A 57,671-nucleotide genomic window follows, 5' to 3' on the forward strand; every position below is an offset into this window, starting at 1 on the left:
CCATGGCCCTGGTGAATGCGTTGGGGATCCATCACGGCTTCACGTTCTCAGCCGGGCTGATCGACTTCGTACTGAACTTCGGCAAAGCCCAGAACGCGTGGCTGTTGATCCCGATTGGCCTGGGCTATGCGGTGATCTACTACTTCCTCTTCTCGTTCGTCATCAAGCGCTGGAACCTGCGCACCCCCGGCCGCGAAGACGACGAAGTCACAGTGGAAACCGAAGCCGCAAAGTAAGCCCTTCCAACACCAGCCACCTCCAGCCGAAAGCATCGCACCGCATGGAAATCATCATCCTTCCCACCCCTGACGACGTAGCCCGCACGGCCGCGGACGCCATCGAGGAACAGGTCCGGCGCGGCCCGTCCGTCCTGGGGCTGGCCACCGGCTCCACTCCCCTGGGAACATACCAGGAACTCATCCGCCGGCACCGGCACGGCGGGCTGAGCTTCGCTGCAGCCCAGGCCTTCCTGCTGGACGAGTACGTAGGCCTGCCGCCCGGCCATCCGCAGTCCTACCATTCGGTCATCAGGGAGGAATTCACGGCAAGCGTTGATTTCGGCCCCGGCGCAGTGCACGGGCTGGACGGCCTGGCCCCGGACCCCCGGGCGGAAGCTGCCGCCTACGAGGCCCGGATCGCGGCCGCGGGAGGGGTGGATATCCAAATCCTCGGCATCGGGACGGATGGCCATGTGGGCTTCAATGAGCCCATGTCCTCGCTGGCCTCCCGCACGCGGATCAAGACGCTCACCCGGCAGACGCGGCAGGACAACGCGCGCTTCTTTGACGCACCGGAGGACGTACCGGAGCACGTGCTGACCCAAGGTCTGGGGACCATTCGGGAGGCCAGGCACCTGCTGCTGCTCGCAATGGGCGGGGCCAAGGCAGATGCTGTGGCTGCCGCCGTCGAAGGTCCCGTCGCGGCGATCTGTCCGGCGTCGGCCCTCCAGCTGCACCCGCACGTATCCGTACTGGTGGATGAGGCGGCGGCCTCCCGCCTCACCCACCGGGAGTACTACCAGGACACCTTCGGCCGGAAGCCGGCATGGCAGGGACTGTGAGCTCCGGGCGCCTGTCCATGGCCCGGTCCGTGCCGCAGCTTGAGCTGGTGGTGGAAGATGCCGACGGCGTCCGGCTGGCAGTCTCCGTGGCCGCGGCCCGCGTCGAGCTGTGCGCAGCCCTGGCGGAGACCGGGGGCATCACGCCAAGCATCGGCACCATTGGGCAGGCGTGCGGCCTCGGCCTCCCGGTCCATGTCCTGGTGCGTCCCCGGCCCGGCAACTTTGTCTACGCCACCGGCGAGCTCGAAGTGATCGAGCGGGATGCCGTGGCGGCACTGCGCGCCGGGGCTGCGGGCGTGGTGGTTGGCGTGCTCGGCGCCAACGGCGGCCCGGACGTTGCGGCGATGCAGCGCATCGTGGCCACGGCCCGGGCAGTGCGTCCGGACGCGGAAGTGACGTTCCACCGGGCGTTCGACGCGGCCCTGGCGGCCGGTGTGGAGCCGGCCGAGGCCCTCTCCCGGCTGCAGCAGGCTGGCGTGGACCGGGTCCTGACCAGCGGTGGCGGCGCGGACTGCGCCGCGGGGCTGGAGATGCTGGGCAGGATCGTGCAGGAGGGGCGCCGGAGTGCCCCTTCGGTCCAGGTCATGGCCGGCGGGGGCGTCACCCTGGCACTGGTACCGTCGCTCCTGGACGCCGGAGTCCATGCCGTGCACACCTCGGCGCGGCTCGGGCAGCTGAAGGCCGGGGATTCCGGGGTCCGGCGCGCCGCTGCGGACCCTGACCTGGCCGCGCGCATGGCTGCCGCCGTGGCTGCGAAGGACATCGATGAACGAAGGACTGTATCTTGATGGGCACTGGACTGGTTCTTCGCGGCCGGATCGTCACCGCGTCGATGGACATCGGGGACGGAGTGGTGGCGGCCGACGGCGGACTGGTCACCTTCGCCGGCCCTGCCCGGGAATTCCCCGGGGAACTGCCGCCGGCGGCACCGGCCGGACAGGTCCTGGTGCCCGGCCTGGTGGATGTGCATTGCCACGGTGCCTGCGGTTCGGATTTCTCCGAAGGTGATCCAGGGGGCGCTGAACGGGCGGCACGCTACCTGCACAGTCGTGGAACCACCACATTGGTCGCCAGCCTGGTGACGGGAAAGCCCGACGACCTGGTCAGGAACCTTCGGGTGCTGCGGGAGCTGACGGGCCTGGGGCTGATTGCCGGGTCGCACCTGGAAGGTCCCTTCCTTTCGGACCAGCAGTGCGGCGCGCACGATCCCGCCTTGCTCCTGGAACCCGACCAGGAGCTCGTGGCCCGCCTGCTGGCAGCGGCGGGACCAACCCTGGCCTCCATGACCCTGGCGGCCGAACTGCCCGGGGCCGCCGAACTCGTTGGGCAGCTTGCGGCCCGCGGCATCGTCCCCTCCCTCGGCCACACCGCTGCGGACAATACGACGGCGGCTGCGTTCCTGGAGCGGGCGGTGTTGGGCCTGGAATCGGCAGGGAAACCCGGCGGTAAGCGCAGGCCGAGTGTCACCCACCTTTTCAATGCAATGCCCCCGCTGCACCACCGCTCTCCCGGACCGGTCTCGGCGAGTCTCAGCGCGGCCCGGGCAGGAACGGCGGTGGTGGAACTGATAGCCGATGGCGTGCATCTGGCGGCGGAAACCGTGAAGCTGGTGTTCGACGTCGTGGGGCCGCAGAACATCGCCCTGGTGACCGATTCGATGGCAGCGACCGGACTGGAGGACGGACAGTACCGGCTGGGATCCCTCTCCGTCACGGTCAGCGGCGGCGTGGCCCGGGTTGACTCCAGCGGCGCCATTGCCGGCGGAACCAGCACGCTGCTGGGTATCGTGCGCTGCTGCGTGGCTGCGGGTGTTCCGCTCCGGGATGCGGTCACCTCCGCTTCGGCTGTCCCGGCATCCTTGCTGGGCCTCTCCGCGCAGACGGGTGACCTGCGCCCTGGAATGCAGGCCGATGTCGTCGTCCTTGACGGGGACCTGAACCTGGCAGCAGTGCTGCGCAGGGGTGAGCGGGTCAGCGCGCCCCGCTGACCCGCGCTGACCCGCAGCCGGCCGCGCCGTGCCCCTGGAACCGCTCAAGAAGCCGGGCCGCAGTGCAGCCATCCGCCAGGTCGGGGTGGGGCCCCTTTGGACCGGGCACCCTGCGACGTCAGCGCACCACTTTGCGGTGTCCGGCGTCCAGCCGCTGGGTCCATCCCCGCGAATCGAGGTGCTCCAGGAGTGGTACGGCGATCCGGCGCGTTGTTCCGAGGGCCTGGCGCGCCTCGCTGGTGGTGAAGGGCTGTTCCAGGCCGGCGAGGGTGCGCATGGCAAGGGCCGGCGCCGTAGGCAGCAGCACCACGCCGTCACGCAGGCGCAGCAGGCGGCCGGTGCGTTCGGCGGCAGCCAGCTCCCGGGCGCCCAGGCCCAAGGCGGCGAGCTCCTCGGACTCCGGGGCCTGGAACGCATGTGCCGTGAGCCTGCGCTCCAGCTCGGCAATTGCCGGTTCGACGGGGCCAAGGCCCCGGCTGCCGGGCAGCCGGATGTGGCCGGCCTCCTGTTTGAGGCCTGCCGCGCTGATGATGTGGGCAAGCAGCCTCTCGTCGGGCAGGCGAAGCAGGTCGCGGGCTGCCCCCATGGACAGGCCGGGCGCCAACGGGTCGCGGTCCTGCAGTTCCTGGACTGAGTTGCGGAGCTGCTGCTGCCATGCCTCAAGGACCGGAGCGTGCACCCACCAGTCATCGATGACCTCCACGCCGGGCGGCACGTTGGGCTGGTGGCCGGACAGCAGGCCCAGCCGCCGCAAATGCTCCAGTTGCACTGCTTTGCGGGCTGCCACCTCCCCCAGCACGTCGCCGTCCGGGTCCATGCCGGCAAGCCGTTCTGCCCAGTGGGCGCCGTCGCCGCGCCGCCGCAAGGCGGGTGGGTCTGCGTCGAGGATGCGGGCCCCGCCCAGCACGGAGCGGCTGCCGGGGTTACGCAGCACCAGCCGGTCCCCCGGGACGAGGGGCAGGTGCCTGTCGAGGACCAGCCGGGCGTGGTCGGCGCCGAAAGGCCGCAGCCGGCCAGGCACGGACGCGGTGCCGGCATGGACCATGAGCTGTTCCGGCACCTCCGTGTAGGCGACGCCGGTGGTCCGCTGGATGCCCAGGACGGCGGTGGTAGGCCAGGCATCGGGGGTCAGCAGGGTGTCCCCGCGCCGGATGTCCGTGGCGGCAACGTCACGCAGGTTCAAGGCCACCCGGCTGACCGGGGACACCGAGGTGTACGAGGTGTCGCGGCTTTGCAGTCCACGGACGACGACGGACCGGGAAGCCGAGTGGCCCAGCAGGGTAAGCCGGTCCCCCTGGACGACCGTTCCTGCTGCCAGCGTTCCAGTCACCACCGTTCCGGAACCGGTGATCGTGAACGAGCGGTCCACCCACAGCCGGACCCGCCCATCGGTGGGTGGATGCGGCACACCGGCCAGGACGCCGTCGAGCGCTGCACGCAGGTCAGCCAGGCCCGTGCCGTCGATGGCTGACACGGCAACTGCCGGCGCGTCGCGCAGTCCGGTCCCGGCCAGCTCCACCCGGGTCCGGGCCAGCACGTCCGCCACCCGTTGGCCGGACGCCCGGTCCGCGCGGCTGAGGACCACCACGCCGTGATCGATGCCCAGCGCCGCCACGGCGTCCCGGTGGTCGCTCGACTGGGCCTGCCAGCCTTCGTCAGCGGCGACGACGAAACAGACCACCGGAGCCGGCCCGATGCCGGCAAGCATATTGCCCAGGAAACGCTCGTGGCCGGGGACGTCCACGAACGCAACGTCCTGTCCGGACGGCAACGTGGTCCAGGCGTAACCGAGATCGATGGTGAGCCCGCGGCGCCGTTCTTCCTCCCAGCGGTCCGGCTCCATGCCGGTAAGGGCGCGGACCAGGGTGCTCTTGCCGGAATCCACATGTCCGGCCGTAGCGACGACGTGCACGCCTCAGCCCGCCCTGCCTGCATCCGCAGACTTGAGGGTTGCCAGCGCCTGCCGGACGGCCTCGAGAATCCGGTCATCCTGGTCTTCCGGCACGCAGCGCAGATCGAGCAGGCAGGAACCGTCGTGGACGCGCGGCAGCACGGCGGGATCGCCGGTACGCAGGGGCCGGGCCAGTCCTTCGGGGAGCCTGAGCGCCCACCCGGGCAGGGGAAAGCCGGGAGCGCCTCCGCCGCCCACCCTGCCGTCATGCGGTACGACGGGCACGCCCAGTTCCCGGGCCAGCCGGTCCGTGCGGCGCCGCAAGTACCCGGCGTCGGCGTGCAGCGCCTGCACGACCGGCGGCGTTCCGCCCGCGACGGTCGCCTCCAGGGCGGCGAGGGCAAGTTTGTCGGCCCGCACGGCCCGCGCAAGCGGGTGGCGGGCCAGCCGGGTGATGACCTCCCTGCGGCCCAGCAACAGGCCGGCCTGGGGCCCGCCCAGCAGTTTGTCGCCGCTGGCAATGACGACGTCGGCCCCGGCCGCCAGGGCGGTGGCAACGTCAGGTTCGTCAGGGAGGTGTGGGTCGGGGGCCAGCAGTCCGCTGCCAAGGTCGGCCACGAGCGACACCCCGTGTGCATGGGCCAGGGGGGCCAGTTCCTGCAGCGGAACAGCGGACGTGAAACCGTCCACCCGGAAGTTGCTCGGATGGACTTTCAGGATGCAGCCGGTATCGGGTCCGAGGGCTCCGGCGTAGTCGTGCAGGTGGGTCCGGTTGGTGGTCCCCACCTCGTGGAGCCTCGCACCCGTCGATTCCATGAGGTCGGTGAGCCTGAAGCCGGCACCGATCTCCACGAGTTCGCCGCGGCTGACCACCACCTCCCGGCCAATGGCCAGAGCCGTTGTGGCCAGGAGCAGGGCCGCCGCTCCGTTGTTGACCACCAGGGCGTCCTCAGCCGCGGGGCAGGCGGCGAGCAGTGCCGCCCGGGCACCGGCGCCCCGCCGGGAGCGGTTTCCGTCAGCCAGGTCGAGTTCCACGTCGACGTAGCCGCTGGCGGCGACAACAGCGTCAACCGCGGCAGCGGAAAGGGGCGCCCGCCCGAGGTTCGTGTGGACGATCACGCCGGTGGCGTTCAACACCGGGCGCAGGGTGGTTGCCCTCCGCCCGGCGATGGCCGCCAGCAGGACCGGCTCCACCTCTCCGGGAGGCAGGTCGCCGCGCCGGGCCTGCTCCTGGATGTCCCGGACCAGCCCCAGGACCACACGCTCATTCAGCCGTGTCCGGGCTTCGCGGACGGGCGGCAATGCCAGGAGGTCGTTCGTGCGGGGAATCAGGCGCCGGGGATCGACGTGGTCCACAGGCCTCCTCAGATCGCGGCATCCACTGCCGAAGTTGGCGGTGGCGGACGGGAATCGAACCCGCCAGGCCGAGATGCTCAGCCGCACCGGTTTTGAAGACCGGGGGGCCCACCAGGACCCGGACGCCACCGCGGATCAATATAGCAGGTCGCGTGCCGGGGGTACGCTAGGCGGGTGAATGAGGCACAGACGTCAGTCCAGCAACTTGACCGTGGCGCCGTCGGCGCGGTCCGGCTCACCGACTATGCCCATGGAGGAGGCTGCGCCTGCAAGATTCCGCCGGGCGAACTCGAGGATGCTGTCCGGGGCCTCATCGGCCAGCCGGGCGCAGAGGTGCTGGTTGGACTGGACAGCGGCGACGACGCGGCAGCCGTCCTGGTGCGGGAGGACCTGGCGGTCCTGACGACCGCCGATTTCTTCACTCCGGTCGTCAACGATGCCTTTGACTGGGGCCGGATCGCTGCCGCCAATGCCCTCTCGGATATTTATGCCATGGGCGGCAAGCCGGTCACGGCCATCAACCTGGTTGGCTGGCCCCGCGGCGTCCTGCCGATGGAGCTGATGACGGAGGTCCTGCGCGGCGGGCTGAGCGTGGCGTCGGAGGCCGGTTGCCCCGTGCTCGGCGGCCACTCCATCGACGATCCGGAGCCGAAGTACGGCATGGCGGTCACGGGGGTCGCGCACCCGGAACGGTTGCTGCGCAACGACGCCGCCCGGCCGGGGTTGCCCATCACGCTCACCAAGCCGATCGGCGTCGGGCTTCTGAACAACCGGCACAAGACAACCGGCGAGGTTTTCGCCGAGGCGATCGAGACCATGGCGGGCCTGAACCGCGATGCCTCCGAGGCAGCAGTGGCCGCCGGGGTCCGGGCAGCAACTGACGTCACCGGTTTCGGCCTGCTGGGGCATCTCTACAAAATGGTCCGCGCCTCGGACGTCGGCGCAGTGATCGACCTGAACGCTGTACCGGTGATTGACGGAGCTGCCGAGGCGCTCCGCGACGGCTTTGTCTCCGGCGGCACGCGGCGGAACCTCGACTGGGTGCGCCCACACCTTGATACCTCGTCCGGCGTCACCGAAGACGACCTGTTGCTGCTGGCGGACGCCCAGACTTCCGGCGGCCTGCTGGTGGTCGGCGAGCTGCCCGGGTACCCCGTCATTGGCCACACCATTGCCGGCTCCGGCATCGCGGTCCGCTGACGCCTGACTGGCCGGTCAGCTGCCGGTGGTGATGGCGTCGCCGGTTACGCCGGCAGCGCGGCGGGCGGCCAGCCGGTTCTTCTGCGGTTCGATCGTGTACCGGGGATCCCTGGCAGACTCCAGTCCCGCCTCGAACACACCGAACCGGGTCAGTGCCGAAGCAGCCAGCAAAGCCACCCCCGAAGCCGCAGCCACGACGCGGTTGCGGCCGCCCAGGAGCGTGCCCAGACCGCCGGCCACCGCCAGTCGTTCGCTCCATTTCAGCATGGTGCCGGCCTTGCCCTGGTGCAGGGGTTCGGCTGCCACCGGGTCCATCCGGCGCTCCATGGTTTTCATGGCAAGCACGTCGCCCACGACGCCGAGCACGGCAAGGTTGCGTGCCGGACCGGTTTCGCGCACCGGCGTGGTGACCATGGCGAGCCCGGCGGAGGCGAGGCATGCCGAACTCACGAAGACGAAAGGCAGTTCCTCGTGTGCGGCGTTCCAGGTGGGCGTGGCAGTGTCGCCCAGCAACACCGCGGTGTATGCCGCCAGGGGTCCGGCAAAGAGCGCAGCCTCGACGCCGGCCGGTCCTTCGACGGCCTGCAGGACCTTGCGCAGGGGGCCAAGGGGCAGCCGGTTTCCGCTCATCCGGTCGATTTCCGCCACTGCCGCGACGCCGGCACCTGCGCTGAAGGCGCTGAGGATCCAGGAGCCCACGCTCATCGGCGAGGTCACCTTGAAGGTCCGCAGCATGTGCAGGAAACGCTCCGGCCTCCCCAGGTCCTTCACCAGGGCAACGGCGCCGGCGCTCACGGCAGTCAAGGCACCCAGTCGGGCATTCCGCCGCAGTAGCGGACGGCCGGTCAGCTGCCCGCCGAGGCCCAGCAATGCCGAGCCCGCTGCCACGCCGCCCAAGAACAGGTATATGGCAACGTCATCGCCCCAGGGCGCGGGCTTTACGACGGAGCGGCCATAGTAGGAGGTGAAGTCCGGCTCCGGGACCATCGGCATTTCCCTGGAACCATCGCCGTTGTCCTTGCGCCGCCGCACGCCACGGTTGCCGTCCGGCCTGCGGCGCCGGGCAGGCTCCGCCGGCCGGAAGCTGTCGAATTCGGAAAGGGTCACGCCCGTCCTCCCAGGAAAGCCAATGCTGCGGCCGCGGCCATCCCCGCCACTGCCATGCCTGCCCGGCGGTACATCCGCGGCAGGTCGGCGGTGGGGACGCGAGGGTCCGGCGGGAGCCCGTACACCTCGGGCTCATCCAGCAGCAGGAAGACGGACCCGGTGCCGCCGACGCCGTCGTTCTCATTTGCGCCGTAAAGCCTTGCTTCGGTCATCCCCTGCGCATGCAGGGTGGCGACGCGCTCCCGTGCCGTTTCCACCATGTCGTCGTGGTCGCCGAACTTGATGGACGTCGTCGGGCAGGCCTTGGCGCAGGCGGGTGTCTCGTCGGCCACCAGCCGGTCGTAGCACAGCGTGCACTTCTGGGCGATGCCCTCATTGGGGACGGCCGGGTGCTTGGCGTGCTGTTCTTCCCTGCTGGTGGCAACCTTGACCGTGCCGTTGCTGCGGCGCTCGATCACCCCGAAGGGGCAACCGGCCACGCAGGTCCCACAGCCGTTGCAGACATCGTCCTGAACCACGACGGTGCCGAATTCGGTGCGGAAAAGGGCCCCCGTCGGGCAGACGTCCAGGCAGCCTGCGTGCGTGCAGTGCTTGCAGACATCCGAGGACATCAGCCACCGGAAGTCAGCCGTGTCCGGAGGCGTGGTGTCCGTCCCTGCCAGGTCCGTCGCGCCGGAGCCGGCAGGGGCGGGAGGGCCAATCCGGGGCATGCCCAGGCTGACCAGGGCCCGGCCCGATTCCCGGGCTTCGGCAATGCGTTCCTGGCCTTGCTCGATGAACGCCACATGCCGCCAGGTGCTGGCACCCAGCGATCCGGTGTTGTCGTAGGACGATCCCAGCAACTCAAGGTTTCCGTCCTGCGGGTTGTGGTTCCATTCCTTGCAGGCGACTTCACAGGCCTTGCAGCCGATGCAGATCGACGTGTCGGTAAAGAACCCCTTGCGCGGATGGTTGTGCTCCCAATGGGCATCGGCGGTGGGGTCTGTCGGTCCGGACAACTGGCCCATCTAGTCCTCCCTTGTACGATCGGCATCCGGAGCGGGCATGATGCCTTCCGCCGCCGGATCGGTGACGGCACTGTTACCGGTCGCGGTGGTCAGTCCTGCCCTCGCCTGGTATTCGGCGACCAAAGCCAGCAGTTCTTGCCCGCGGGGCCGGCGGCCCGGACGGATGTCGCATGACGCCACCTTGGATTCCTGGATCTGGACGTTGGGGTCCAGGGTCACGCCCAGCAGGTCGTTGGCGGCGTCCCCACTGACCACGGCATTGCTGCCGACTCCCCAGTGGTAGGGCAGCCCGATTTGGTGAACGGTGTGGCCGCCAACAGCCAGGGGCCTCATCCGGTCCGTGACCAGCACCTTCGCCTCGATCGCGGAGCGGGGCGAGATGATGGTGGCCCACCCATAGGGTTCCAGGCCCTTCTCGGCGGCCAGTTCAGGCGAGACCTCGCAGAACATCTCCGGCTGGAGTTCCGAAAGGTAAGGAAGCCAGCGGCTCATCCCGCCCGCCGTATGGTGCTCGGTGAGCCGATATGTGGTGAAGACGTATGGGTACACGTCCGCCCCGCTGGTTCCGGCACTTGGCGCGCTGAAGTTGTCCGAGCGCGGGAAGACCAGCCGCGCCGGACTCTGCTGCTGCGGGTACAGCGCGTTCGCCACCGGTGATTCCTGCGCTTCATAGTGGGTGGGAAGGGGGCCGTCCATCAGGCCCTTCGGCGCGAACAACCAGCCCTTGCCGTCGGCCTGCATGATGAAGGGATCGTCGCCGCTGAGCGCGGCTGGACCACCGAGGGAGGGATCCGGCTTGCTGCCAGGTGCCCGGTCCACGGGGAAGTCGGGCACGTCGTCACCGACCCACTTACCCTGCTCCTGGTCCCACCAGATGTACTTCTTGCGCTCGCTCCACGGCTTGCCGGCCGGATCGGCGGACGCACGGTTGTAGAGGATCCTGCGGTTGGCCGGCCATGCCCAGCCCCATTCCGGGGCGGCAGGACCCTGTTCGCGGCCCGGCTTACGGCTGGCGGCGTGGTTGAACCCGTCGGCGTACACGCCGGTGTAGATCCAGCAGCCGGCCGCCGTGGATCCATCGGCGCGGAGCTCGGTGTAGGCCGAGAGTGGCTTGCCGGCGTCAGGGCCGTCAAGGTGGCGTCCGTTGATTTCCGCAAGTACCGCTTCGGCGTCAGGATCGCCGTGCTCATCCGTGGGGTAGTCCCAGGTGAGGTCGAGCAACGGACGGTCCCGCTCGTCTTCGGACCCGGCCAGCTTCTCGCGGATCCGCTTGCCCAGCTCGAAGAAGAACTGCAGCTCGCTTTGGCACTCCCCCGGCGGCGCCACCGCCTGGTGCCGCCACTGCAGCAGCCGCTGGGTCTGCGTGAAGGAGCCGGCCTTCTCGACGTGCGTCGCCGCGGGCAGGAAGAACACCTCGGTTTCAATGTCCTCCGTGCGCAGTTCACCGGACTCGATTTCAGGCCCGTCCTTCCACCAGGTGGCGGACTCGATAAGGTTCAGGTCGCGGACCACGAGCCACTTCAAATGGGACATGGCAAGGCGCTGCATCCGCCCGTGGGCCGAACCCACCGCAGGGTTCTGTCCAAGGATGAAGTAGCCTTCCACTTCATCCTCGAGCATGCCCATCACTGTCTCGTAGGTTCCGTGGGCTCCGGTCAGTCGCGGAAGGTAGTCGTAAGCCCAGTCGTTGTCCGCCGTTGCGGCGTCACCCCACCAGGCCTTAAGGAGGCTGATGGTGTAGGCGTCTGCGTCGGCCCAAAAACCCTTCTGCTGTTTCGAGCCAATGACTGACAGGTACTCCTCGAGGCTGTCATGGCGTCCGGCGCTGGGCATCGGCAGGTACCCGGGCAGGAGGTTGAACAGGGTGGGGATGTCGGTGGAGCCCTGGATGCTGGCGTGGCCGCGCAGGGCCATGATTCCGCCGCCCGGGCGCCCGACGTTTCCGAGGAGCAGCTGCAGGATGGCGGCCGCCCGGATGAACTGCGCTCCGAGGGAGTGCTGGGTCCAACCGACCGCATAGGCGAAACAGGTGGTCCGGTCGCGGCCGGAGTTCTCCGTGATGGTTTTGGCCAGGTACTCGAAGTCGGACACACTGATCCCGCACATGTCCTGCACCATGTCCGCGGTGTACCGGGCGTAGTGCCGCTTCACGATCTGGAAGACAGTCCGCGGGTCCTGGAGGGTGTCGTCGCGCTGCACTTCGGCGTGCTCCAGGGGCGGGCCGCCGCTTCCGTAGGCGTGGCCGGCCGCCCGGGCGGTGGCATCGGCGCCGTGTTCCGAACCGGGGCCCGGCTCGTCGATGGCACCGTCCTCCTTTTCCGCATACGCCCACGATGACGTGTCGTAGGCGCGCTTCTCCGGGTCAAAGCCGGAGAACAGCCCGCCGAGATCCTCGGCGTCGCGGTAATCCTCGTGGACCAGCGTGGCCGCATTGGTGTACGCCGTGACGTACTCCTTGAACCACAGGTCGTTGGTGAGGACGTAGTTGATGAGAGCACCGAGGAGCACCACATCCGAGCCGGCCCGAATCGGTATGTGCTTGTCCGAGACGGCCGAGGTCCGCGTGAACCTGGGATCCACGTGGATGACCTTGGCGCCGCGTGCTTTAGCTTCCGCCACCCACTGGTATCCAACAGGATGGCACTCGGCCATGTTGGACCCCTGGATGATGATGCAGTCGGCGTTGGCCATGTCCTGCAGTGATTGCGTCGCACCACCGCGTCCAAACGAGGCTCCCAAACTGGGAACCGTGGCGGAGTGTCATATGCGGGCCTGGTTCTCGGTCTGCACCGCCCCTGCAGCCGTAAAGAGCTTCTTGATCAGGTAGTTTTCTTCGTTGTCCAGGGTTGCGCCGCCCAGCGAGGCGATGCCCATGGTGCGGCGCAGCAGCCGGCCCTGGTCATCCTCCTGCTGCCACGTCCGGCGGCGGGTTTCGATGAACCGGTCCGCCACCATTTCGACGGCCGTCGCCAGATCCAGGTGCTCCCACTCCGTGGAGCGCGGGGCACGGTAGAGAACTTTGGTCTGCCTGCCAGGTGAATTGACCAGCTGCTCGCTTGCGGAACCCTTGGGGCAGAGGCGGCCACGCGAGATAGGTGAGTCGGGATCGCCTTCGATCTGGACAACCTTTTCATCCTTGACGTAGACCTTCTGCCCGCAGCCAACAGCACAGTAGGGGCAAACGCTTTGGACGACCCGGTCAGCAGTCGCGGTGCGGGGTTCAATAGCCCTGGTCCTCGCTGATGTGACAGCGGGCCCACGGCCCAGCAGATCCCCCGTGCTCAATTGACGGACGACCGGCCATTGAAGAAAACTTCGCGGTGCCATTTCAGGAGCATAACCCGAAGCGGCGCGAAAGCAACAGGACAGCCTTCGCGTGTCTTCGGGCAATTGCAGAGCCCGATCAGCAGCCGGGCCGGCCCGGGTAAACGGGCTGGTCAAGTAGCCCGTGCCAACGGAAGGGTCCACGACGACGGGACGCCCCGCCGTCGTACCACTCTCCTTTAAAGGGCCACCGCGGGCACCGGTGGGGCGCGGGCGGGACAGTTATGCGCTGCGGTCCATCAGCCGTGGTTTTCATCGTTTTTGACGACATCGATTAATACATTGACAGTGCGGGTGGCACGAGTCACACTGTTGCATATGGTGATCGATGTTGCGTACAGCGCGTACATAAACGTCCTGGACGGACGCAATGTTGCAGGTCGATCCTCCCCAACTTTCAGGACGACGAAGTTTCGACAACGCCGGTTGCCGACCCCAGCTCCGTAGTTCCGACGAATCGCACACCACCCAGCCCTCCCGGGAGGAAACCCAACATGACTGCTTCAGTGAATGTCCCCCTCAAGCGCGGGAAGCTCGCTTCCTCATTGCCTGCCGAGCAGTTGGCAGAGATCACTGCGCTGTTCGAGTTCCGGCGCACGGGCTACTCCCTCGACGCCCCCTTCTACACCGATCCCACCATCTTCAAGCTCGACATGGAGGCCATCTTCGGCCAGCACTGGATATTCGCCGGCAGCGTTGCCGAGCTGCCCGAGCCAGGCGACTACATCACGGTCGACTACGGCCCCTACTCCCTGATCGTGCTGCGCACCGACGAGGGCGACGTCAACGTCCTGCACAACGTCTGCCGCCACCGCGGTGCACGCGTCCTGACCGAAGCTGCCGGTTCCACCGGAAACCTGGTCTGCGGATACCACTCCTGGACCTACTCCCCCGAGGGCAACCTGATCCATGCCTCCGCACCCGGCGAAGCCAAGTTCGACAAGAACTGCTTTGCCCTCAAGCGCGCCCACAGCCGCGAGGTTGCCGGGCTCATCTTCGTCTGCATCGCTGACGAACCGCCCACGGACTTCGACGAAACCGCCAAGATCTTCGAGCCCTACCTGGCACCCCACGACCTCTCCAAGACGAAGATCGCCTACCAGCAGAACATCATCGAAGAGGGCAACTGGAAGCTTGTCATGGAGAACAACCGTGAGTGCTACCACTGCGACGGACACCCGGAGCTCGCATGCTCCCTCTTCCCCACCTGGGGCCTCACAGAGGGCCTGATCCCGGCGCACCTTGAGGAAGTGTGGGACCGCAACAAGAACGCACAGTCCTCGCTCGAGGAGCGCTGCCGCCGCTACGGCCTGCCCTACGAGGTGGTCGAGGAACTCGATACCCGCATCGCCGGCATCCGCATCTCCCGCGAATCCCTCGACGGCGAGGGCGAATCGTTCTCGGCAGACGGACGCAGGCTGTCCAAGAAACTGCTGGGCGACCTGCCGGACTTCCGCCTGGGCCGCTGCTCGATGCACCTGCAGCCCAACAGCTGGTTCCACTTCCTGGGCGACCACGTCATCACCTTCGGCGTCTTCCCCATCAACGAGCACCAGTCCCTGGTCCGCACCACATGGCTGGTGGCCGATGACGCCGAGGAAGGCGTCGACTACGACCTCGATAAGCTCACCTATACCTGGAAGCAGACCAACCTGCAGGACAAGGCATTCGTAGAACTGTGCCAGCAGGGCGCCGCCAGCCCCGCGTACGAACCCGGCCCCTACATGAAGAGCGAATACCAGGTGGAGGCCTTCATCAACTGGTACGTGCAGCGCGTTCAGGAGCACTTGGCATGACCGAACTCCTTACCGAATCGGTAGTCCAGGAGCCACAGCGCATCCGCGGCCTTGAAATGCCGTGGAACAGGGTGATGGGCAGCGCCGAGGCACCCGCCCGCGCTGCGCGGGCTCTGGGTCCCTGGCATCCGCAGGAGTTCATGGCCGAATGCGTGGAGACCATTCCCGAGGCCGGCGGCATGATGACGTTCGTGTTCCGCCGCTGCGACGGTGCGCCCCTGGCATTCCGCGCCGGCCAGTACGTGAACATCGCCTTTCCGGTGAACGGCGAGGACCAGGAACCTGTGGACCGGAGCTACTCCATCTCCAGCTCTCCCACGGAACCATGGACCTTCAGCGTCACCGTCAAGCGCGACCCCGGCGGACTGGTTTCTCCGTGGGTGCATGAAAATGTCCGGCCCGGCACCGTCCTGGACATGCTGGGACCCGTGGGGGCATTCCACCTGCCCGATGCCGACCGGCGCGCACGGTACCTCTTCCTTGCCGCCGGCGCCGGCATCACGCCCATCATGTCGATGCTGCGGACCATCCATTCACTGCCTGGCACGGCCGACGTGGTGGTGCTGTACCACGGCGCGGAAGCCGGCGGCTTCGCCTTCCACCGGGAGCTGGCCTACATCGCTTCCGTGGACTCGCGCGTCAAGGTCTTCTACGCCCTGGGCGACCGTGGGCGGCCCGAGGAGTGGGAAGGCTTCAGCGGAAGGCTGTCCGCTGCCATGATCGACGAGGTCGCTCCTGATGCCAACGGCCGCCAGGTGTACGCCTGCGGCCCGGAGGGTTACCTGAACACCGCCACTGAGCTGCTCAAGAAGGTTGGTGTCGATGACACCTCCATCTACATGGAATTCTTCTCGGGGGACCGCCAGACCCTCCTTGAATACCAGGCAGAAATCGCGTTGGCCACGGACATTGCGGAGGAAATCGCCGAGGAGATTGCCGATTCCGCCGAGGACTACTTCGAAAGCCAGCCCGCGGCGTTCGGGATTTATGAGCCCGGCTACGACGAGGACGGAACCCTGCAGGCCACCGGGATGCCGCTGGAAGCGGCGGACCCGGATGCTCCGGCCAGCACCGAAGCCGCCGGCCCCGTACCGGAAACCGCGTCCCCGGACGCGTCCAGCTTCGAAACCGTCGGAACCGGCAGCCTCACCCTGTCCTTCATGCGCACCGGCATCAATGTGCGGATCGATCCGGAGCTGCCCATCCTTGAGGTGGCACAGCGTGCGGGTGTCCGGATTGGCGCCAACTGCAAGGAGGGCATGTGCGGCTCCTGCAAGATCGTCAAGCTGTCCGGCGAGATCGACATGAACCACCAGGGTGGAATCCGCAAACGGGAAATTGATGCCGGCAAATTCCTTCCCTGCTGCTCCACCGCGCGCACCGACATGGTGATCGACGCCTAGCCGTTTCCCGGAGCGGCGGGCGCCCGCGCAGCCCCAGGATCACCACATGTGAGAACAAGAACCACACGGAAGGTCTGATGCAGCCAGCGTCAGGCCTTCCGTGCCAATCCGAACACCAACCATAGGAGCCATGCCCATGTCAGGTAACAAAGCCGTTGCATACAAGGAGCCCGGAGTCGTCGAGGTCATCGACACCCCATACCCCTCCTTTGAACTGAAGGCCGGCCCCGGCGTCAACCCCGCCAACGTTGGCCGAAAGGTCCCCCACGGCGTCATCCTCCGTACCGTGAGCACCAACATCTGCGGCTCCGACCAGCACATGGTCCGCGGCCGCACCACCGCCCCCGCCGGGCTCGTCCTGGGCCACGAGATCACCGGTGAAGTCATCGAGACCGGACCCGACGTCGAGTTCATCAAGGTCGGAGACATCGTCTCCGTCCCCTTCAACATCTCCTGCGGACGCTGCCGGAACTGCAAGGAGCGCAAGACCGGCATCTGCCTGAACGTCAACCCGGACCGCCCCGGATCCGCCTATGGCTATGTGGACATGGGCGGCTGGGTCGGCGGCCAGGCCGAGTACGTCCTGGTCCCCTACGCGGACTGGAACCTGCTGCGGTTCCCCGACCGGGACCAGGCGCTGGAGAAGATCATGGACCTGACCATGCTCTCCGACATCCTGCCCACCGGCTTCCACGGTGCCGTCACGGCAGGAGTCGGGGTCGGGTCCACCGTGTATGTAGCCGGGGCAGGCCCGGTGGGGCTTGCCGCGGCCGCCAGCGCCCAACTGCTCGGCGCGGCCGTGGTGATCGTCGGGGACCTCAATGAGGACCGGCTTGCCCGGGCCCGGTCCTTCGGCTGCGAAACGGTCAACGTGGCCAACGGTGACCCGGCCGACCAGATCGAGCAGATCCTCGGCGTCCGCGAAGTCGACTCGGGCATCGACGCCGTGGGCTTTGAGGCCCGCGGACACGGCCACGGCGCCCAGGAGGCCCCGGCCACTGTACTCAACTCGCTGATGGACCTCACGACCGCCGGCGGTTCCGTGGGCATTCCCGGTCTGTATGTGACGGGTGACCCTGGGGCCGCGGACGAGGCCGCCCGGAAGGGCAGCCTGTCCCTGTCCCTGGGCACCGGCTGGGCGAAGTCCCTCTCGTTCACCACGGGTCAGTGCCCCGTGATGAAGTACAACCGCCAGCTGATGATGGCGATCCTTCATGACAGGATCCAGATCGCCAAGGCGGTCAACGCCACGGCCATCCCGCTGAGCGATGCTCCGCGGGGGTACGCGGAATTCGATGCCGGCGCCGCCACAAAGTACGTCCTGGATCCGAACGGCTACCTCAACAACTAATCAGAGGTAGAAGGGCTCACAAGCGCTGGCCAATACGGCCGTTGCACCACCGGACCGACGGTGGTGCAACGGCCGCGTCGTCTTAAGAAACAAATCCTGTCGGCTTCCCCTTTTTTCCGGCAACTCCGCCGCTGACTCTGGCAGTGGCCCTGGTCCCATCCAGGGACACCCTCTTTGTTCCGGTTCGCTGGGCATACGTGGGAAAACGGAGATATATCTTACCGCAGATCTTGATATATAAGTCCTATACTAGGACCGGTCCTTATCAGGACCTCACCAACTCAATGAGGAGTGGAACCTATGCAGCAACTCGCTCACCGGCTCGAACGCCTGGGCACCGAAACTGCCTTTAGTGTCGCCCAGGCCGCCGCTGCCTGGAAGGCGAAGGGGAACGCCGTTTACCCCTTCCACCTTGGCGACATCAACATCCCAACAGCCCCTAACATCGTCGAGGCGATGAACCGGGCTATCGCCAACGGCTATACGGGCTACTGCCCCGGCCCCGGCATCCCCCAGTTGCGGGAGGCCCTCGCCGACGACCTTGGGGCTCGCCGCGGCATCCAGTTCTCCCCGGATAACGTCGTGGTCATGACGGGCGGCAAACCCGTTATCACGAAGTTCCTGCAGGCGGTCATGAACCCCGGCCAGGAAGTGCTCTACCCGAACCCCGGCTTCCCGATCTACGAATCGCAGATTGAATACCTTGGTGGCACGGCCGTCCCCTACCGCTACCTGCCCACGAGCCAGGGCTTCGCGATCGACCTGGACCAGGTGCGCGCCTCGATCACCCCGAATACGGTCGCCATCATTTACAACGACCTGCAGAACCCGATCTCTGCCGAGTCGACGCCGGCTGAACGGGAGGCTATCGCCCAGCTCGCGCAGGAGCACGACCTCTGGGTGCTCTCCGACGAGGCGTACTTCGAGACGCGCTATGAGGGTGTCTCCAGCTCGATCGCCTCACTTCCCGGCATGGCGGAGCGCACCGTGATCCTCTACACCTTCAGCAAGAAGTTCGCCATGACCGGATCACGGCTGGGCTGCGCCGTCGCCCCGATCGAGATCGCCAAAATCCTCAGCACACTCAACACCAACGATGAGTCGTGCACCACCCACTACGTGCAGTGGGCCGGCATCGAAGCGCTCCGTGGCACCCAGGAGCCCGTCCAACAGATGCTTGACATCCTGCGGGTCCGCCGGGACGCAGCATGCGAACTCGTGAACGATATTGCCGGCATGCACGTGGCCGTGCCGCAGTCCACGTTCTACCTTTTCCCCGACGTTACCGAGGTCATGGAGCGGATGGGCTACTCGGCAGTCGGAGATTTCGCCTCCGCAGCCCTGTACGAAACCGGCGTCTCCTTCTGCACCCGCGAGCACTTCGGCCGCCGCCAGCCCGGAGAAGAGCGGCAGTACATCCGGCTCGCCTACTCCGGCATCGACGTCGCCGATATCCGCGACGGCCTCGGCCGCCTGCGCAAGTGGATCGAGACCGCATGAGCCGGGTGGTCGTCACGGGACGCATACCCGAAACCGCGCTTGAGAAGCTGCGCGCCGAGCACGAAGTCGATGCCTGGTCCGGTCCTGAATCGATTGGCCGCGGGGAACTGCTGCGCCGGGTCGCCGGGGCCGATGCCGTGGTGAGCCTGCTCACCGAACGCATCGACGCCGAGCTGCTCGACGCCGCCGGCCCACAGCTCAAAGTGGTCGCGAACGTCGCCGTCGGCTACGACAACATCGACGTGCGCGCCTGCACCGAACGGGGCATCGTGGCCACCAATACCCCCGGCGTACTCACGGAGGCCACGGCCGACATCGCGCTCGGCCTCATCCTCATGACGACCCGGCGGCTTGGCGAGGGGGAACGGCTCATCCGCTCCGGCCAGGCCTGGAAATGGGGCATGTTCTTCCTGCTCGGCAGCAGCCTCAAAGCCAAGACACTCGGCATCGTCGGCATGGGCGGCATCGGCCAGGCCACCGCACGCCGGGCCAAGGCCTTCGGCATGGAAATCGTCTACCAGTCACGCAGTGCGATCGACCCCGCGATTGCGGCCGAGCTTGGTGCCCGGCGGGTTGAGCTCGACGAGTTGCTGGCCATCTCCGACGTCGTCTCCCTGCACTGCCCCTACGGGCCTGAGACCCATCACCTGATCGGCGCCGGGCAACTCGCGTCGATGAAGCCATCGGCCTACCTGGTCAACACCGCGCGCGGACCGATCGTCGACGAGGCAGCGCTCGCTTCTGCACTTCGCGACGGTCAGATCGCGGGTGCCGGGCTCGACGTCTTTGAAGACGAGCCGGCTGTGCACCCCGGGTTGCTCGAGCTTGAGAACGCGGTGCTCGTGCCGCACCTCGGGTCCGCCACCGTCGAGACCCGCACCGCGATGGCAATGCTGGCGGCCGACAACACCCTGGCTGTGCTCAGCGACGAACGACCGCCCGCCCCGATCAATTAGTCGCACGGGCAGCCCCTGCGTGAAGTGGTCACGCATCAAGGCACCACATCTTAGAGAGAGAGTTTAGTGACGCGTATAGGGATCGTGGCCGAGTTGGGCCGCGAAACGAGGGTGGCGGCGACGCCTGCCACCGTGAAGCAGTTGTTGGGTTTGGGCTACGACGTCGTGGTCGAAAAGGGCGCCGGTGAATCCGCGTCCTTCCGGGACGACGCATATGCTGCGGCGGGCGCGGTGATCGTGGGCGCCGACGATGCGTGGGGCAGCGACGTGGTGCTGCGGGTCAATCCGCCCACGGAGGAGGAAATTGGCCGTTTGGCTCCTGGTGCCACCCTGATCGGTTCGTTGAGCCCGGGCCTGCGCCCGGAGCTGGTGGAGGCTTTGGCGGCGCGGCCGATCACGGCGCTGGCGTTGGATGCGGTGCCGCGGATTTCGCGGGCGCAGTCGATGGATGTCCTGAGTTCGATGGCGAACATCGCAGGGTACCGTGCCGTGATCGAGGCCGCGCATGAGTTTGGCAGATTCTTTACCGGGCAGGTGACGGCGGCGGGCAAGGTTCCGCCGGCGAAGGTTCTAGTGGCCGGCGCGGGCGTCGCCGGGTTGGCGGCGATCGGTGCCGCGTCGAGCCTTGGCGCGATTGTCCGGGCGACGGATCCGCGTCCCGAGGTGGCGGATCAGGTCAAGTCCATTGGTGGTACTTACCTCAAGGTTGAGGTTGAGGAGGAGATGAAGTCCTCTGACGGGTACGCCAAGGCGACGTCGGAGGCGTACAACGCCAGGGCTGCCGAAATTTACACCGAGCAGGCAGCGGATGTGGACATCATCATCACCACGGCCCTGATCCCGGGCCGGCCCGCGCCGAAGCTACTGACAGCCGGGGACGTTGCCGCGATGAAGTCCGGCAGCGTGATCGTTGACATGGCTGCCGGGCAGGGCGGGAACGTCGAAGGCTCCGTGGCCGGGGAACGTATCGTGACGGAGAACGGGGTGGTGATCCTCGGGTACACGGATCTTCCCGCGCGGCTTCCGGCCCAGGCGTCCCAGCTGTACGGGACGAACCTGGTGAACCTGCTCAAGCTCCTGACCCCGGACAAGGACGGCCAGCTCCGGATCGATTTTGATGATGTGGTGCAGCGCTCGGTGACGGTGGTGCGCAACGGGGAGCTGACGTGGCCGCCGCCCCCGGTCCAGGTCTCCGCCGCCCCCGTGGTCAAGGCGGACGCGTCCGCGGCCGTGGAAAGCCCTGCACCGAAGAAGAAGCAGGGCCTCAGCGCGGCCGGTAAGGCGGGGCTCTTTGCCGCCGGGATCGCCGCGCTCTTCCTGGTCAGCGCGGTTGCCCCGGCGCCGTTGCCGCAACACTTCACGGTATTGATGCTCTCGGTCGTGGTCGGCTTCTACGTGATCGGGAAGGTCCACCACGCCCTGCACACCCCGTTGATGTCCGTCACGAACGCAATCTCGGGGATCATCGTCGTCGGCGCCCTGCTGCAGGTCACCTCGGAAAATCCGGTGATGCAGGTCCTCGCCGCCGCGGCGGTACTGCTGGCCAGCATCAACATCTTTGGCGGCTTCGCCGTCACCCGCCGCATGCTCGCCATGTTCTCCCGCGCAGATGGGGCGCGTAAATGAGCGTCGCCACTGAAGCAGCAGCAACCCTTGTGAGGAGCCTTACCGTGTCCGACACCGTCACCGGTCCGCTGACCGCCGACACCATCGCGGGAGCTGCATACATCGTTGCCGCCCTGCTGTTCATCCTTAGCCTCGCCGGGCTGAGCAAACACGAAAATGCCCGTGCCGGGGTGATCTACGGCATGGCCGGCATGGTCATCGCCCTCGCCGCGACCGTCTGGCTGACCGTCCAGGGTGCCTGGGGTGCCGGGCATGGCCTCACCGGCCTGGGGCTGCTGGTTGCAGCGGTCGTGGCCGGCGGGGCCGTCGGTCTGTGGCGTGCCCGGGTGGTGGAAATGACCGGCATGCCCGAGCTCATCGCCCTGCTGCACAGCTTCGTCGGCCTCGCCGCGGTCCTGGTGGGCTGGAACGGACACCTTGAAGCCCCGGCCCTGTCCGCTGACCTGATGGCCGTCCATCATGCCGAGGTGTTCATTGGCGTGTTCATCGGCGCCGTCACGTTTACCGGCTCGATCGTGGCTTTCCTGAAGCTGTCGGCCCGGATGAAGTCCTCGCCCCTGATGCTGCCGGGCAAGAACGCCATCAACCTTGGTGCCCTCGTTGTGTTCGTTGCCTTGACCGTCTGGTACGTCAACGACTCCCAGCTGTGGCTCCTTGCCGTTGTCACTGTCCTGGCCCTGGGGCTGGGCTGGCACCTCGTGGCTTCCATCGGCGGCGGCGACATGCCCGTCGTCGTCTCCATGCTCAACAGCTACTCGGGCTGGGCCGCGGCCGCCGCGGGCTTCCTGCTGAACAACGACCTGCTCATCATCACCGGCGCCCTGGTGGGCTCCTCGGGTGCTTACCTGTCCTACATCATGTGCAAGGCCATGAACCGGTCCTTCATTTCCGTGATCGCCGGCGGCTTCGGCATCGCCGCCCCCGCCAGCAAGGGCGACGCCGACCAGGGCGAGCACCGTGAAATCACGGCCGAAGCCACCGCGGAAATGCTGGCCAACGCCTCCAGCGTTGTCATTACACCCGGTTATGGAATGGCCGTGGCACAGGCCCAGTACCCCGTTGCCGAACTGGCCCACCAGCTTCGGGAAAAGGGCGTCAACGTCAGGTTCGGAATCCACCCGGTCGCCGGGCGCCTTCCCGGACACATGAATGTCCTCCTTGCCGAAGCCAAAGTCCCGTACGACATCGTCCTGGAAATGGACGAAATCAACGACGACCTCGATGACACCTCCGTGGTCCTGGTCATCGGGGCCAACGACACAGTGAACCCCGCCGCTGCCGAGGACCCAGGCAGCCCCATCGCCGGCATGCCGGTCCTCCGTGTCTGGGAAGCCGAGAACGTCGTCGTGTTCAAACGTTCCATGGCCGCCGGCTACGCGGGCGTGCAGAACCCGCTGTTCTTCCGCGACAACTCCCAAATGCTCTTCGGCGACGCCAAACAACGCGTCGAGGACATCCTCAAAGCCTTCTGACCGTATGCATTTTCCACCTGAGGAGAGACCATGCGTAGACATCGAACAGTACTCCGGAGCGTGGTTCAGACAGCAGTTCCACCACGCTGGTCACGTCAGGCCAAGGAGGTTGACGCAGCACCCTTGGCGCCAGCCTTCTTTGGCATCGACGATTATGCTGCATCGCCGTGGATAGGCCTCCACTACAGGCACGAGTTGCTGCTGCACTGCAATCACGAATTGCTGGAGCTTCACAACAGGAATGAATAGAGGCAGGGATCGCCTCAGCCTTTGTGGACAGGTACATCCCAGGTATGTGGCGGTTTACCTGTGAACCTTGGAACCTCAGGCTGCATCAAGTGGCCGCTGAATTGGGAGTCGCCCTCGGCCGGTGTCCGGTCGAGGGCGACTCCGTGTCCGCCAGACGCCAGAAGAGGCGCCGACAGCCGGGAAGACTGCCGCTACGATCCGATCGTCGGGGTGGGCCTGAAGGCGTTCGCGGCCTTGTCGAGGACCACCTGGGCATCAGTTCCGGAGTCAAGGATGGTGTTGCGGGCGGAGCCGGCATCGACCTGTACAGCCGTCACGGCGAGTCCGCCCGCAGCGCCCGTGGCCAGCAAGGCGTCCACCTGCGCCTCAAAGCAGGAGTCACTCGAGGTGGCATTAACATCCAGTGCCACCACGTGGTTGTTGGAGACGAAGTTGCCCGTCCCCTCCAGCAGCCGGATGATGACCGGTGTGGCTCCTTCCGGCCGGATGGTCTGGGCGTCGATGACCTCGGAGAAGTGGTTCCCGATGACCGAATTGTTGTTGCCGCTGACGCTGAGCAGCCCGGTGAGGTCGTCCAGCCCGTTGTCGATCCCCAGGAAGGGCGTCCACGGTTCGTGGTCCCGCAGGAAGTGGTTGGTGGCGACCAGGTTTTCGGAACTGTTGGCGTCGAGGACCACCATCCCGGGATAAAACGAGTGCAGCCGGTTGTTGCTGATGCTTGACCGTGTTACGCCCTCCAGGTGGACGCTGCTGGCTCCGCGGGGGAAGACGTTGTTCGCGGTAACCAGGAGCCCGCCATGGTTCTGCGCGTAGATCGAGTAGCCCTTAAAGCCCGCACCGATCAGGTTGTCGGTGATCTTCGACGCCTGGCCCCACCCGCGCAGCTCGATGCAGCTGCCGCATTCGGCGATGAAGTTGTCGTGAATGGACAGCGCGTCAGCGTTGTGGATGGTCAGTGCGTTCTCCAGGTAAACGAACCCCATGCCGTTGATGCGGAAGGAGTCGTTGGCGCCGGCCACGAAGATCCCAGTCTTGCCGTTGACGTAGCTGTTCTCCGGGGCCAGCTCCGAGCCGTCCGGGACAAAGTGCAGCCCGTCGATGCAGAAATTGGCGAATTCCACCGAACTGATCCGCGGGCTGCCGCTTCGCTCGATGTAGAAGGCCGCTCCCCTGGCTTCCTCCCCGTTGGCGTCGACGGGAATGTCATTCAGGATCCTGCTGCCGCCCGGCCACAGTTCGTGCAGTCCGGCCCACTCCTCGCGGGGAACGTTGAAGCGGATGCTCGACGACGTGAAGCCGTGCCCCGCACCCTCGATCCGCAGGAAGCTGATATCGATCACCACCTGCGTGCGCAGGTGGTAGTCCCCCGGCGGCAGGTAGATCACCGCACCCGGTTTTCCGCCGTTGTCCACATCGGTGCCCGACTGCCGCTCCTTGATGTCCGCGATGATGCTGTTGATGACTTCGCCGACGTCCTTGACCGGGTTGCCGATGGGCCACGCCGTCACGTCGTAATAGTTGTTGCTGGACATTGCGTCTTCCCTTGGTCTTCTCACGGGTGCTTGGTTTCCCACTGGTGCTTGCGTTTCACTGGTGTGCGGGCTGCCGGTCCGCTGCATCTGACTGCAGTTCGTCCAACGTTGGCGGCTGGGCGCCGGGCCGGCCAACGGTGATCGCGGCGGCCTTGGATGCCATCCGGCCCAGCGCTTCCAGCACTGACGGTGCCAGGCCGCCGGCCCCGCGCAGGAGGAGTCCGTAGATCAGGGCGGACATGTATGAGTCGCCCGCGCCGATGGTGTCCGCCACTGTGGCTGTGACCGGGGGAACCAGCACGCGGGCGTCCCGCGTCGTCAGCATGGACCCGTCCGCTCCCCTGGTGATGGCCACCAGCCCGGCGCCGAGGCCCAGGATGTGGCGTGAAATCTGCTCCAGCGGCTGCCGGGGATAGAGCCAGTGGGCATCCTCGTCGCTGAGCTTGACCACCTCGGTGAACGGGATCAGTTCCTCAAAAATCATCCTGGCCTCGGAGTGGCTGCCGAGCAGGGCCGGACGGATATTGGGGTCGTAGGTGACCACGCAGCGCTGGTGCGCCTGCTCCAGGAGCCCGCGTACTGCTGCCGCGCCCGGGGCCAGGAAAGTGGCGATCGAACCGGTGTGCAGGATTTTGGGCAGGGTGGCCGGCGCCGTCCCCGGAAGGTCCCAGCGGATGTCGAAGTCGTAGTGCGCGGACCCGTCGGACGCCAGGGTTGCCGTGGCCGTGGCGGTCCGGCCGGACCCTTTGGAACCGGGCAGGAGTTCGACGCCCGCGCTGCCCAGATGCTGCTGGATGGCCGCCCCGCGCGGGTCGCAGCCGATCGAGGTCAGCAGGGCGGTGGCCACACCCAGCCGCCCGAGCCCGTGGGCAACGTTGGCCGGCGATCCGCCGGGGTGCTCCACAGTGCCCGCGGACGTAACGACGATGTCCATCAGCGCTTCGCCGACGACGACCACATCGGCGCCCCGTGCAGGGTCGCCATGGAGGTGCTGGGCTGGTGACATTCTGGACCTTTCCTTAGGTAAGTGTTGAGACTGCGAGGTTCAGGATGGTGGCTGGGCCTCCCTCGGCGGACAGCCAGGACTGCCGGTGTTCCGCCGCGGGGAAGACGAGGTCAGTCAGGACCACCGTGCCGCCCTGCGCAAAGACCTCCACGGAGCAATGGTCGACGACGATTTGCAGCTTAAGGACGCCGTCGTCGAGGACCAGCGGGGCTGATTCAACGGAAGGGAAGGTGGCGTGGAAGCCGGTGTCCCCCGAGTGCCGGCGGTCAAGGCTGAGTTGTGCACGGGCCGTGTCGTAGCTGAGCACTGCACCGTGGGTCCCGTCATTGCTGCCGAAGATCCGGAGCTCGACGCGATCAGCGCCGCCCGGATCAATGTCGGCCTCGATGACCTGGGCGGCGCCGGGGACCGCATCCGGCAGCCGAAGGGCCTTCCCGTTCAACGCTGTAACACCCATGGTCATGAGCGGGGCGGCGGCGGGAAGGCCTTCTTCTTCGCCGGGGCGTGCCAGGACCGGTCGCTGGACAAGGCGGGCTGCGCCGTTGACCAGGATAAGGCGGACCTCGCGGGCGAGGGTCATTGAGGAGCGCCAGGGGGCGGTGGGCAGTTCGTTGGCGTAGTCCCAGTTGTTCATCCAGCCGATGATGATGCGCCGCCCGTCGGGGGCGTCGCTGAAGGACACGGAGGCGTAGCAGTCGCGGCCCCAGTCAAGCCACAGGCATTGGCGCAGTGCTGCGGCTGCGGCTGCGGCTGAAGCGTCCAGGGCGCTGACCCCGCCCGGCACCGCCACGGAGCCTGCGTCCGGAACGAAGCGGACGCCGTCGAACTGGCCCACGAAGTACTGGCCGCCCGAACCTCCAGCAACCGCACCGGGATTAACGTTCACGATCAGGACCCATTTGGTATTGTCCGGGTCTCCGTCCACCGGGAGCGGAAAGAGGTCCGGGCACTCCCATTCACCGGCGTCGGCGTTGGCCGGGCCGAACTCGCTGAGGAAGTCCCACGATTTGAGGTCCTCGGACCGGTAGAGGACCACCTTCTGGTGCTGCGCTTCCACGGCGACCATGATCCAGCAGGCACCCTGCTCCCCTTGGTAGCGGAAGACCTTGGGGTCGCGGAAGTGCGCGGAGTTCCGGGTAAGGACAGGGTTTCCGTCGTACTTCTGCCACGTCAAGCCGGCGTCCACGCTGTAAGCCAGGGACTGCGCCTGCGTGCCGTGGTGTTCCGACGCGGTCTTGTAGGCGCTGGTGTAGATGGCCACGAGGGCAGGTGCGCCTGCCGTGCCGAAGCCGGAGGTGTTGCCGTGGTCCACCACCACACTGCCGGAGAAGATGTCCTCAGCCTCATCGCACGCGATGGCGACAGGGTGTTCCGTCCAGTGCACCAGGTCCGGCGAGGTGGCGTGGCCCCAGGACATGTTGCCCCACACGTTGCCGTACGGGTTGTTCTGGAAGAAGAGGTGGTAAAGGCCGTTGTGGAAGACCAGGCCGTTGGGGTCGTTCAGCCAGGTGTCCCGTGCTGTGAAGTGGATGGCCGGACGGAACCTGGCGGTCCCGGCCGGAGGTGTCTCCGGGCGTGCGGCATCAAGGAAGGTGGACATGTTTCGTGCGGTCCTCTGTGGAAGTGGAAAGGGTGGGCTGCTCAGCGGGGTGGCGCCGCGATGGAATCACGGCGTACCAGCGGGCACCCCAGGATGGTCGGGTGGAGGGCCATGAGGGAAAGGTCCGTTTTCCCCTCGACGGCGTCAATCAGGTGTTCCGTCGCCCAGGCACCCATCTCGTAATGGGGCAGGGCCACGGTGGTCAGGCCCGGGTGGAGGTTGGCCGCGATCAGTTCCTGGTCGTCAAAGCCCACCACGGAAAGGTCGGCGGGGATGGAGAGTCCAAGCTCCGCGGCGGCCCGGTAGGCACCCATCGCCATTCGGTCGTTGTAGCAGAAAAGCCCGGTGGGCCGGTCGCCGCGGGACAGGATCCGCAGGGCCGCCTCGTAGCCGCCGTGCACCTCGGAGACTGCCGACTCCACAGGTGCCGCGCCGCCGTCGAGCCCTGCCTCCGTCAACGCCGCCCGGAAAGCCTGGAGCCGCTGCCTCGTGGCCGGGACATCATCGGTGTTGTTGATGAACCCCACCAGGGTGTGGCCTGCTTCGAGGAGCGCCTGCACGGCCGCGCGCGCCCCGCCTTCCTCGTCCGGAATCACGGCTGTGATGTTTCCGTCGGTGGCCACGGAGTCCACCAGGATGGACGGAACGCTGCCCAGGTTGGCCGGCAGCTTTACGGTCCGGTGGTACATCGTGGCGTACAGAATCCCGTCAACCCGGCGTTCCAGGAGGGCTTCGACGTCGGCCTGCCGGGACTCCAGGGTGGCCGAGCCGGAGGTGTTGATGATCATGAGGTTGTAACCCCTGGCCTTGGCGGCCTCGTCGGCACCCAGGATGATCCTGCCCGCGTGGGGCGTGGTGGCGATGTCCTCGCTGACCAGGCCCAGCATGCCGGTCCTTTGGGTGCGGAGGGCCTGGGCAAGGCGGTTGGGGCCGTAGCCCAGCTGCTCGGCCACGGACCGGACCTTGTCCCGGGTTTCGGGACTGATCCGCGCATAGGAGACCTCGTTGAGGACGTGGGACACGGTGGTCACGGACACGCCGGCGGCGACGGCCACGTCCTTAATTCCGATGTTCCTGTTACTCATGTGCGTCCCACGTCCTTATGATCGGTGATGCCCCTGGGGGTTACCAGTAGGCTACTCGTTGCTTTGTTGGCTAGCCCTTGACGGCGCTAGCCCTTGACCGCTCCCAGCGTCATGCCTGCCACGATCTTGCGCTGCAGCAGGAGGGTGAGGAGGATGACCGGGATGGAGTAGACGGCGGCCAGCGCTGTCATGGATCCCCAGTCCAGGCCGAACTGGGTCTGGAAGTTGGCGATCACCACGGGTGTGGTCTGGGACCTGATTGCCGTCATCAGCAGGGCGAACAGGAACTCGTTCCAGGAGGCCAGGAAGGCGAAGATCGCGGTGACGGCGATGCCGCCGGAAACCACCGGGATCACCACCCGCCACAACGCTCCCAGCCTGCTGCAGCCATCCACCGTCGCGGCCTCCTCCAGGTCTTTCGGCACAGCCTCAAAGAAGCTGGACATCAGCCAGATAGAGAGCGGAAGCGAGATGGTGGTGTGCGCAATGGACAACGCGATGGGGGTGTCGGCAAGGCCCATGGAAGCCATCATGGACGCCAGCGGGATGCCGATGGCCACGGGCGGCACCATGCGGGTCACCAGGGCGGCCATGATGAAAATCCGGCCGCTCAAGGTCTTGTACCGGGTGATGCCGTAGGCCGCCGGCACCGCCAGCACCAGTGAGAGCACGGTGCTGATGACTGCCGTCTGGATGCTGTTGATGAACGACGCGGGTACGCCGCTGCGGCCCAGGGCATTGGCGTAGTTTTCCAGGGTCCATTCCCGGGGCAGGATGGTGGGCGGGACGGCGATGGTGTCGATCGGTGTCTTGAAGGACGTGAACAGCAGGTACAGGAACGGGAATCCGTAGAGCACCATGGCCGCTGCGAGGAGGACCCACAGCAGGGTGCGGGTGCCCCGCCGGCCGGCTTCCAGGCCTTCCCTGTTGACGCCGCGGCGTGTCCGCAGCTGGACGGTGCCGCTGCCGGCGGCAGGTGCCGTGGACGCCTTCCGCCGCGTCCCGGCGTCGTGCTTAATGGTAGGTGCGGTGCTCATCAGGAGTCCTTTCCTGGCCGCCAGATGGTTGCCACCGCGAAGAACGCGACGGCGAGCATCGCCAGCAGGTAGATGGTGCCCATGGCGCTTGCCAAACCGGGATCGCCAAACCGGATCATGGTGCGGTAGATCAGCAGGCTCATGGTCTCCGAGGCGGATTGGGGGCCTCCGTTGGTCTGGATGAGGATGGTGTCGAAGGCCCTGGCCGCATCAATGCCGCGGACCACCAGGGCGACGGCGATGACGGGGCGGAGCAGCGGAAGGATGATCCGGAACAAAAGCGCGGGGGCCCGGGCGCCATCCAGCCGGGCCGCTTCGATCAGGTCTCCGGGAATGTTCTGCAGCCCGGCGAAGAGCACCAGGCACATGAACGAGGTGGTCAGCCAAATGTCCGGGATGGCCACCGAGAACAGCACGATGCCGGGATCGGACAGCCAGCCGATCTGGTTGGGATCGGACAGGATGCCCGCCTGGTGCAGGAGGGTCCCGATGAGGCCGAAGTTGTCGATCATCAGGAACTTCCAGAGCAGGCCCGCCACGATCGGCGCGATCATCAGCGGGTACATGAACACGGTCCGCCAGATCTGGGAGCTGCGGCCCAGCATGGTGAACAGCAGTGCCATGCCAAGGCCCAGTGCGAACTCGAGAGTCACCACCACCAGGGTGTAGGCAAGGGTGCGCCACCCGGCGCCGGTGAAGGCCTCGGAGGCGAACGCCCTGAAGTAGTTGTCCAAACCCACGAAGTCGCGGGGACCGCCGGCGATCGGGGAAATCTTGTAGAAGCTGTCCGCCACCAGGCGGAACAGGGGGAAGGCCACAAAAACTGCCAGGAACAGCGCCGCTGGTGTCATCAGGAACAATGCAAAGCGGCGATCGGAGATACGCACGGTTTTCTCTTCCGCTGGTTGGGGCCGCGGCCGGCACCGCTCTTGCGGTGCCGCATCGGCAGGTGCCGGCCACGGGGCTCTTACTTGAGGAGGGCCTCGATCTGCTTCTTGGCGTCAGCGAGGAGGGTGGCGGAGTCACCGCCGGCGACGGCCTTCTGCAGCATGGGCACCAGGACGGTGTCCACGATCTGCTGCCACTTTTCGGTGGCCGGGCGGGTGGCGGTGGCCTTGCCGTTAAGGGTCTCGATCAGCGGCTTGAAGCTCTCGTAGCCGGGCTGGTCCTGGTACTTCTGGAAGGCTGAGATGCGTGCCGCCAGGCCCAGGTTCGATTCGATGCCCTTGTCGTTGTAGTCGTAGGCGCACTTGACGAACTTCTTGGCGGCCTCGGTGTTCTTGGTGGCCTTGGGGACGGTGAGGTACCAGGGACCGGGGACGCCGCCGATGCCGGCTGATCCGGCGATCATCGGGGCGGCTCCGACCTTGCCTGCCACGGCGGAGTCCTTGGGGATCTGGCGGTAGGCGTGCGCCCAGAAGCGGGTCATCGCCGTCTTGCCCTGGTTGAAGAGGTTTTGCGCGGCTGCCCAGTCCACCTGCGCTGCGCCGGAGGGCGCATCCTTGACCAGGCTGGTGTAGAAGTCCAGGGCTTCCTTGTGGGCGGCGTTGTCGATGACCACCTTGTCGCCGTCCATGATCATCGGGGAACCGGCCTGCAGGACGTGGGCCAGCCATTCGGTTTCCACGCCGCCCTTCACGTCAGTGCCATACATGCCGTCCTTGGTGAAGAAGGCGGAGATGTCCTGGTACTGCTTCCACGTGGTGGGGGCGGCGAGGTCGTAGCCGTACTTGGCCTTGAAGTCGGCCTTGTTCTTGGCGTCCTCGAAGAGATCCTTGCGGTACAGGATGATTTCGGCGTTGGTCCAGGCCGGCATGCCGATGAAGTGCCCGTCCACATTGGCTTCCTTGACCAGGGCCGGGAAGATGTCCTTCTTTGCTTCATCGGTGAAGAGTTCGTCGATGGGCTGGACGGCGTCCTTGAAGCTGGGGAGCCAGACCGAGTCCAGCGCGGCGACATCGAAGGAGACGTTGCCGGAGGAGAACTCGCTGGAGAGCCGGTTGAACATGCCGTCGTAGGGCAGTTCGACGAAGTTGACGTCAACACCGGCGTCTTTCTTGCACTGTTCGGCGACGCCGGTCAATTCGGCGTGGCCGCCGGCCTCGACCAGGACGTTGACGGTGTTGCTGCCGGCGCTTCCCGACGTGGCGGCGGGACCCCCTGCGCCGCACCCGGAGGCGGCCAGGGCGACGGCGGTGCAGATGCCGCCAATGGCGAGCCTGTTGATGATTCTACGAGTGGACATCTCTGTCGACTCACTTTCTCTCGAACGGAATGGTGAGAATGAGCTTTGGGGTGAAAAATCGTTTTGCCAAAACGACTTGGCATTCACTGTAGATCGGCTCGAGTTGGAGTGTCAAGGGTCACTGCTGTGCCAAAAACAGTGGAACATTTTGGCGTTGACAGTTCCCGCGCGGCCCTCCTAGCCTCGAACTATCCGGTCACGCCAAATCGGTTTGGCCTGCGCCTAACTTATGTGGCTCCACGTGAGCAAGGAGCTCCCTTACTTGCGGGCGCATGCATAGAGACCACCGAGACACCCGCCGTCCTGTGCTGCAAAAAATCGTGCCTTGCCGTGCCGGACAGCCATACATTCCACACTGCATTGAGGAGAAAAGCGTTGACGCACAACAAGTTGGCAGAGATGGATCCGAGCCGGCGCCGGTTGCTGGCCGCCGGCGCTGCAGCCACCTTTACCGGAGCACTGGCCCTCGGCGCTGCGGTACCTGCGCACGCCGCGGACAACCCGGACGGGTCCAACATGTACGATGTCACGTCCTGGAAGGTCAAGGGCCGGCCGGAGGTGACCGCACAAGTGGACATTGGTGCGGTGATCAATGACATCATCGCGGACATCAAGAGGCGCCAGGCCACGGCAGGCAGCCGGCCGGGCGCCGTGATCACCATTCCCCCTGGCGACTACGATCTTCGGACCCAAGTGATCGTTGACATCAGTTTCCTGACCATTGCCGGCTTTGGGCACGGGTTCTTCTCCCGCAGCATCAAGGACAACGTGGACACCACCGGCTGGCTCGAGCTGCAGCCTGGCGGCAGCCATATCCGCGTCCTCACTCCGTCAACAGCGCCGCAGGCCTTCCTTGTTCGCCGTCCGGAGAGTCCACGCCTGTCCGGGGTCGTCTTTCGGGACTTCTGCCTTGATGGCGTGGAGTTCCCGCCGGACGGCAACAGCTACCGGAACGGCATGACGGGCATTGAAGTCGCGTCGGACAACGATTCCTTCCACATCACGGGCATGGGCTTTGTGTATCTTGAGCACGCACTCATAGTCCGCGGCGCCGATGCCCTGCGTGTCCACGACAACATGATCGCCGAATGCGGCAGCTGCGTTGAACTTACCGGCGCCGGACAGGCAACAATCGTCAGCAACAACCTCATGGGAGCCGGCCCGGAGGGGGCCACCCTGCTGGCGGAGAACCACGAGGGTCTGCTCATCATCGGCAACAACCTGTTTCCCCGGGGCCGGAGCCTGGTCGAGCTGACTGGCTGCAACAGGTGCTCGGTATCTTCGAACAGGTTCCAGGGTTTCTCCCCCGGCATGATGCGGCTCACCAACAACTGCAAGGAAAACCTGATCACGGGCAATCACTTCCGCCGGGGCATGGAGGGCTTCCCGCCGTTCCTCGGTAGATCCAATGGCCTGGACGATCTGTACGGAGTGGTTCATATCGAGGGCGACAACAACCTCTTCTCCAATAACCTCATCGCCTACGACGTCTCGCCCGACAAGGTTGTACCGGCGAACGCCCAGCCCACAATGGTCCTCATCGCCGGGGGCAACAGCAACGTGGTGACCAGTACCCATGTGGTGAGCAACGTTGAAGCCCAGCACGTCGTCCTGGACGCTTCCACGGTCCGGTCGAAGGTGCTGGACAGTGGCCCCGCTTCCACGGTCACTTCCTACAGCGGCGATACTGCCATCCGGCCTACACCTTAACTGGAAACAGTACAGCCGCCTTCGCTGCCAACCAGGTGGAAGTGAAGACGGCTGTACTGAGGCCAAAACGCACCCGGACCAAGAGGAGCAGGGGATCCGGGTGGAGTTCCCTTGCCCGGCTCCCGGCTTGGCGGCCGAGGAGGGTCTTCTTCGACCCTTTGGTCCTTGACGTAGCCGTACCTTTCCTATTGCCGGCTAGGCCAACCTCGCCAGGGTCACGGCTTGGCGCTCGTGGCGCCGCCGTCGAGGCCCTGGGGCGGCGCGAGGTCCATTTCGAGCAGTGGGACCACTCTGGATTTGGTCTTGTAGCGGTGAATCAGCCACAGGGCGAGGAAGATGGGCAGCCCAATATAGGAGGAGAGCACCTCTGCTGTTCGTCCGGCCAAGACAGCTTCATAGTTTTGTCCTGCAATTACCAGGATCAGCAAAGCGAAGGCCAACAGGGGGCCGACAGGGAAAAGGGCAGCTTTGTACGGCAGGTCCTGGACGTTGTTTCCCTGGGCCAGGAAACCACGCCTGAAGCGATAGTGCGAGAGGGCAATCCCCGCCCACACGATGAAGCCACACAGGCCCGACATGTTCAGGAGCCAGGAGTAGGCGGTGCCTTGGCCGATCAGCGCGGAGAGGAACCCGAACAAACCCACCGCCGCGGTGGCCAACAGGGCCGGGATTGGCACTCCGCGTGCATTAAGTAGTCCGAAGATCTTCGGGGCCATGCCGTCGTGGGCCATGGCGTGAAGCATGCGGGTTGAGGCGTAGAGTCCGGAGTTGCCCGCCGACAGGATGGCGGTCAGGATCACTGCGTTCATTAGGGCAGCCGCGAAGGCGACGCCGGCACGGGAGAAGACCAGGGTAAATGGCGACGACGCTACGTCGGCTTCGCCGGAAGCCAGCAGGCTCGGATCCGTGAAAGGAATCAGGCATCCGATGATGAATATGGCACCGATGTAGAACAGCATGATGCGCCAAAACACGGTGCGGATGGCCTTCGGCACCTCGCGCCGCGGGTTCTTGGCTTCGCCTGCTGCGACACCCACCAGCTCGGTCCCTTGAAAAGAGAAGCCGGCGACCATGAAGACTGAGATTATCGAAACCCAGCCCCCGTGGAACACGTCACCGCGGTTTTCCCAGTTACTCAGCCCCGGGGAGTTGTCGCCGAGGATGCCGAAAATCATCAGCACCCCTGCGATCAGGAAGAGCACCACCGCGCCCACTTTTACCGCCGAGAGCCAGAACTCCGACTCGCCGAATGACTTTGCCGAGAGGGCGTTGAGGCCGGTCAGCATCACCAGGAAGATCCCCGCCCAGACCCATCCCGGCACACCTGGAAACCAGAAGTCCATGATGATTCCTGCCGCCACCAGTTCCGCCGCTACCGTGATGGCCCAGTTGAACCAGTAGTTCCAGCCGATCGCGAAGCCAAAAGACGGCGAGACGAAGCGGGTGGCAAAAGACTGGAAGGAGCCGGCGACTGGTATCCGGGCCGACATTTCGCCCAGTGACTGCATTGTCAGGAATACCATCAGGCCCACCAACGCGTAGGCAACGAGGGCGCCGCCGGGCCCAGCCTGTGAAATGGTGCTGCCCGAGGCTACGAACAGGCCGGTACCGATCGCGCCGCCGATGGCGATCATCTGCAGATGACGGCTGGTGAGCCCGCGTCTGAGCCCGTTCGTGGTGACAGCGGACCCGGGAGCCGACGTTTCCGTGGGGGAAGGTGCGTGCTGCGCTGCTGCGTCGTCCTTGACGTCAAGGGAAGTCCCACCAACAGGTGTCATGCCGTACCCCCCACGTGGAGTGGCGTGCCCAAGTCGAGGATTGCCATGTTGGCAGCTCGATCAGTGCAGGCAACGGTGACTGACGTGTCGAGCGGGCGGACCGGCAGCTTTCCACGGGTTCCGGTATAGGGACTGAAGTCCCTGGCCGGAGTGAGCGTGGCCGGGACTGAATCCGGGCCAATGCCAGGGGTCCGGCGGGAAAGGTTCCGATTGATTTCGAGCGCGTGGGAGCAAAGCCTCATAGTGCCTCCGAAAAGGTAGGTGCGGTGGATTCAGCCTTCCGGCGCTCCTGGGCGGGAAGGATGGTGATCAAGCTAACACATGTAAATGGAGGGACAGTTGGTGAAATGTTTGTTGCACTGCATAGCAGCCAACCTCTTATGCGTGACCAGCCGGCGGGAGGACTGAGCATAAGAGTTGCTGATCTTATTCAGCGTGAGAACAAGTGCAGTTGTCGAGCTGATAAGGGCTCATCCCGGCATGGAGCTGTACTGGCGCCACCAAATTCAAAAGACGACGCTCACACCTGATGGCGCCGGGGCGGGGACGCTCTTCTTCAGGAAGCGCGGGCCTATCGGCTTCCCGCATCCGGTACTTGCTGCAGCTCACGCGCGGTCCGGCGGGAGCTGGCGTTGGGTTCTTCCAGGGCGGCAACCATGCGACCAACTTGAATAACTGCGGCCCTGATCTTTACGGGATCGCTGATGGTCAAGAATTGGAGCATCAGACCATCCAGTGCAGCGAAGATGGCAAGGGCAACCGCGTTGTCTGCGGGCAGGCCCCGCTGCTGTAGAGCTTCTTCAACAGTCCGCATGTAGTTGGCGTAAAGCCGTTCCACCAGGCGCCGCACCTCCGGGTTTCGCCGGGATTCCAGCAGCATCTCAAATTGGAAGAGTTGCAGTTCCGGCTCGGCGGACACTGTCTTGATGAGCGAGTCGGCAAAATCGTCGTCAAAGTCGGCGATCCGCTCAAGGCCGGTCTCTTCAATTGACCGTTGTACAGCCCATTCCATGGTGGCAGCCAGGAGGCCTTCGATCGAGCCGAAATGGTGCCGGATGAGGGTGTGGTTGACGCCGGCACGGCCCGCTACCGAACGATAGCTGATCCCCTTCAGCCCCCGCTCCCCCACCACGGCAATGACTGCCGAGAGCAATGCTTCGCGTCCATCCCCGTAGGGCAAGCGGATCGAAGGCTGAGGCTGGGTCATCCACTAAGTCTAGTTCCCGCAACTGGTCGACAGGGAGACGTTGACACCACGAACTATACAAACGTATAGTTCTTGGTGTGGCCGAGGTCACTTACAGCTTTGCTCGATTGCTATCAGCTTCTTCCCCGGATTGTTCGGCGCACTGACGCGCAGAAACAGGGGCACCATTTCTCCCGCACCGGCCCAACGCCCGTGCACTCCCGAAAGAGCCATCGCATGAATCAAGAATCAGTCGACGTACCGACGAGCATTGGGTTGGAAGAGCGCGGGGACTCCGCCGGTCCGATGGGTTTGAGAGCCAACAAACTTGGCGTCCTTGCCATTGCCTTTTTCGCCATTGCCGCGGCAGCGCCCATGGCTGCCGTGGTGGGCGCCAGTCCGGTCCTGTTCTCTGCCTCTGGGGCCGGAACACCGGTCATCTACGTTATTGCTGCGTTGCTTGTTGCCCTCTTCTCCGTCGGCTACCTCCGAATGAGCCGGTACATTACCAACGCCGGTGGTTTTGTCGCATACATGGCCAAAGGGCTCGGAACGAAATGGGCGACCGGTGGTGCTGGGATTGCCATCGTGACCTACCTCAGCCTGCAAATCGGGCTGTGGTCCCAGTTCGGCGTCTTCGCCCAGCTCCTGATTGAAGGAATCACCGGTCTTAACATCCCGGTCTACCTCTGGATCGCCGTGCTGCTCGCAGTAGTGACCGCGCTGACCATGCGCGGAGTCGACGCCAGCCTCAAAGTGCTGGGAGTTCTCATTGTCGGCGAGGCCTTTGCAGTCGCTGCCCTGGTGGTGTCCCTCATCGCCCAAAAGGGCATCAGCATCTTCACCTTCGATGGCTTCAATGGTTCCAACGTCTTCGGACCCGGCCTGGGAATCTCCCTGCTCTTTGCGTTCGCCTGCTTCACCAGCTTTGAAGCAACGGTCGTCTTCGCCGAAGAAGCAAAAGAACCCCGCCGCACTATTCCCCGCGCCGCCTATTTCGTCATCGCCTTTGTGGGCATCTTCTACACCATGTCCACATGGGCCATCAGCGGCGCCATCGGCATCGACAACATCCAGACCGTCGCCACGGACAACCCCGCCGGCATGATCTTCGACCTGGCCGAGACCAGCGCAGGCTACTGGCTGAGCATGACCATGCAGATCCTGGTAGTTACCAGCTTCCTGGCCATGCTCCTCGGCCTCGCCAACATGTTCTCCCGCTACCTCTTCTCCCTTGGCCGCGCCGGCGCTTTGCCTCAGAAGCTTTCCGCCGTCTCCAAGACCGGGGCCCCGCACGTGGCCGGGTTCATCAACGGAGTCGTCGTCCTCGCCGTCATCAGCATCTTCCTGCTCGCAGGAGCTGACCCCATCACCACCGTCTTCTCCTGGTTCGTCGCCCTGGGAACAGCCGGCTTCATCACCATCCTGCTGGTGACCTCAGCCGCGATAGTGCTCTTCTTCGCCAGGAACGGCATGCGGGACAACCTCTGGGTCACGGTCATCGCACCCTCCCTGTCATTCCTCGCATTCATCGTCATCGGATACCTGACGCTGGATAACTACGACGCCCTGCTCGGCGGCGCCGGCGGCGTTGCACGCTGGCTTCTGCTCGGTATCCCCCTCTTCTTCGTGGCCGGAATCGCCCGGGGAGCACAAAAGCCCTCGATCAACTTCGCCGCGGTCATCGGCTGACCCAGCCGCACAACCTGTCCCCACACAATAAAAAGAACAAGGAACACACCATGACTTCAACCGACATTCAGGACTACATCCCCGAAGAGGAGTGGCCCCCGGTTTCCGCCATGCTCGAAGGCTTCGGCGACCAGACACTCCCCGCCTCGCACGCCCTCACCGGGACCGCCCTGAGCATCCCGGCCGAAGACGGTGTCGATGAGTACACCTTCGACACCGAATCCTCCCTGACCTGGACCACGCAGCGCGGCCAGGAGAAGACCAGCGCAACAGCAGGCTACAAAGCCATCGAAGCCCGGCCCGGGATCTTCATCATCGACTCCGTCCGGGGTGAGGGGCCCGCAGCAGAAAACGTCACCATTATCTGGGACCGGAACACCGGCGCGGTGACCTCCGGCGTATCGCGCTTCGTTCTCGTGGGCGACCGCACCCGGAGCACCACCGACTTCAGCCAAACCAACAGCAACGGCTCAGCGGCACGGCACGAACGCTCGTCCGGGCTGGTCGGCAAGCGGATCTTCTACCGTTACAGCGACGTCGAATCCTATGAACACATCTATCTGAATCCAGGCACCTTCACCTGGAACTGCGTCCGCGGCGGCGAGGCGGGCCTGGCGGACACCGACCGGTGCATGACGTGGGAAGCAGCAGAGGGTCTCTTCATCTTCTTCTGGACCGAAAAAGTCATGTGCGTTGAAGCTGTCCTGCTTGTGGACCTGCGCGAACAGCGCTCCATCGGACGCATGTTCGGCTGGGATGACCCCGCCAAAGAACCGGTCATCCTGCCCTTCAACTCCCGGCTCAGCGTTCTGAACACCACCGAGTACCCCCAGGACACCAACAAGCACTAGCCCCGAAGGGGATGTCCGGACCTGCGCCGGACATCCCCGGGCAAAGGACAACGAGCGAAACCGGCAACGACACTCAGCCGGCAACCAACATAAACGGAGACTTTTAATGGATATCCAGCTGCGTGACCGCGTGGTCATGGTGACAGGCGGCGCATCAGGGATAGGCCGGGCCTGCGTTGACCTTCTGGCCTCCGAGGGCGCAAACATCCTCATCGTCGACCGCAACCCCGACGGCGCCGCCGCGGCAGAACAGCTCCGCAACGACGGACGCCAGGTTTCCTTCGTCCAGGCCGATCTCACCGTCGAAGCAGATGTCCGGATGCTCGCCGAAGCGGTGGAGGACCTCTACGGTGGACTGGACTCCGTCATTGCCTGCGCCGGTATCTCCGGCCCGGTGGGACAAAACGCAACAGACGTGTCCGCCGAGGACTGGGACCGTGTCATGGCAGTCAACGTCCGCGGGAACTTCCTGCTTGCCAAGTACTGCGTCCCCCTACTGCGTGACAGCGCCGTGGCGTCCATGGTGTTCCTCGGTTCGGACTCAGCGTTCGTCGCCTACGAAGGCATGGCCCCCTACACCGCATCCAAGGGGGCAGTGGTGATGCTAACGAAGGCACTCGCCGTGGACCACCCACAGATCCGGTTCAACTGCCTGTGCCCAGGCATCGTGGACACCCCCATGTCCCGCGCAGACCTCGGCTTCGACGACGGCTTCGCCGGCTCAGGCCTTCCCGTCATCGAACCCCGGCAGATCGCAGGACACGCCCTGTTCCTCGCCTCACCCGTCAGTGCCCCCGTCAACGGCACAACCCTGATCGCCGACTTTGGCTACATCGCCCGCTCGGCACAGCCCTCACTGGACTTCAGCGCCAGCCCCTCAACCTAACCCGATAACACTGCAGGGAGCGTCCCTGCTCGAAGAGGAGTACCCCTTGGAAACCTATGAATCCCTGCTTGCCAGCCTCGCTCCACAGGCTGGTGAATCCCGGACGATTTTCGATCCCGCCACAGGCACCGCGGTTGGTGAAGCGCCCGTCCACACGCTCGAGAACCTGGAACAGGCCGTCTCCGCAGCCGTCGCAGCGCAGCCGGCATGGGCCGCGACGGGCCACGACGCCCGGTCCGCCGCGCTCCTAAGAGCAGCCGACGCCGTCGAACGCTCCGCCGAGGAACTCGCCCAGCTGCTCTCCCGCGAGCAGGGCAAACCCCTCAACGGCCCCAATGCCCGCTTCGAAGTCGGCGCCTGCGCCGCGTGGCTGAGGGCTGCCGCCACCACGCCGCTGGAGCCGGAAATCGTCGTGGACGACGGCGAAACGCGCGCAGAGCTGCACTACCGGCCCATCGGCGTCGTCGGAGCCATCGGTCCGTGGAACTGGCCCATGATGATCACCACCTGGCAGATCGCGCCAGCCCTGCGGATGGGCAATGCCGTCGTGGTCAAACCATCAAAAATGACCCCGCTCTCCGTCCTGGCACTGCTCAAGGTCATCAACGAGGAGCTACCGGAAGGAATTCTGACCGGCATCTCCGGTGACCGGACCGTTGGCGCCCGTTTGGCCGAGCACCCGGCTGTCGGGAAGGTGATGTTCACCGGCTCCACCGCAGCCGGCAAGGAAATCATCAAGTCTTCCGCCGATACGGTCAAGCGGCTCACACTGGAGCTGGGCGGAAACGACGCCGGCATCGTCCTGCCCGACGCCGATCCCAAGACCATCGCCGAAGGTCTGTTCTGGGGCGCCTTCATCAACACCGGCCAAACCTGCGCCGCGCTCAAGCGCCTCTACGTCCACGACGACATCTACGACGCCGTCTGCGACGAACTCACCGCCGTGGCCAAGGCCATGCCGATGGGCAACGGCCTGGACGAAAACAACGTCCTGGGTCCACTGCAGAACAAGGCACAGTACGACGTCGTAGCGAACCTTGTGGAGGCAGCGAAGGCTTCCGGAGCACGCATCCTCCTCGGCGGGAACCCGGACATGGACCAGCCCGGCTACTTCTACCCCACGACGCTTGTGGCGGACATCGACAACGACAACCCTCTGGTCGCCGAAGAACAGTTCGGCCCCGCCCTGCCCATCATCCGCTACAGCACGCTGGACGAAGCCATCGAGAAGGCCAACGCCCTCGACGTCGGCCTCGGCGCCTCCGTCTGGTCCTCCAACCTGCCGGCAGCCCGCGAAGTCGCCGCCCGCATCGAAGCCGGGACCGTATGGATCAACCGGCACGGCGCCGTCGACCCACGTATCCCCTTTGGCGGCGCCAAGCAGTCAGGCTACGGTCTGGAATTCGGCGTCGAAGGGCTCAAGCACCTCGGCGTCCCGCAGGTCATCAACGGCTAGACCACCTGCAAAAGGAGTGATACCCGCTCGCCGAAGCGCGGGTATCACTCCTTTAAATAGGGTCGACATCTCCAACCAAACCCAAAGGAGCCAGAGTGGGCAATCAACCAGTAGCCATAGTCACAGGAGGAGGATCCGGAATTGGGAGCGCAACGGCCCATCAGCTCCGGGCCGACGGATGGGAAGTAATCATTTCAGGCCGGCGTCCCGAACCCTTGCAATTGATTGCCGACCAAACCGGGGCAGTTCCAGTGGTGGCGGATACTTACGCCCAATCTGATGTTACGAAGCTGGTTGAGTCGGCCCTCGAACGGTTCGGATCCTTGGATGGACTGGTCCTAAACGCCGGGGTCGTGCGGGCGGGATCAGCTGGGGAACTGACAGATCAGGCCTGGGACGAAATGATGAGTACCAACCTCACAGGGCCCTTCCGGCTCGCACGCAAAGCGCTGCCGCACCTGCTGGCATCCCGCGGAGCTATCGTCGGTGTCGCGTCGGCGGCGGCGCTGCGGGCCACACGTGGAATTGCCGGCTACAGTGCAAGCAAGGCGGGGCTGACGATGCTCATGCAGTCCATTGCCGTGGACTACGGCCCGTTGGGTGTCAGGGCGAATGCGATTTGCCCCGGCTGGGCCCGGACTGAGATGGCGGACATGGAAATGAAGGAGTACGGGGCGGATCTGGGTCTGAGTCCTGAAGAGGCTTATCGGACTGCCACATCCTTCGTTCCGGCCCGCAGACCCGCCGAAGCAACCGAAATAGCCCAGGTCATCTCTTGGCTTCTCTCGGACAAAGCCTCCTACATCACCTCAGCCGTCGTCCCCGTCGACGGCGGGATGATCTCCGTCGATCCCGGGAGCCTGGGATTCGCGGCCCGGACAGCGGCAGAGCCCGCGAACCAAGGAACCGCATAACCTCCAGACGAGCTATCCGGCCTTCATTGCAGGAGTTCCCGGCTGCCCGCCGCGCGAGTTCCACAGGTAACGATGGCAGCTTTTATATCGGCAGCCAGAGTTCTGGACCGGCCACCCACACACTTGGATAGGCCAACGCGGCGCCAAGACTCGGTAACCAGCCGTCAGGGCGACGCGACCCGCAAGGTTCGTGAACAAGTTAGACGCAAGATCGCCTCTGACGAGGCGATCTGTCCTGCCCGAGGTGGGACTCGAACTGCATTCCTGGCCGTGCAAACACTGGGAAGCCGGTGAAACATGCGGAATCCGGAGCAATACGATAGCTCTGAACAACAGTCCAAGACGAAGAGTGTTGACATTGTTCACACACTCCTTGAAAACCGCAATGACGCAACTTGCACGCCCACTGGCGCTGCATCACGACGGCCAGTTGGAGAGTAAATCCCCCCGGAAGGCCGCCATAACAATAGATGCCAGTCGTGCCAAGAAGTCCACGAGAACCGGCTGACGTCTTTCCGCCCGGCGAGATAGCTGGGCGTGCCTCCGCGCAACCAGGGCCATAGTTGCAGTGCGACGGAAGGTCCATTATCGGCACGGTCATACAGGTGGGAGAGAGGCCTCGAGAGGGGGTTGGGGCGCGAAGTGTGACACGGGATCGGCGGCTTGAGCCGGGGAGGAAACCTGTTCCGACTTCAGGCAGTTTGGGCGGCTCCCGGAAGCGGCGCCTTTGGCCCAACCGTGACCGCATCCGCAGACTTCAGCTTCAGCTCGAGCGACTTCACCAGGACGTCCAAGGGCTGGGTGATATCGCCAATCACATGGGCCTCGTCCCCTTCCAGCTCCTCCAGCGCAGCGAACTGGGAGTCCAGCAGCGTGCGCGGCATGAATTCATGGCAACGGGCGTCCATCCTGGCGCCGATAGTGTCGGGAGTGCCAACCAAGTGGATGAAGACAACATCCGGGGCGTAATTGCGCAACAAGTCCCTGTACCGGCGCTTCAATGCCGAACAGGCCACAATCGGCGGGACTCCCCCGCCGCCGGCCTCCTTTCTTGCAAGCAACTCCCCCAGCCGGCCCAGCCACGGCTCCCGGTCTGCGTCCGTGAGCGGAATCCCGGCGGCCATCTTTTCCTTGTTGGCTGCGGGGTGGAAGTCGTCGCCATCGAAAAACGGCTTGCCCAGACGCTGGCCCAGGAGGGCGCCAACGGTGGACTTCCCGCAACCAGAGACCCCCATCACCACCAGCGGAGGTAGCTGCCCGCTCATTGAACGTCCCCGTCGCTGAAGCTGAGGAGGACCTTGCCGGAGGCTGTGGAGTCCTTCGCTACGTCGAAGGCGTGCACTGCGTCGGCCAGCGGGAACTGGTGGGTGATGACGGGCTCGATGTGCAGGGACCCGTCCGCGAGGGCGGCGATGACCTGGTCGATCTCGTCGTTGAAGCGGAACGAGCCTCGGAGATCCAGTTCGCGGGCGATCGCCAATGAGATGGGGACGGGTTGCATTCCGGTGGGCAGCAGGCCCACCATCACCACGGTGCCGCCGCGGACCGCGCCGTTGATGGCGGAGGCGAGGCCGTGGTGGTTGCCGGAGGATTCGATCACGACGTCGGCCTCGACGGCGGCGATGGCTTCGGTATCGGCGGCGTTGATCACCTCATTTGCGCCGACGGCCTTGGCGATCTCCAGGGGCTTGGGATGGAGGTCGACGGCGGTGATCCGGGCCGCGCCGGCGCGTTTGAGGACGGCGACGGCGAGGGCCCCGATAGGCCCGGAGCCGATGACCAGCGCGCTCTTTCCGCGGACGTCACCGGCGCGGTTCACGGCGTGCCAGGCGACGGACGCCGGTTCGATCAGGGCCGCGGTGCGCAGGTCCATGCCTGCCGGGAGGGGCCGGAGCATCCGCACCGGCAGGGTGACGTACCGGCTGAACGCGCCGTCGGTGTGCGGGTAGCGGGCCGCGCTGCCCAGGTAGGTGCAGCCCGGGGACAGGTTGGGCCGGTCCGCCGGGTACCGGGCGGCCCCTGGGCCCGGGGTGGCCGGGTGGACGGCGACGGCCCTGCCCACGGCCGGGCCGGACCCGTCAGCCGCGGCCCGGACGACGGTCCCGGAAATTTCATGGCCGAGCACCAGCGGGGCCTTCAGGATCGACTCCCCGGCCGCACCATGCAACCAGTAATGCAGGTCCGAGCCGCAGATCCCTCCGAACGCGACCTCCACCACCGCCTCATCGGGCGCTGGTTGGGGCAGCGGCACTTGGTCGATGCGCAGGTCACCAGCGGCGTGCGCCACCAGGGCCGGGCCGGAGGCAGGAAGGTTCCCAGTTTGCAGAGTCATCAGACCACCACCGTCATTCCGCCATCAATGAAGATGGTTTGCCCGTTCACGAAGTTCGACCCGTCCGATGCCAGCCACACCACCGGGCCCGCGAGGTCCTGGACGGTGCCCCAGCGGTGCGCCGGGGTCCGGCCCAGGATCCAGGAGTTGAACTCTTCATCGTCGACCAGGTTCTGGGTCATTTCGGTGTGGATGTAGCCGGGAGCGAGGGCGTTGATCTGCAGCCCGGAGGCTGCCCATTCTGCGGTCATGGCGCGGGTGAGGTTCCGCAGTCCGCCCTTCGCCGCCACATAAGGGGCGATCGTTGGCCGGGCCAGGTCCGTTTGGACGGAGCAGATGTTGATGATCTTGCCCCGGCCCCGGGTGATCATGTGGCGTGCGGCTTCGCGGCCCACCAGGAACGCGCTGGTCAGGTCCGTGGAGAGCACCCGTTCCCAGTCCGCGACGTCCAGGTCCAGCATCGGCACGCGGTGCTGGATCCCGGCATTGTTCACCAGGATCTCCAGCGGACCCACGTTCTCTTCGATCCAGGCGATGCTGCGGGCGGCGGCGTCTCCGTCGGTGACGTCAAAGGCAATGCTGTGCACCCGGCCGGGCGGATAATCGGCCGCGAGCGCCGTTTCGGCTTCCTTCAGCCGCTCGGGGTTGACGCCGTTGAGCACTACCGTTGCTCCGGCATCAGCCAACGCCCGAGCCAGGGACGAACCGATACCCCGGCTCGAACCCGTCACCAGGGCAACCCGCCCGGTCAGATCAAAAAGGGCGCTCATGCGAACGGCCCCTGCTGGACGAGGTTGGCCGGCGTTTCGCCGGCGGCGAGGGCCTCAAGCTGGCGCTTCAGGAGCTTGAGGATCCGTGGTTCAAAGGCTGAGGCATTACCGCCAATGTGAGGGGTAATCAGCGCGTTTTCCGCGGACCACAACGGGTGGCCAGCGGGCAGCGGTTCGGGATCGACGACGTCAATGGCGCACTGCAGGCGGCCGGACAACACTTCCCGGGTCAGGGCGTCGGTGTCCACCACTGCGCCGCGGCCCACGTTCACCACAAGGGCGCCGTCTGGCAGGGCGGCCAGAACGTCCGGGCCCACCAGGTGGTGGCTCTTGTCGTTCAGCGGCAGGACGGAAACCAGGATGTCGTGGTCCCCGGCAAGGGCCACCAGTTCGTCCGGGCCGTGGACCTGCCCGTCCGCGTCAGTGCGGGAAGTGCTTCCCACCCGGGTGATGGTGACTTCGAAGGGCTCCAGACGGCGGGCGAGTTCCTTGCCGATGCCCCCAATGCCCAGCAGCAGGACCTTGCGGTCCGCCAGGGACTGGCGGCGCTGCGGCTTCCAGCTTTCAATCTGCTGGTCCTTGACGGCCTGGTCGATGCCCCGCAGCTTGGCCAGAATGAGCCCCACGGCCAGCTCAGCGGTGGCAGCTGCGTGGACGCCTGAGGCGTTTGCCACCGCGGCACCCGGACCGGCAGCCTCGCGGACGCCGTCGTACCCTGTCGACTGAGTCTGCACGAACTTAAGGTCCTGGACCTCCCCAAGGGAACCCAGCACTGCCCCCGCGTCGATGTACGGCAGGATGACGCCGTCGATTCCACCCAGCTCCTCCCCCGGTTCGTCCTTCATGTCCCACACCACGCCCCGCAGGCCTTTGGGAAGTGGCGAGAGGTCAGCCAGGAGCTGGGGGTCCGGGAAACTAATGGTTCGTACTAACTGCATCGTGAGGGCCTATCGGTTGGGCGGTGGAAAGGTAGTTCCCGGGTTTGGGCGTCGCGGGGTGGCTTTAGTCGGAGTCCCCGCGGCGGTCGAAGGTGAGGCCGCCGGGGACCTGGAAGGTGGGCATGAGTTCCAGCATGCCCACGTTTACGTGCCGCGGGGTTTCAATGGCGTAGTCCAGGGCGTTGACGATGTCGTCGGTGGTCAGCGACTCGTAGCCTTCGTAGTAGGTTTGCCAGGCTTCTTCCATGGCCTCGGGGCTGCCGCCCATATTCCGGCCAAAGATCTCTGTTTCCACGCGGCCTGGGCAGATTTCGGTGATGCGGATCCGCTTGCCCACGGTGTCGTTGCGGAGCTGGCGGGAGATCTGGTGCACCGCGGCCTTGGTCGCGTGGTAAACGGTGTGGCCGTAAAAGTTGTAGGTACCGGCGATGGAGCTGATGTTGACCACATGGCCGAGATCCCGTTCCACCATGCCGGGCAGCACCAGCCTGGTCAGCTGCAGCAGCCCGCGAAGGTTGACGTCGATGAGTTCATCGATGTCCTGCTCGGAGGAATCCAGGATGTTGCCCGGCCTCGAGACGCCGGCGCAGTTCACCAGGACATCCACTTTCAGGTCATTGACGACGGCGGACAAGGCGGCGGTGTCGGTCAGGTCCACCACGTGCGGGACTGCTCCGGTGCGGTCGGCAAGCTCGGTGAGGCGTTCCTCGTTGCGGGCCACCGCGTGGACGGTGAGGCCGCGCTTAGCCAGCCGCTCGGCGATGGCGGCGCCCATGCCGGTGGATGCACCGGTGACGAGGGCGGTGGTGTAGTCAGAAAAAGGCATTGGTACTCCAAAGTGGTGGAATTCGGGCGGGCTTTTGTGTTCGGCAATGGGTTGGACGTAGGAGCCCGGGTTGGCAGGGGTTATGGATCGCGCAGCGGTTCGTGGGCGCTGTCCTTGGCGGTGGGAAAAGCGTTCATAATGATCAGGCTCCTGACGCTGAGGGGAGTTCATGCCAGCGCTGGCCGGCGCCGATGCCGAGGAGTCCGAAGACTGTGTTGATAGTGTTCCGGAGCCTGTCCAGTTCAAGGCAGGCGGCGCGGTGCATGGCTGTTGCTTCAGCCACGCCGGTCTTTCTAAAGGTGATGGTGTGTCCGGGCCTGGCTTGCGCCAGAATGTCCAGTGAGCGGCTCGTGACTACCGCCAGGACCGGGTAGCCCGCCGTCACGCCGCGTCCCCGGTGCAGCACCAGCAGCTCCTCCCGGGACGGGACCTCGATGGCCCCGACCGGAACACCGCGGGAGAGCACTTCGGACGTGAGCTGACGCTCCGGAAGAGCACCACCGAGCCGGAGCCCAATGTGGTTGCTGCGGGGGCTCACGGTGTACTCCGTGGTGAACAGCAGGTCCGCCGTGTCACCAAATTCCGCCACGTCCGGCCCGTCCGTGACATTGATGACCGGGTTGGTGGTGAAGGCGGGTTTGGTGAGCCCGAGCCGGAACAGCGGCAGGCCAAAGTATGGCTGGGTGATGGGCGCTGTGGTCTTCCGGGTTTCCAAGCGGAAGCCCTCGGCGAGCTTCAGTCCGAAGCCCACGACAGTGTCAGGGGCGCAGCTGCCGAGCAGGCTGGGGACCGTGAAGGATCCGTGGACGGCGATGTAGGCGCGCAGCCCGGTCCGGATTCCCCGAACGGCCACGACTTCGCCGGCCCGGACGGACACCGGCTCCCATTGCGGGCATTCGCGGCCGCCCACCGTGAGGTCCAGAGGCGCTCCGGTGACGGCGATCAGCAGGTCGGTTGTGGCGCGCATCCGGAAGTCCAGCGCAGTGAGTTCCAGTAGCGGGTCGTTGTCTTCGTTGCCGGCAAGGATGTTCGCGGCCTTGGCCGAGAATTGGTCTAGGGCCCCGTTAACCGGCAGCCCGAACGCCGGACCCTTCGTCCGGCCGAGGTCGGTGACCACGGAGTGGCCGGGCTGCAGGATGATCAGTGACCCGGTCATGGCCGTGCCTCCAGGAACTGGCCCGCGAAGTTTCCGAAGTCCTCCGCGGGAATGCGGTAGAAGCGCAGTTCGTCACCCGGAACATAAGGCACCAAGGGTTCGCGTGCCGGGTCCAGGACTATTAAAGGGGTCTGCCCGATGACGCACCAGCCACCCGGAGCCACTGCGGGCGCGATCACCGCCTGGCGTCCGGCAACTGACACCGCACCCGCGGGAACGGACAGCCGCGGGTCCTTGAGCCTGGGCACGGGGACCGGGAAGTCGGGTCCGTCCATCATGGGAGATCCTGCCGGCGCCCCCAGGCAGCGGATGACGTAAGTTTTGGCCGTGTGCCGGGCGATGACGTCCTCAACGTCCAGGCCCTGGTGTTCCGCCACGCGGTCCAGGTCGGGCCCGTAGTCCCCGCCGTACACCACCGGCACCTCGAAGCGGCGCGGTTCCCGCATGGCGGTGCCGGTGAAGTCCAGCTGGCGCATGCCCAGGAGAACGAACGCCCGGACCTGGCGCGCGGAGGTGAGGTAGGGGTCGAATTCAACCAGGACGGAGTCGTAGGTGGGAACGGCGCCGTAAATGCCGTCGACGCCGGCCGTGGCCAGCCAGCCGGCGAGGGAGTGGACAGTGGACCAGTTCGCTTCCGCGTCACCCGATCGTGCCACCACGCGCAGGGCGGCGTCACCGGATTCGAAAATATCCAGCGCTGTGGGCGTTGTCGTAGTGGTCATCGTCAGGACACCTTTTGCTTTGCGGCGAGCACCTCTGCCAACGGGGCGATGGTGACGCCCGCGGCAATAAGTTCGCTGCGGATCAGGCGGGCCAGTTCGACGGCGCCAGGGTTGTCACCATGCAGCAGCACCGTGTCTGCCTGGATGGCGATGTCCCTGCCAGAGGCAGTCTCGATCAGCCCCTCACGTACCATCCGCACGGTGCGCTCGACGATGACGGCGGGGTCATGGATCACGGCGCCGGGCTCGCTGCGCGGCACCAGTGTGCCGTCATCCTGGTAGGCGCGGTCCGCGATGCCGACGATGGCCACCCGCAGGCCGCGCTCCGCGGCAGCCGTGGCGAGTTCACCATCCTGCGCCAGGATGATCAGGGCGGGATCCACGCGCACGGCGGCATCCGCCACTGCTCCCGCATAATCGGCGCGTGTCGCCACCAGGTTGCCCAGGCGGCCATGCGGGGCAAGGTGGGAGACGGAACCGCCGTGGTAAGTGGCAAACGCTGACAGGGCTCCCAGCTGGTAGATGACGTCGGTGCGGACTTCGTCGGCAGTGAGGTCCATGGCCCGTCGGCCGAAGCCGCGGAGGTCCGGGAAGCTCGGATGGGCGCCGATGCCAACTCCCTTCCTGACACATTCGGCCACCGTGGCGTCCATGATGTCGGGGTCCCCTGCGTGGAAGCCGCAGGCGATGTTGGCACTGGACACGATCTCCAGCAGGGCCTTGTCGTCACCGATCGAGTAGGCACCAAAACCTTCACCAAGATCCGCTACGAGATCAACTGTGGGCATTACGCGCCTCTCTCTGCCGGGTTACTGCGGGTGTAAATGAGTGTGGCATCGGAATCCGAGCCACACAAAGACGAATGCGGTATCCCCCTATAGGGAACAAATATGACCTTCACCGGTGCTATTGCCATCGCCCCAATGAACGTAAGGGACTATTGTTTCGTCACTGGAGCAATGATGCTGCCAATAAACTCTTACCCCGGCTTATGCACGAATCATATGCAGCCATCAAAATCGGCGATGGCTTGGCGGGGATAGAATGTTCTGGTCATTGGAAAGTCATCTGCAATTAACCTATGCCCGAGACTCGGATCACACAAAGACGTAATGCCTGTCCCGCCATAGCGCCAACGTATGACCCCGCATGCTGTGCCGTCCCCGCTGAAAGAGGAGCGCTATGGACACCCGGAAGCTGGCGTACTTCGTCAAGATCGTCGACTCAGGAAGCATTACCAAGGCGGCCGCCGCCCTCCACGTGGCCCAGCCCGCCCTGAGCCAGCAGGTGTCCTCCCTGGAAACGGAGCTGAAACAGCGGCTCCTGATCCGGAGCAAGCAAGGCGTGGAACCCACCGCCGCCGGCCATACCCTGTACCGGCATGCGCAGACCATCCTGCGGCTCGTGGAGCAGGCCAGGATAGATGTGGCAGCTTCAGGTGCTGCCCCCTCGGGGCGCGTCTCCATTGCCATCGCTCCGTACAGCATGGCCTCAAGCCTCACTCCCCGGATCATCAGCGAAGTGGGCCGCCGGTACCCGGACATCGTCCTGCACCTAACCGAGATCTACGGCGGTGTGCTCAGCGAGGCCATCAAGAACGGCCGGTTGGACATGGCCCTCATCTATGAACCAGGGCCCATCCGCGGGGTGCAGTTCACCACCCTCATCATCGAGGACCTGTATCTGATTGTGAACTCCCGCAGGGAACTCCCGGTAGAGGCCACAGCGGACACCATCACCCTGGAGGAGGCGGCTGCCGTGGGGCTCTTCCTGCCCGAACAAATCCACACGCTCCGGCAGGTGGTCCAGAAAGGCATCGAAAGCAAGGGCCTAAAGCTGAAGCTGGTGGGCGAAGTGGAATCGGTCCCCTCCCTCACCCGCCTGCTGCGCATGGACCTCGGGGCAACCATCCTGCCCAAGTCGGCAGCGGATGCCCTATTTCATGAGGAGGACTTCCGGGTCCTGCGGATCGTCGAACCCGCGCTGCAGTGCAAAATCGCACTGTGCACCCCCGACCATGAGCCCCTGTCCGAGGCCGGTTCAGCGGTCCTGCTGGTACTGAAGGAAATGCTCCAGGAAATGCTCCGTAGCAAATACCCGACCATTCCCGGTCGCTGACCGGACGGCACCATAAGGGAGGCTTATCAGGGCACTTTTGTTTTGTCTTATTCAGGGCCCAACCGAAGTCCTAGGATAAAAGCCATAAAGGTCCGCTCAAACAGCGTTCACCTCGGCAATAAATTTCCCGGAGCCCACCATGAAAAAGATCACCAGCCTGCAATACCGGAAAACTGCGGAAAGAAGAATCCAGCTCAAAGCAAGCACCGGTTCGCACTGCCCCACCAACGGTTTCTGGCGCCCGGAGGACGGCCCGTCCGCGGAGCCGGTGTTCGTGTTCGAGGGAAGCATGATGCCGCCGGGCAGGAGCGGCTCCACCATGTGGTACCTGGACGACTCGCAGGTGGGTCCGCCGGCCTATCTCCTGCCCGGCATGAACTAAGCAGCACGAGAGAAGCAAGAGGCAAAGCCCGGAGTTCCGAAAAGAACCCGGGCCTCTTGGTTTTAAAGAGAGTTGCTGCGTAACTGCCGTCACAACGAGGTTGTCATGACGGCCGCTACGCAGCAACTAACGAGTTACATCGCAGGCTGCAGTTCAGCATCCTCGACCAGCAGCCCCTTGGCCTTCAGCACATCGGTGAGCTTGCACAGCTCGATGGTAGTGCCGCCCTCCTTGTAGCGGCGGATGAGGTCGTCCTCGGCATCCACGCGTGCCTGGGACAGCTTAATGACTTCCTCGATCTCGTCCTTGCGGACCACCACCACACCGTCGGCGTCACCCAGCAGGACATCGCCAGGGTAGACAATCTCGTCACCGAACACCAGGGGATGGTTGATAGGCCCAATGGTTTCCTTGACGGTCCCCTTGATGCAGACGCTACCGGAGAACACCGGCAATCCGAGTTCGATCAGGTCCTTGGTGTCGCGGACGCCGGAGTCGGTGACCATTCCGGCCAGGCCTTTCGCCTTCATTGCATTGCCCAGTACGTCGCCGAACGTTCCGGCTTCCTCGTACTCACCGGCGGAGACCAGTACAACGTCGCCCTTCTGGGCGTAGTGAATGGCCACTTGGAGCATGAGGTTGTCCCGAGGCGCACAGACCACGGTGACGGCGGGTCCGCAGAAGGACATGCTGCGGTCGATAGGCTTAATCTTCGAGCTCAGTGCCCCCTTGCGGCCCTGCGCCTCGTGCACAGTGGCGGAGGAGAACTTGGAAAGACGCTGAATGGCGTCCTCCGAGGGCCGGTCGAATTTGGTCTTGACGTGGATCATTGGTGCTCCTGTTGTTGGAAGGCGTAGGCAAGGGGATAGTTGGGTCAGGCGAGCGCCGTGATGGCCTTTTCGATGGCAGCGATGGATTCCTCGATCACCGGCAGGCCGGTGGCGTAGGAGATCCGGAAGTATGGGCTCAGTCCATAGGCCGAACCCTGGATAACGGCAACAGACGCTGCTTCCAGCAGGTACAGCGTGAAGTCCTCGTCGTTGGTGATCTGCTTGCCATCGGGCGTCGTCTTGCCGATGACCCCAGCGCAGTTGACGTAGGCGTAAAAGGCGCCATCCGGCGTCGCGCACTGCAGGCCTTTGACGGCGTTCAGCCCGGTGATTGCCGCATCGCGCCGATCGCGGTATACCTGCACGCTTTCGCGGACGGATGCCTGGTCTCCGCTAAGTGCCGCGGCAGCAGCCGCCTGGCTGATGGAAGACGGGCAGGAGGACATCTGGGACTGCAGCTTGTTGATGGCAGCCACCAGGGGCCCCGGCCCACCGGCATAGCCCAGGCGCCATCCGGTCATTGCATAGGCCTTGGAAACGCCGTTGGTGACCAGCACCCGATCTTTGAGCTCGGGGGCAACGGCCACCAGACTGGTGATGGGCTCATCGCCGAAGTGGATCTCGTCGTAGATCTCATCGGTGAGGACGTAGACGGCCGGATAGTCCTTGAGGACGGCGGCCAGTCCGGCCAGTTCCTCACGGGAGTACACCGCTCCGGTGGGGTTGGAGGGCGTGTTGAGAATGACCCACTTGGTGCGCTCCGTCAGTGCTTCGGCAAGGGCCGTGGGGGTGAGCTTGAAACCAGTATCCTCCCGGCAGGAAACGATCACAGGGGTTCCTTCGTTGGCGAGCACCATGTCCGGGTAGGAGACCCAGTACGGTGCGGGGATGACCACCTCGTCGCCCTGGTTCAGTGTTGCCATGAATGCGGTGAAGATGACCTGCTTGCCGCCTCCGCCGATGGTGATCTCACCGGGCGCGTACTGCAGGCCGGTTTTGCGCTGCAGCGTCTGCAGGATGGCCTTTTGCAATTCAGGGGTCCCGGTCACCGACGTGTATTTGGTTTCACCCCGGCCGATGGCTGCGATGGCAGCGTCCTTAATGTGCTGCGGTGTATCAAAATCCGGCTCGCCGACCGTCAGGTCCAGGATCCGGCGTCCCTCGGCCTTGAGCTCCCGCACGCGGGCCGCCGCGGCAACGCTGGGTGAGGATTTGATACGGGTAACGCGTGATGCGGGCACGAATTCAGGCATGTTCTCTTCCAGGCTTCCGGTACGGATGAGGGTGGTTCATTCGAGCCTAGGGAAGGAGCCGTGCTCTTGGATAAGACCTAAAGTGCGTGGACAGATAAGCAGCCCTTATGACGGAGCAGGCCAGAACTTTCGCGTATTGCTCCACGCACTTTCGGTATTGCCTCCCAGGCTTGCCCGCGGCGTAACCTGCAGGGCGGAGAGACCTGAGGAAGGCACAGCGCCGGCGCCCGGCATGTTCCTTCCAGTCCGCCGGGACAAACGGCGGGAAGGTGCCCCTGCCGCTGGGAAGCCGCGTTGACATGGAGACACCGGCAACGAAAGACAAGGAGCAAAGGTGCCCGGTAGAGAGATTCAGGAACGGATACTTGCGCGTACGACCGGCACCGGGACGGGCGGGGCCGGCGTGGCCGCTTACCGGTACCGGGGCGTGCCGAAGCCGGACCCAGCCACTGCCCGCGCCCAGCAAGCCCTGGCCATGCTGGCCCAGCTGCGGACGACTATCGCGCTCCGGTCCAGCCGGGTGCGTGCCCTCACTGCCGAGCTGGGTGACTGCGTTGCCCAGGCCGTGTGTGACGGCGTAAAGGTTGCCGCCGTCGCACAGGCCGCGGGCGTGCCTGCCGCCAGTATCCGGTCTGCCGCGCTGGCACGCGGCGAGCTGTACCCGTCGGGCCAAACCCGAAACCGCCATCTGGACCTCATTGCAGGATTGGCCGCGGAGTTGGCGGCAGCCGAGGGCACCCGGAGTGCCGCAGAAGAAGAACGCACGCAGGTACTGGCCCTGGCCAGGAAATCCCGACTGCTTGACGACTACCAACTTGCCGGGGCAAGCGGCCTGAAATCCGACGAGATCCGCAAAGTGACCAGGGGCGTGGGCTTGCGCGTGGCTTAGCCGCAATGATCGTCCCGGCTGATCCGCTGCCCGCCGTCCTTCATCCCGTTGTCCCTTGCGGACGCCGGCGCAGACGAGTTCCGGCTTACTTCACGCCTCCGCTCTGGCGGCGATTGGCAACCAAGCGTAGCGTCTTTTCGAAGAGGCCGCGGCGAGCGCGGTGTCTGCTTGTGCGCCGCTTCGGTAGTCGCGGAGGAGGCCAGAATGGCGGGGTGGAATGCGGATACGGCGGCCGGTCCACTAGGGGCTGGCTCTGTGACGTTGGTCGAGGGCTCATCCTTCTGCATTTCGTCGTCCAACGGGGATATTCAGGCCGACCGTGCGCACGGCCTCTTCGTGGCTGACGTCAGGATCCTTTCTACCTGGCGACTCACGGTGAATGGACAGGCGCTTGAACCCCTTACAGCGGAGACAAAGGAGCCGTTCCGTGCCGCATTTGTTGCAAGGATCCCCCGGTCCGACGGCTACGCGGACAGCCCACTGATCGTGGAACGGCTGCGGGAAGTCGGGGCCGGCCTCCAGGAGCAGCTCACCGTCCATAACTACTCCCAGGAGCCGTCTGAGTGCCTCATCGTTCTGGAAACGGGGGCCGACTACGCGGACCTCTTCGAGGTGAAGGAGGCCCGTATCCGACGACAATGGGAGCAAACACGAGAATCCGACGGCGGGATGCTCACCATTCGGGGCAGTTGGCAGGACGTCCGCAAAGGCACCGCCATCCACGTACCAGGTGCCGACATATCCGGTAACACCGTCCAGTATCGGGTGTCCGTACCCGCTCATGGGCAATGGAGCACGGTCCTGACCGTTCTGCCCAGCAACGATGGAGCCCAAGCACCAGCTTTCACCCATTCCGAGGGGGATAGCCTGTCCCCCCCAGACCGTCGTCGACGGGAGTGGGTGGCGAAAATCCCCGTGCTGCAGGTAACCAACCGCTCCGTGGAACGGACCCTGCGCCGCAGTTATGAGGACCTGGGCGCTCTGCGGATCGAGGACCCCGACCATCCGGAGCGCGTGGTCGTCGCCGCCGGGGCACCCTGGTTCATGACCCTGTTCGGAAGGGACTCCTTGTGGGCCTCGGTGATGGCTATGCCGGTAGACCCTTCGCTGGCCTTGGGCACACTCCAGACCCTCGCCGACCGCCAAGGCACCGTGGTGGACCCCATAACGGAAGAGGAACCCGGCAAGATCCTCCACGAGGTCCGGCTCGATGTCTCCAGCGGTCTATCCCTGGGCGGCAAGTCGAACTACTACGGCAGCGTGGACGCCACTCCCCTGTTCCTGATGGTGCTCGGTGCGGTCAGTCGTTGGGGATTCGCCGCGGACACCATCAAGGCCCTGCTGCCCCACGCCGACCGCGCATTGGACTGGATCGTGAATTACGGCGACAAGGACGGCGACGGCTTCGTCGAGTACCAACGGCTCAACGACCAGGGGCTGGTCAATCAAGGCTGGAAAGACTCCTGGGACGGCATCAACTTTGCCGACGGCACCCTGGCCGAGCCACCAATCGCGCTCTGCGAGGTACAGGCCTACGTCTACGTCGCCTACCTGTCACGGGCATGGCTGGCCTACGAGGCCGGTGACATGGACTTGGGTAACGACCTCACCGATCGCGCTGCCCGGCTGAAGAAGCAGTTCAACGAGCAATTCTGGATCCCGGAGCGCGGGTACTACGCCATCGCGCTGGACGGCAGGAAACGGCAGGTTGATGCCTGTGCCTCGAACATGGGGCACTGCCTGCTTCAAGGCCTGATCGACGATGACAAAGCCCCGCAAGTTGCCGCGCACCTGATGTCACCGGAAATGTTCAGCGGCTGGGGCGTACGCACCCTGGCCAGCAACATGGGCGCCTACAACCCGGCCAGTTACCACAACGGGTCCGTCTGGCCCCACGACAACGCCATCATCACGGCCGGGCTCCTCCGGTACGGCTTCGTCGCCGAAGCGCAGAAGATCGCCACCGGGATAATGGACGCGGCAGAGTTCTCCGACGGCCGCCTCCCGGAACTGTTCTGCGGCTTCAGCCGGGACCACCTCGGCACTCCCGTTCCGTACCCCACCGCCTGCTCGCCTCAAGCCTGGGCAGCCACCGCACCCATCCAGATCGTGTCCAGCCTGATGCGTTATGACCCGGTCGTGTCAGCCGGCGGCGTGTGGCTCGATCCCGTACTCCCCCAGTCCTTCGGGGACCTGCACATCTCCAACGCCCCGCTTGGCAATGGCCGCATCACTATCGACATCGCCGGCTCCGTCCCGTCCATCCAAGGACTACCCCCGGAGATGGCCCTTCACCGGGGACACCGACCGTGGATGTCCGAACTGGTTGAGGAAGCGGTGCGGCGTCGTGGAAATAGTCGTCCCACGTCAAACCCTCTTGGTTAGGGAACCACGTCGAGCTTCCTGTTGTCCAAGGCTTACCGTTTTTCGCCTCTGTGCCATAACGAATCGCTATGTAGGTACATAAAAGCGGACTTTGTGTGACCCACACCGCAAACGTTAACTTGATGTCTGGGGCCGGTCCGCGAAGCCGTAAACACGACTTGCGAGAGAGCTCACAGCAGGACCAACCGGACATTCCACTCGGAATCTCTTTTCCAGAGCCCAGGTGTAGCGGCAGCCGGTATTCACCCAATCACCAACGGAGACGAAATGACTGAAACCATACTTCCGAAGAAGACCCCGGTCCGGGCCGCAGTCGCGGCCTGGATCGGCACGACGTTGGAGTACTACGACTTCGCGGTGTATGGCACCTCGTCGGCGTTGGTTCTGAACGTCCTCTTCTTCTCGCCCGAGCTGCCCCAGGGCATCAGCGTGCTGCTCGCCATGATCACGTTCGCGGTCGGCTACGCTGTACGCCCGCTCGGCTCCCTCATCTTGGGACCATTGGGTGACCGCCGCGGCCGCAAATTCGTCATGATGATCACACTGTTCGGCATCGGTGGCTGCACCTTCCTGATCGGCTGCCTGCCCACGTACGCCCAGATCGGTCCTCTTGCTCCGATCCTGCTCGTGCTGATCCGCGTCATCCAAGGATTGTGCCTGTCCGGCGAGCAGCCCAGTGCCATCACCATGAGCCTGGAGCATGCTTCCGAGGGCCGTCGTGGCTTCCTGGCGAGCTTCACCACGTTGGGCTCCTCCTCAGGCACGCTGCTCACACTTCTGGTCTTCATCCCGATCGCTGCTATGCCC

The 57,671-nt window shown here is 65.2% G+C and carries 47 protein-coding genes and 1 tRNA gene (2 of these 48 running past the window's edge); 23 read left to right on the forward strand and 25 right to left on the reverse strand.

Annotation, left to right across the window (positions count from 1 at the left end; all coding sequences use genetic code 11):
* The 4 genes in view from PUN71_RS06740 to PUN71_RS06755 are tightly spaced (at most 44 nt apart) and all read left to right on the forward strand, a layout consistent with a single transcriptional unit that may run on beyond the window.
* Positions 1–236, forward strand: the 3' portion of a protein-coding gene (locus PUN71_RS06740; RefSeq protein WP_043449731.1) for a PTS transporter subunit EIIC. Its footprint begins 1,012 nt before the window's first position; 236 of the gene's 1,248 nt are visible here — the last part of the coding sequence; the start codon falls outside the window, past its left edge; the stop codon is at positions 234–236.
* A 44-nt stretch (positions 237–280) separates the two neighbouring features.
* Positions 281–1,060 carry a glucosamine-6-phosphate deaminase gene (gene nagB / locus PUN71_RS06745; RefSeq protein ID WP_277797791.1) on the forward strand — a complete coding sequence of 260 codons (780 nt, stop codon included), beginning with the start codon at positions 281–283 and terminating at the stop codon, positions 1,058–1,060.
* Positions 1,045–1,848, forward strand: coding sequence for a copper homeostasis protein CutC (locus PUN71_RS06750; protein ID WP_277797792.1), 804 nt, complete (start codon positions 1,045–1,047; stop codon positions 1,846–1,848). The genes nagB and PUN71_RS06750 overlap by 16 nt, the downstream gene beginning before the upstream one ends.
* Complete coding sequence (locus PUN71_RS06755) at positions 1,848–3,047, forward strand: N-acetylglucosamine-6-phosphate deacetylase (protein WP_277797793.1); 1,200 nt, start codon at positions 1,848–1,850, stop codon at positions 3,045–3,047. The genes PUN71_RS06750 and PUN71_RS06755 overlap by 1 nt, the downstream gene beginning before the upstream one ends.
* Positions 3,048–3,165: 118 nt before the next feature.
* On the opposite strand, the gene selB is transcribed toward PUN71_RS06755, so the two are convergent.
* The 3 genes from selB to PUN71_RS06770 form a co-directional block, all read right to left on the reverse strand.
* Positions 3,166–4,959 carry a selenocysteine-specific translation elongation factor gene (gene selB, locus PUN71_RS06760; protein ID WP_277797794.1) on the reverse strand — a complete coding sequence of 598 codons (1,794 nt, stop codon included), beginning with the start codon at positions 4,957–4,959 and terminating at the stop codon, positions 3,166–3,168.
* 3 nt (positions 4,960–4,962) lie between these two features.
* Positions 4,963–6,294 (reverse strand): L-seryl-tRNA(Sec) selenium transferase, encoded by a 1,332-nt coding sequence (selA, locus tag PUN71_RS06765; protein ID WP_277797795.1) that lies wholly within the window; start codon positions 6,292–6,294, stop codon positions 4,963–4,965.
* A 35-nt stretch (positions 6,295–6,329) separates the two neighbouring features.
* A tRNA-Sec gene (locus PUN71_RS06770) sits at positions 6,330–6,424 on the reverse strand.
* Between the two features lie 44 nt (positions 6,425–6,468).
* Here PUN71_RS06770 and selD point away from each other — a divergent pair.
* A complete protein-coding gene (gene selD / locus PUN71_RS06775) occupies positions 6,469–7,494 on the forward strand; it encodes a selenide, water dikinase SelD (protein ID WP_277797796.1) in 1,026 nt (341 codons plus the stop codon).
* 15 nt (positions 7,495–7,509) lie between these two features.
* On the opposite strand, the gene nrfD is transcribed toward selD, so the two are convergent.
* The 3 genes from nrfD to fdh are packed head-to-tail and all read right to left on the reverse strand — an operon-like array spanning position 7,510 to position 12,935.
* The gene (gene nrfD / locus PUN71_RS06780) at positions 7,510–8,601 is read right to left on the reverse strand and encodes an NrfD/PsrC family molybdoenzyme membrane anchor subunit (RefSeq protein WP_043449634.1); all 1,092 of its coding nucleotides are present in this window, start codon (positions 8,599–8,601) and stop codon (positions 7,510–7,512) included.
* Complete coding sequence (locus PUN71_RS06785) at positions 8,598–9,608, reverse strand: 4Fe-4S dicluster domain-containing protein (protein WP_277797797.1); 1,011 nt, start codon at positions 9,606–9,608, stop codon at positions 8,598–8,600. The genes nrfD and PUN71_RS06785 overlap by 4 nt, the downstream gene beginning before the upstream one ends.
* The gene (gene fdh, locus PUN71_RS06790; RefSeq protein ID WP_277797798.1) at positions 9,609–12,935 is read right to left on the reverse strand and encodes a formate dehydrogenase; all 3,327 of its coding nucleotides are present in this window, start codon (positions 12,933–12,935) and stop codon (positions 9,609–9,611) included.
* A gap of 491 nt (positions 12,936–13,426) precedes the next feature.
* Between fdh and PUN71_RS06795 the strand changes: the two genes are divergently transcribed.
* The 7 genes from PUN71_RS06795 (at position 13,427) to pntB (ending at position 23,036) form a co-directional block, all read left to right on the forward strand.
* On the forward strand, positions 13,427–14,728 hold the full coding sequence (locus tag PUN71_RS06795) for an aromatic ring-hydroxylating oxygenase subunit alpha (RefSeq protein ID WP_277797799.1): 1,302 nt from the start codon (positions 13,427–13,429) through the stop codon (positions 14,726–14,728).
* Positions 14,725–16,131, forward strand: coding sequence for a ferredoxin reductase (locus PUN71_RS06800; RefSeq protein WP_043449623.1), 1,407 nt, complete (start codon positions 14,725–14,727; stop codon positions 16,129–16,131). The genes PUN71_RS06795 and PUN71_RS06800 overlap by 4 nt, the downstream gene beginning before the upstream one ends.
* 136 nt (positions 16,132–16,267) lie before the next feature.
* On the forward strand, positions 16,268–17,482 hold the full coding sequence (fdhA, locus tag PUN71_RS06805) for a formaldehyde dehydrogenase, glutathione-independent (RefSeq protein ID WP_043449621.1): 1,215 nt from the start codon (positions 16,268–16,270) through the stop codon (positions 17,480–17,482).
* Positions 17,483–17,782: 300 nt separating this feature from the next.
* Positions 17,783–18,982 (forward strand): pyridoxal phosphate-dependent aminotransferase, encoded by a 1,200-nt coding sequence (locus PUN71_RS06810; RefSeq protein WP_277797800.1) that lies wholly within the window; start codon positions 17,783–17,785, stop codon positions 18,980–18,982.
* Entirely contained in the window at positions 18,979–19,938 is a 960-nt protein-coding gene (locus PUN71_RS06815) for a 2-hydroxyacid dehydrogenase (RefSeq protein ID WP_277797801.1), read from the forward strand. Before PUN71_RS06810 ends, PUN71_RS06815 begins: the two co-directional genes overlap by 4 nt.
* A 66-nt stretch (positions 19,939–20,004) precedes the next feature.
* Complete coding sequence (locus PUN71_RS06820; RefSeq protein ID WP_277797802.1) at positions 20,005–21,564, forward strand: Re/Si-specific NAD(P)(+) transhydrogenase subunit alpha; 1,560 nt, start codon at positions 20,005–20,007, stop codon at positions 21,562–21,564.
* A complete protein-coding gene (gene pntB, locus PUN71_RS06825) occupies positions 21,561–23,036 on the forward strand; it encodes a Re/Si-specific NAD(P)(+) transhydrogenase subunit beta (protein ID WP_277797803.1) in 1,476 nt (491 codons plus the stop codon). Before PUN71_RS06820 ends, pntB begins: the two co-directional genes overlap by 4 nt.
* A 440-nt stretch (positions 23,037–23,476) precedes the next feature.
* Here pntB and PUN71_RS06830 read toward each other — a convergent pair whose 3' ends face one another.
* From PUN71_RS06830 to PUN71_RS06860, 7 genes are all read right to left on the reverse strand, one after another.
* Positions 23,477–24,817, reverse strand: a complete 1,341-nt coding sequence (locus tag PUN71_RS06830; protein ID WP_277797804.1) for a NosD domain-containing protein — start codon at positions 24,815–24,817, stop codon at positions 23,477–23,479.
* A gap of 55 nt (positions 24,818–24,872) precedes the next feature.
* Complete coding sequence (locus tag PUN71_RS06835; protein WP_277797805.1) at positions 24,873–25,823, reverse strand: carbohydrate kinase family protein; 951 nt, start codon at positions 25,821–25,823, stop codon at positions 24,873–24,875.
* A gap of 13 nt (positions 25,824–25,836) precedes the next feature.
* A complete protein-coding gene (locus tag PUN71_RS06840; protein WP_277797806.1) occupies positions 25,837–27,423 on the reverse strand; it encodes a glycoside hydrolase family 32 protein in 1,587 nt (528 codons plus the stop codon).
* 41 nt (positions 27,424–27,464) lie between these two features.
* Complete coding sequence (locus tag PUN71_RS06845; RefSeq protein WP_277797807.1) at positions 27,465–28,508, reverse strand: LacI family DNA-binding transcriptional regulator; 1,044 nt, start codon at positions 28,506–28,508, stop codon at positions 27,465–27,467.
* Positions 28,509–28,594: 86 nt separating this feature from the next.
* A complete protein-coding gene (locus tag PUN71_RS06850) occupies positions 28,595–29,545 on the reverse strand; it encodes a carbohydrate ABC transporter permease (protein WP_043449604.1) in 951 nt (316 codons plus the stop codon).
* Complete coding sequence (locus tag PUN71_RS06855) at positions 29,545–30,432, reverse strand: carbohydrate ABC transporter permease (protein ID WP_277797808.1); 888 nt, start codon at positions 30,430–30,432, stop codon at positions 29,545–29,547. Before PUN71_RS06855 ends, PUN71_RS06850 begins: the two co-directional genes overlap by 1 nt.
* A gap of 80 nt (positions 30,433–30,512) precedes the next feature.
* Positions 30,513–31,790 (reverse strand): ABC transporter substrate-binding protein, encoded by a 1,278-nt coding sequence (locus PUN71_RS06860; RefSeq protein WP_277797809.1) that lies wholly within the window; start codon positions 31,788–31,790, stop codon positions 30,513–30,515.
* Positions 31,791–32,189: 399 nt separating this feature from the next.
* On the opposite strand from PUN71_RS06860, the gene PUN71_RS06865 reads away from it, so the two are divergent.
* On the forward strand, positions 32,190–33,500 hold the full coding sequence (locus tag PUN71_RS06865; RefSeq protein WP_277797924.1) for a NosD domain-containing protein: 1,311 nt from the start codon (positions 32,190–32,192) through the stop codon (positions 33,498–33,500).
* A 215-nt stretch (positions 33,501–33,715) separates the two neighbouring features.
* Here PUN71_RS06865 and PUN71_RS06870 read toward each other — a convergent pair whose 3' ends face one another.
* Both PUN71_RS06870 and PUN71_RS06875 read right to left on the reverse strand, forming a co-directional pair.
* On the reverse strand, positions 33,716–35,134 hold the full coding sequence (locus PUN71_RS06870; RefSeq protein WP_502860184.1) for an amino acid permease: 1,419 nt from the start codon (positions 35,132–35,134) through the stop codon (positions 33,716–33,718).
* A 715-nt stretch (positions 35,135–35,849) separates the two neighbouring features.
* Positions 35,850–36,485, reverse strand: a complete 636-nt coding sequence (locus PUN71_RS06875) for a TetR/AcrR family transcriptional regulator (protein ID WP_277797811.1) — start codon at positions 36,483–36,485, stop codon at positions 35,850–35,852.
* Between the two features lie 216 nt (positions 36,486–36,701).
* Between PUN71_RS06875 and PUN71_RS06880 the strand changes: the two genes are divergently transcribed.
* The 5 genes from PUN71_RS06880 (at position 36,702) to PUN71_RS06900 (ending at position 42,263) form a co-directional block, all read left to right on the forward strand.
* A complete protein-coding gene (locus PUN71_RS06880) occupies positions 36,702–38,156 on the forward strand; it encodes an APC family permease (RefSeq protein ID WP_277797812.1) in 1,455 nt (484 codons plus the stop codon).
* 50 nt (positions 38,157–38,206) lie between these two features.
* The gene (locus PUN71_RS06885; protein WP_277797813.1) at positions 38,207–39,007 is read left to right on the forward strand and encodes a MoaF C-terminal domain-containing protein; all 801 of its coding nucleotides are present in this window, start codon (positions 38,207–38,209) and stop codon (positions 39,005–39,007) included.
* Positions 39,008–39,113: 106 nt separating this feature from the next.
* On the forward strand, positions 39,114–39,893 hold the full coding sequence (locus tag PUN71_RS06890; protein WP_277797814.1) for an SDR family NAD(P)-dependent oxidoreductase: 780 nt from the start codon (positions 39,114–39,116) through the stop codon (positions 39,891–39,893).
* 46 nt (positions 39,894–39,939) lie between these two features.
* Complete coding sequence (locus PUN71_RS06895) at positions 39,940–41,349, forward strand: aldehyde dehydrogenase family protein (protein WP_277797815.1); 1,410 nt, start codon at positions 39,940–39,942, stop codon at positions 41,347–41,349.
* A 95-nt stretch (positions 41,350–41,444) separates the two neighbouring features.
* Positions 41,445–42,263 carry an SDR family NAD(P)-dependent oxidoreductase gene (locus tag PUN71_RS06900; protein WP_277797816.1) on the forward strand — a complete coding sequence of 273 codons (819 nt, stop codon included), beginning with the start codon at positions 41,445–41,447 and terminating at the stop codon, positions 42,261–42,263.
* Between the two features lie 692 nt (positions 42,264–42,955).
* Here PUN71_RS06900 and PUN71_RS06905 read toward each other — a convergent pair.
* From PUN71_RS06905 to PUN71_RS06940, 8 genes are all read right to left on the reverse strand, one after another.
* The gene (locus PUN71_RS06905) at positions 42,956–43,528 is read right to left on the reverse strand and encodes a gluconokinase (RefSeq protein ID WP_277797817.1); all 573 of its coding nucleotides are present in this window, start codon (positions 43,526–43,528) and stop codon (positions 42,956–42,958) included.
* A complete protein-coding gene (locus PUN71_RS06910; protein WP_277797818.1) occupies positions 43,525–44,595 on the reverse strand; it encodes an L-idonate 5-dehydrogenase in 1,071 nt (356 codons plus the stop codon). Before PUN71_RS06910 ends, PUN71_RS06905 begins: the two co-directional genes overlap by 4 nt.
* Entirely contained in the window at positions 44,595–45,365 is a 771-nt protein-coding gene (locus PUN71_RS06915; protein ID WP_277797819.1) for an SDR family oxidoreductase, read from the reverse strand. Before PUN71_RS06915 ends, PUN71_RS06910 begins: the two co-directional genes overlap by 1 nt.
* Positions 45,362–46,303: a 2-hydroxyacid dehydrogenase gene (locus tag PUN71_RS06920; RefSeq protein ID WP_277797820.1), complete on the reverse strand. Its 942-nt coding sequence runs from the start codon at positions 46,301–46,303 to the stop codon at positions 45,362–45,364. Before PUN71_RS06920 ends, PUN71_RS06915 begins: the two co-directional genes overlap by 4 nt.
* Positions 46,304–46,367: 64 nt before the next feature.
* The gene (locus tag PUN71_RS06925) at positions 46,368–47,129 is read right to left on the reverse strand and encodes an SDR family oxidoreductase (protein ID WP_277797821.1); all 762 of its coding nucleotides are present in this window, start codon (positions 47,127–47,129) and stop codon (positions 46,368–46,370) included.
* 142 nt (positions 47,130–47,271) lie between these two features.
* Positions 47,272–48,285 (reverse strand): 5-oxoprolinase subunit C family protein, encoded by a 1,014-nt coding sequence (locus PUN71_RS06930; RefSeq protein WP_277797822.1) that lies wholly within the window; start codon positions 48,283–48,285, stop codon positions 47,272–47,274.
* Entirely contained in the window at positions 48,282–49,007 is a 726-nt protein-coding gene (locus tag PUN71_RS06935; RefSeq protein WP_277797823.1) for a 5-oxoprolinase subunit B family protein, read from the reverse strand. Before PUN71_RS06935 ends, PUN71_RS06930 begins: the two co-directional genes overlap by 4 nt.
* 2 nt (positions 49,008–49,009) lie before the next feature.
* Positions 49,010–49,795, reverse strand: coding sequence for a LamB/YcsF family protein (locus PUN71_RS06940; RefSeq protein WP_277797824.1), 786 nt, complete (start codon positions 49,793–49,795; stop codon positions 49,010–49,012).
* A gap of 394 nt (positions 49,796–50,189) precedes the next feature.
* On the opposite strand from PUN71_RS06940, the gene nac reads away from it, so the two are divergent.
* Both nac and PUN71_RS06950 read left to right on the forward strand, forming a co-directional pair.
* On the forward strand, positions 50,190–51,125 hold the full coding sequence (nac, locus tag PUN71_RS06945) for a nitrogen assimilation transcriptional regulator NAC (RefSeq protein ID WP_277797825.1): 936 nt from the start codon (positions 50,190–50,192) through the stop codon (positions 51,123–51,125).
* Between the two features lie 139 nt (positions 51,126–51,264).
* Positions 51,265–51,507: a hypothetical protein gene (locus tag PUN71_RS06950; RefSeq protein WP_277797826.1), complete on the forward strand. Its 243-nt coding sequence runs from the start codon at positions 51,265–51,267 to the stop codon at positions 51,505–51,507.
* 134 nt (positions 51,508–51,641) lie between these two features.
* On the opposite strand, the gene PUN71_RS06955 is transcribed toward PUN71_RS06950, so the two are convergent.
* Positions 51,642–52,337: a 4-carboxy-4-hydroxy-2-oxoadipate aldolase/oxaloacetate decarboxylase gene (locus PUN71_RS06955; RefSeq protein WP_277797827.1), complete on the reverse strand. Its 696-nt coding sequence runs from the start codon at positions 52,335–52,337 to the stop codon at positions 51,642–51,644.
* A gap of 44 nt (positions 52,338–52,381) precedes the next feature.
* On the reverse strand, positions 52,382–53,590 hold the full coding sequence (locus PUN71_RS06960) for an aspartate transaminase (protein WP_277797828.1): 1,209 nt from the start codon (positions 53,588–53,590) through the stop codon (positions 52,382–52,384).
* 334 nt (positions 53,591–53,924) lie between these two features.
* On the opposite strand from PUN71_RS06960, the gene PUN71_RS06965 reads away from it, so the two are divergent.
* The 3 genes from PUN71_RS06965 to PUN71_RS06975 form a co-directional block, all read left to right on the forward strand.
* Positions 53,925–54,479 carry a hypothetical protein gene (locus PUN71_RS06965; protein ID WP_277797829.1) on the forward strand — a complete coding sequence of 185 codons (555 nt, stop codon included), beginning with the start codon at positions 53,925–53,927 and terminating at the stop codon, positions 54,477–54,479.
* A 204-nt stretch (positions 54,480–54,683) separates the two neighbouring features.
* Entirely contained in the window at positions 54,684–56,864 is a 2,181-nt protein-coding gene (locus PUN71_RS06970) for an amylo-alpha-1,6-glucosidase (protein ID WP_277797830.1), read from the forward strand.
* Positions 56,865–57,131: 267 nt separating this feature from the next.
* On the forward strand, positions 57,132–57,671 hold the beginning of the coding sequence (locus tag PUN71_RS06975) for an MFS transporter (protein WP_277797831.1). 840 nt of this gene lie beyond the right edge of the window; the window shows 540 of its 1,380 coding nt (coding positions 1–540); its start codon is at positions 57,132–57,134; the stop codon falls past the right edge of the window.

The sequence above is a fragment of the Arthrobacter sp. NQ7 genome, from assembly GCF_029581595.2.
GTDB lineage: Bacteria > Actinomycetota > Actinomycetes > Actinomycetales > Micrococcaceae > Arthrobacter > Arthrobacter phenanthrenivorans_B.

Excerpts from the sequence above, each read along its gene's own strand:
- PUN71_RS06865 (WP_277797924.1), top strand. The coding sequence starts at position 32,190 with ATGGATCCGAGCCGGCGCCGGTTGCTGGCCGCCGGCGCTGCAGCCACC.
- nagB (WP_277797791.1), top strand. The coding sequence starts at position 281 with ATGGAAATCATCATCCTTCCCACCCCTGACGACGTAGCCCGCACGGCC.
- nac (WP_277797825.1), top strand. The coding sequence starts at position 50,190 with ATGGACACCCGGAAGCTGGCGTACTTCGTCAAGATCGTCGACTCAGGA.
- PUN71_RS06915 (WP_277797819.1), bottom strand. The coding sequence starts at position 45,365 with ATGAGCGCCCTTTTTGATCTGACCGGGCGGGTTGCCCTGGTGACGGGT.
- PUN71_RS06905 (WP_277797817.1), bottom strand. The coding sequence starts at position 43,528 with ATGAGCGGGCAGCTACCTCCGCTGGTGGTGATGGGGGTCTCTGGTTGC.
- PUN71_RS06890 (WP_277797814.1), top strand. The coding sequence starts at position 39,114 with ATGGATATCCAGCTGCGTGACCGCGTGGTCATGGTGACAGGCGGCGCA.
- PUN71_RS06795 (WP_277797799.1), top strand. The coding sequence starts at position 13,427 with ATGACTGCTTCAGTGAATGTCCCCCTCAAGCGCGGGAAGCTCGCTTCC.
- PUN71_RS06950 (WP_277797826.1), top strand. The coding sequence starts at position 51,265 with ATGAAAAAGATCACCAGCCTGCAATACCGGAAAACTGCGGAAAGAAGA.
- PUN71_RS06815 (WP_277797801.1), top strand. The coding sequence starts at position 18,979 with ATGAGCCGGGTGGTCGTCACGGGACGCATACCCGAAACCGCGCTTGAG.
- PUN71_RS06755 (WP_277797793.1), top strand. The coding sequence starts at position 1,848 with ATGGGCACTGGACTGGTTCTTCGCGGCCGGATCGTCACCGCGTCGATG.
- PUN71_RS06850 (WP_043449604.1), bottom strand. The coding sequence starts at position 29,545 with ATGAGCACCGCACCTACCATTAAGCACGACGCCGGGACGCGGCGGAAG.
- PUN71_RS06750 (WP_277797792.1), top strand. The coding sequence starts at position 1,045 with ATGGCAGGGACTGTGAGCTCCGGGCGCCTGTCCATGGCCCGGTCCGTG.
- PUN71_RS06930 (WP_277797822.1), bottom strand. The coding sequence starts at position 48,285 with ATGACCGGGTCACTGATCATCCTGCAGCCCGGCCACTCCGTGGTCACC.
- PUN71_RS06845 (WP_277797807.1), bottom strand. The coding sequence starts at position 28,508 with ATGAGTAACAGGAACATCGGAATTAAGGACGTGGCCGTCGCCGCCGGC.
- PUN71_RS06785 (WP_277797797.1), bottom strand. The coding sequence starts at position 9,608 with ATGGGCCAGTTGTCCGGACCGACAGACCCCACCGCCGATGCCCATTGG.
- PUN71_RS06835 (WP_277797805.1), bottom strand. The coding sequence starts at position 25,823 with ATGTCACCAGCCCAGCACCTCCATGGCGACCCTGCACGGGGCGCCGAT.
- PUN71_RS06860 (WP_277797809.1), bottom strand. The coding sequence starts at position 31,790 with ATGTCCACTCGTAGAATCATCAACAGGCTCGCCATTGGCGGCATCTGC.
- PUN71_RS06840 (WP_277797806.1), bottom strand. The coding sequence starts at position 27,423 with ATGTCCACCTTCCTTGATGCCGCACGCCCGGAGACACCTCCGGCCGGG.
- PUN71_RS06935 (WP_277797823.1), bottom strand. The coding sequence starts at position 49,007 with ATGACCACTACGACAACGCCCACAGCGCTGGATATTTTCGAATCCGGT.
- PUN71_RS06925 (WP_277797821.1), bottom strand. The coding sequence starts at position 47,129 with ATGCCTTTTTCTGACTACACCACCGCCCTCGTCACCGGTGCATCCACC.
- PUN71_RS06940 (WP_277797824.1), bottom strand. The coding sequence starts at position 49,795 with ATGCCCACAGTTGATCTCGTAGCGGATCTTGGTGAAGGTTTTGGTGCC.
- PUN71_RS06960 (WP_277797828.1), bottom strand. The coding sequence starts at position 53,590 with ATGCCTGAATTCGTGCCCGCATCACGCGTTACCCGTATCAAATCCTCA.
- PUN71_RS06875 (WP_277797811.1), bottom strand. The coding sequence starts at position 36,485 with ATGACCCAGCCTCAGCCTTCGATCCGCTTGCCCTACGGGGATGGACGC.
- PUN71_RS06870 (WP_502860184.1), bottom strand. The coding sequence starts at position 35,134 with ATGATCGCCATCGGCGGCGCGATCGGTACCGGCCTGTTCGTAGCCTCG.
- PUN71_RS06920 (WP_277797820.1), bottom strand. The coding sequence starts at position 46,303 with ATGCAGTTAGTACGAACCATTAGTTTCCCGGACCCCCAGCTCCTGGCT.
- fdhA (WP_043449621.1), top strand. The coding sequence starts at position 16,268 with ATGTCAGGTAACAAAGCCGTTGCATACAAGGAGCCCGGAGTCGTCGAG.
- PUN71_RS06910 (WP_277797818.1), bottom strand. The coding sequence starts at position 44,595 with ATGACTCTGCAAACTGGGAACCTTCCTGCCTCCGGCCCGGCCCTGGTG.
- PUN71_RS06885 (WP_277797813.1), top strand. The coding sequence starts at position 38,207 with ATGACTTCAACCGACATTCAGGACTACATCCCCGAAGAGGAGTGGCCC.
- PUN71_RS06955 (WP_277797827.1), bottom strand. The coding sequence starts at position 52,337 with ATGATCCACGTCAAGACCAAATTCGACCGGCCCTCGGAGGACGCCATT.
- PUN71_RS06880 (WP_277797812.1), top strand. The coding sequence starts at position 36,702 with ATGAATCAAGAATCAGTCGACGTACCGACGAGCATTGGGTTGGAAGAG.
- PUN71_RS06830 (WP_277797804.1), bottom strand. The coding sequence starts at position 24,817 with ATGTCCAGCAACAACTATTACGACGTGACGGCGTGGCCCATCGGCAAC.
- PUN71_RS06810 (WP_277797800.1), top strand. The coding sequence starts at position 17,783 with ATGCAGCAACTCGCTCACCGGCTCGAACGCCTGGGCACCGAAACTGCC.
- PUN71_RS06970 (WP_277797830.1), top strand. The coding sequence starts at position 54,684 with ATGGCGGGGTGGAATGCGGATACGGCGGCCGGTCCACTAGGGGCTGGC.
- PUN71_RS06800 (WP_043449623.1), top strand. The coding sequence starts at position 14,725 with ATGACCGAACTCCTTACCGAATCGGTAGTCCAGGAGCCACAGCGCATC.
- pntB (WP_277797803.1), top strand. The coding sequence starts at position 21,561 with ATGAGCGTCGCCACTGAAGCAGCAGCAACCCTTGTGAGGAGCCTTACC.